General features: G+C 64.7%; 47 protein-coding genes, 2 tRNA genes, 2 rRNA genes, 1 pseudogene and 1 riboswitch (1 of these 53 only partly in view). Of the genes and pseudogenes, 24 read left to right on the forward strand and 28 right to left on the reverse strand.

Features of this window, described 5'->3' with window-relative positions; translation table 11 throughout:
• From ACYCVF_RS22470 to ACYCVF_RS22485, 4 genes are all read right to left on the reverse strand, one after another.
• Window positions 1-667: ribosomal RNA gene (locus ACYCVF_RS22470) — 23S ribosomal RNA — on the reverse strand; it reaches 2,206 nt to the left of the window's first position.
• 418 nt (window positions 668-1,085) lie between these two features.
• Window positions 1,086-1,161 (reverse strand) — tRNA-Ala (locus tag ACYCVF_RS22475).
• 33 nt (window positions 1,162-1,194) lie between these two features.
• A tRNA-Ile gene (locus ACYCVF_RS22480) sits at window positions 1,195-1,271 on the reverse strand.
• A gap of 187 nt (window positions 1,272-1,458) precedes the next feature.
• Window positions 1,459-2,947, reverse strand: a 16S ribosomal RNA gene (locus ACYCVF_RS22485).
• The 16S and 23S rRNA genes sit together here with 2 tRNA genes alongside, the layout of an rRNA operon.
• Window positions 2,948-3,932: 985 nt before the next feature.
• Between ACYCVF_RS22485 and ACYCVF_RS22490 the strand changes: the two genes are divergently transcribed.
• The 3 genes from ACYCVF_RS22490 (at window position 3,933) to ACYCVF_RS22500 (ending at window position 8,116) form a co-directional block, all read left to right on the forward strand.
• The gene (locus ACYCVF_RS22490) at window positions 3,933-5,993 is read left to right on the forward strand and encodes a peptidoglycan DD-metalloendopeptidase family protein (RefSeq protein ID WP_459600362.1); all 2,061 of its coding nucleotides are present in this window, start codon (window positions 3,933-3,935) and stop codon (window positions 5,991-5,993) included.
• A 152-nt stretch (window positions 5,994-6,145) separates the two neighbouring features.
• Window positions 6,146-7,765: a Vgb family protein gene (locus ACYCVF_RS22495; RefSeq protein ID WP_459600363.1), complete on the forward strand. Its 1,620-nt coding sequence runs from the start codon at window positions 6,146-6,148 to the stop codon at window positions 7,763-7,765.
• Window positions 7,766-7,852: 87 nt separating this feature from the next.
• Window positions 7,853-8,116, forward strand: a complete 264-nt coding sequence (locus ACYCVF_RS22500) for a hypothetical protein (RefSeq protein WP_459600364.1) — start codon at window positions 7,853-7,855, stop codon at window positions 8,114-8,116.
• A gap of 80 nt (window positions 8,117-8,196) precedes the next feature.
• Here the strand turns inward: ACYCVF_RS22500 and clpB are convergent, their stop codons facing one another.
• On the reverse strand, window positions 8,197-10,848 hold the full coding sequence (gene clpB / locus ACYCVF_RS22505) for an ATP-dependent chaperone ClpB (protein ID WP_459600366.1): 2,652 nt from the start codon (window positions 10,846-10,848) through the stop codon (window positions 8,197-8,199).
• 243 nt (window positions 10,849-11,091) lie between these two features.
• Between clpB and ACYCVF_RS22510 the strand changes: the two genes are divergently transcribed.
• Window positions 11,092-11,880: an MOSC domain-containing protein gene (locus tag ACYCVF_RS22510; RefSeq protein WP_459600368.1), complete on the forward strand. Its 789-nt coding sequence runs from the start codon at window positions 11,092-11,094 to the stop codon at window positions 11,878-11,880.
• Window positions 11,881-12,000: 120 nt separating this feature from the next.
• Here ACYCVF_RS22510 and ACYCVF_RS22515 read toward each other — a convergent pair whose 3' ends face one another.
• Entirely contained in the window at window positions 12,001-12,681 is a 681-nt protein-coding gene (locus ACYCVF_RS22515; protein ID WP_459600370.1) for a TIGR02594 family protein, read from the reverse strand.
• A gap of 214 nt (window positions 12,682-12,895) precedes the next feature.
• Here ACYCVF_RS22515 and ACYCVF_RS22520 point away from each other — a divergent pair, with 214 nt between their 5' ends.
• Entirely contained in the window at window positions 12,896-13,759 is an 864-nt protein-coding gene (locus ACYCVF_RS22520; RefSeq protein ID WP_459600372.1) for an alpha/beta fold hydrolase, read from the forward strand.
• 111 nt (window positions 13,760-13,870) lie between these two features.
• Here the strand turns inward: ACYCVF_RS22520 and metW are convergent, their stop codons facing one another.
• Together metW and metX are read right to left on the reverse strand one after the other, a co-directional pair.
• A complete protein-coding gene (gene metW, locus ACYCVF_RS22525; RefSeq protein WP_459600374.1) occupies window positions 13,871-14,533 on the reverse strand; it encodes a methionine biosynthesis protein MetW in 663 nt (220 codons plus the stop codon).
• 1 nt (window position 14,534) lies between these two features.
• Window positions 14,535-15,731 carry a homoserine O-acetyltransferase MetX gene (gene metX, locus ACYCVF_RS22530; RefSeq protein ID WP_459600873.1) on the reverse strand — a complete coding sequence of 399 codons (1,197 nt, stop codon included), beginning with the start codon at window positions 15,729-15,731 and terminating at the stop codon, window positions 14,535-14,537.
• An 85-nt stretch (window positions 15,732-15,816) separates the two neighbouring features.
• Window positions 15,817-15,896: riboswitch (SAM riboswitch) on the reverse strand.
• Between the two features lie 220 nt (window positions 15,897-16,116).
• Between metX and ACYCVF_RS22535 the strand changes: the two genes are divergently transcribed.
• Genes ACYCVF_RS22535 through ACYCVF_RS22545 form a run of 3 tightly spaced genes read left to right on the forward strand, consistent with a single transcriptional unit; the run spans window position 16,117 to window position 19,028 of the window.
• Entirely contained in the window at window positions 16,117-16,965 is an 849-nt protein-coding gene (locus tag ACYCVF_RS22535) for a chorismate mutase (RefSeq protein ID WP_459600376.1), read from the forward strand.
• 33 nt (window positions 16,966-16,998) lie between these two features.
• Complete coding sequence (gene hisC, locus ACYCVF_RS22540; RefSeq protein ID WP_459600378.1) at window positions 16,999-18,096, forward strand: histidinol-phosphate transaminase; 1,098 nt, start codon at window positions 16,999-17,001, stop codon at window positions 18,094-18,096.
• A complete protein-coding gene (locus ACYCVF_RS22545) occupies window positions 18,093-19,028 on the forward strand; it encodes a prephenate/arogenate dehydrogenase family protein (protein WP_459600380.1) in 936 nt (311 codons plus the stop codon). Before hisC ends, ACYCVF_RS22545 begins: the two co-directional genes overlap by 4 nt.
• Before the next feature lie 120 nt (window positions 19,029-19,148).
• Here ACYCVF_RS22545 and ACYCVF_RS22550 read toward each other — a convergent pair whose 3' ends face one another.
• Window positions 19,149-20,333, reverse strand: coding sequence for a DUF2125 domain-containing protein (locus ACYCVF_RS22550; RefSeq protein WP_459600382.1), 1,185 nt, complete (start codon window positions 20,331-20,333; stop codon window positions 19,149-19,151).
• Between the two features lie 110 nt (window positions 20,334-20,443).
• On the opposite strand from ACYCVF_RS22550, the gene ACYCVF_RS22555 reads away from it, so the two are divergent.
• Complete coding sequence (locus tag ACYCVF_RS22555) at window positions 20,444-21,055, forward strand: gamma-glutamylcyclotransferase (RefSeq protein ID WP_459600384.1); 612 nt, start codon at window positions 20,444-20,446, stop codon at window positions 21,053-21,055.
• On the opposite strand, the gene ACYCVF_RS22560 is transcribed toward ACYCVF_RS22555, so the two are convergent.
• From ACYCVF_RS22560 to ftsE, 4 genes are all read right to left on the reverse strand, one after another.
• On the reverse strand, window positions 21,052-21,825 hold the full coding sequence (locus tag ACYCVF_RS22560) for a lysophospholipid acyltransferase family protein (RefSeq protein WP_459600386.1): 774 nt from the start codon (window positions 21,823-21,825) through the stop codon (window positions 21,052-21,054). The genes ACYCVF_RS22555 and ACYCVF_RS22560 overlap by 4 nt on opposite strands.
• A gap of 22 nt (window positions 21,826-21,847) precedes the next feature.
• Window positions 21,848-22,552, reverse strand: a complete 705-nt coding sequence (locus tag ACYCVF_RS22565; protein WP_459600388.1) for a YdcF family protein — start codon at window positions 22,550-22,552, stop codon at window positions 21,848-21,850.
• Window positions 22,553-22,675: 123 nt separating this feature from the next.
• On the reverse strand, window positions 22,676-23,644 hold the full coding sequence (locus tag ACYCVF_RS22570) for a cell division protein FtsX (protein ID WP_459600390.1): 969 nt from the start codon (window positions 23,642-23,644) through the stop codon (window positions 22,676-22,678).
• On the reverse strand, window positions 23,637-24,296 hold the full coding sequence (gene ftsE / locus ACYCVF_RS22575) for a cell division ATP-binding protein FtsE (protein ID WP_459600392.1): 660 nt from the start codon (window positions 24,294-24,296) through the stop codon (window positions 23,637-23,639). The genes ACYCVF_RS22570 and ftsE overlap by 8 nt, the downstream gene beginning before the upstream one ends.
• Window positions 24,297-24,499: 203 nt before the next feature.
• Between ftsE and ACYCVF_RS22580 the strand changes: the two genes are divergently transcribed.
• Complete coding sequence (locus tag ACYCVF_RS22580) at window positions 24,500-25,378, forward strand: MJ0042-type zinc finger domain-containing protein (RefSeq protein ID WP_459600394.1); 879 nt, start codon at window positions 24,500-24,502, stop codon at window positions 25,376-25,378.
• A gap of 105 nt (window positions 25,379-25,483) precedes the next feature.
• Complete coding sequence (locus tag ACYCVF_RS22585; protein WP_459600396.1) at window positions 25,484-25,858, forward strand: response regulator; 375 nt, start codon at window positions 25,484-25,486, stop codon at window positions 25,856-25,858.
• Between the two features lie 100 nt (window positions 25,859-25,958).
• Here the strand turns inward: ACYCVF_RS22585 and ACYCVF_RS22590 are convergent, their stop codons facing one another.
• A complete protein-coding gene (locus ACYCVF_RS22590) occupies window positions 25,959-28,628 on the reverse strand; it encodes a TIGR02302 family protein (protein ID WP_459600398.1) in 2,670 nt (889 codons plus the stop codon).
• 167 nt (window positions 28,629-28,795) lie between these two features.
• Here ACYCVF_RS22590 and ACYCVF_RS22595 point away from each other — a divergent pair, with 167 nt between their 5' ends.
• Window positions 28,796-29,179 carry a carboxymuconolactone decarboxylase family protein gene (locus ACYCVF_RS22595; protein ID WP_028134137.1) on the forward strand — a complete coding sequence of 128 codons (384 nt, stop codon included), beginning with the start codon at window positions 28,796-28,798 and terminating at the stop codon, window positions 29,177-29,179.
• Between the two features lie 112 nt (window positions 29,180-29,291).
• Window positions 29,292-30,200, forward strand: coding sequence for an NAD(P)-dependent oxidoreductase (locus tag ACYCVF_RS22600; protein WP_459600401.1), 909 nt, complete (start codon window positions 29,292-29,294; stop codon window positions 30,198-30,200).
• A 171-nt stretch (window positions 30,201-30,371) separates the two neighbouring features.
• Here ACYCVF_RS22600 and lysA read toward each other — a convergent pair whose 3' ends face one another.
• The 3 genes from lysA to argH all read right to left on the reverse strand — a co-directional run bounded on the left by lysA (window position 30,372) and on the right by argH (window position 33,435).
• Complete coding sequence (gene lysA, locus ACYCVF_RS22605; RefSeq protein WP_459600403.1) at window positions 30,372-31,637, reverse strand: diaminopimelate decarboxylase; 1,266 nt, start codon at window positions 31,635-31,637, stop codon at window positions 30,372-30,374.
• A 23-nt stretch (window positions 31,638-31,660) separates the two neighbouring features.
• Complete coding sequence (gene lptM / locus ACYCVF_RS22610) at window positions 31,661-31,945, reverse strand: LPS translocon maturation chaperone LptM (RefSeq protein ID WP_061024545.1); 285 nt, start codon at window positions 31,943-31,945, stop codon at window positions 31,661-31,663.
• A 92-nt stretch (window positions 31,946-32,037) separates the two neighbouring features.
• Complete coding sequence (gene argH / locus ACYCVF_RS22615; RefSeq protein ID WP_459600405.1) at window positions 32,038-33,435, reverse strand: argininosuccinate lyase; 1,398 nt, start codon at window positions 33,433-33,435, stop codon at window positions 32,038-32,040.
• Window positions 33,436-33,536: 101 nt separating this feature from the next.
• Between argH and tlpA the strand changes: the two genes are divergently transcribed.
• On the forward strand, window positions 33,537-34,202 hold the full coding sequence (gene tlpA / locus ACYCVF_RS22620; protein ID WP_459600875.1) for a thiol:disulfide interchange protein TlpA: 666 nt from the start codon (window positions 33,537-33,539) through the stop codon (window positions 34,200-34,202).
• Between the two features lie 4 nt (window positions 34,203-34,206).
• On the opposite strand, the gene ACYCVF_RS22625 is transcribed toward tlpA, so the two are convergent.
• The 6 genes from ACYCVF_RS22625 to ACYCVF_RS22650 form a co-directional block, all read right to left on the reverse strand.
• The gene (locus ACYCVF_RS22625; protein ID WP_028182113.1) at window positions 34,207-34,401 is read right to left on the reverse strand and encodes a hypothetical protein; all 195 of its coding nucleotides are present in this window, start codon (window positions 34,399-34,401) and stop codon (window positions 34,207-34,209) included.
• Window positions 34,402-34,472: 71 nt separating this feature from the next.
• Window positions 34,473-35,354, reverse strand: coding sequence for a 3-hydroxybutyryl-CoA dehydrogenase (locus ACYCVF_RS22630; protein WP_459600877.1), 882 nt, complete (start codon window positions 35,352-35,354; stop codon window positions 34,473-34,475).
• Between the two features lie 187 nt (window positions 35,355-35,541).
• Window positions 35,542-36,486 carry an electron transfer flavoprotein subunit alpha/FixB family protein gene (locus ACYCVF_RS22635; protein ID WP_459600408.1) on the reverse strand — a complete coding sequence of 315 codons (945 nt, stop codon included), beginning with the start codon at window positions 36,484-36,486 and terminating at the stop codon, window positions 35,542-35,544.
• Window positions 36,486-37,235 (reverse strand): electron transfer flavoprotein subunit beta/FixA family protein, encoded by a 750-nt coding sequence (locus tag ACYCVF_RS22640; RefSeq protein ID WP_459600410.1) that lies wholly within the window; start codon window positions 37,233-37,235, stop codon window positions 36,486-36,488. Before ACYCVF_RS22640 ends, ACYCVF_RS22635 begins: the two co-directional genes overlap by 1 nt.
• A gap of 125 nt (window positions 37,236-37,360) precedes the next feature.
• Window positions 37,361-37,933, reverse strand: a complete 573-nt coding sequence (locus ACYCVF_RS22645; protein WP_459600412.1) for a cob(I)yrinic acid a,c-diamide adenosyltransferase — start codon at window positions 37,931-37,933, stop codon at window positions 37,361-37,363.
• Window positions 37,934-38,000: 67 nt separating this feature from the next.
• Window positions 38,001-38,195, reverse strand: a complete 195-nt coding sequence (locus tag ACYCVF_RS22650) for a twin transmembrane helix small protein (protein WP_028178512.1) — start codon at window positions 38,193-38,195, stop codon at window positions 38,001-38,003.
• A gap of 329 nt (window positions 38,196-38,524) precedes the next feature.
• On the opposite strand from ACYCVF_RS22650, the gene ACYCVF_RS22655 reads away from it, so the two are divergent.
• Entirely contained in the window at window positions 38,525-39,418 is an 894-nt protein-coding gene (locus ACYCVF_RS22655) for a YihY/virulence factor BrkB family protein (protein WP_459600415.1), read from the forward strand.
• On the opposite strand, the gene ACYCVF_RS22660 is transcribed toward ACYCVF_RS22655, so the two are convergent.
• Window positions 39,345-40,616 carry an ATP-binding protein gene (locus ACYCVF_RS22660; RefSeq protein ID WP_459600417.1) on the reverse strand — a complete coding sequence of 424 codons (1,272 nt, stop codon included), beginning with the start codon at window positions 40,614-40,616 and terminating at the stop codon, window positions 39,345-39,347. The genes ACYCVF_RS22655 and ACYCVF_RS22660 overlap by 74 nt on opposite strands.
• 56 nt (window positions 40,617-40,672) lie before the next feature.
• Entirely contained in the window at window positions 40,673-41,575 is a 903-nt protein-coding gene (gluQRS, locus tag ACYCVF_RS22665; protein ID WP_459600879.1) for a tRNA glutamyl-Q(34) synthetase GluQRS, read from the reverse strand.
• 191 nt (window positions 41,576-41,766) lie between these two features.
• On the opposite strand from gluQRS, the gene ACYCVF_RS22670 reads away from it, so the two are divergent.
• Complete coding sequence (locus ACYCVF_RS22670; RefSeq protein WP_459600881.1) at window positions 41,767-42,420, forward strand: DNA-3-methyladenine glycosylase family protein; 654 nt, start codon at window positions 41,767-41,769, stop codon at window positions 42,418-42,420.
• Here the strand turns inward: ACYCVF_RS22670 and ACYCVF_RS22675 are convergent.
• Entirely contained in the window at window positions 42,417-43,304 is an 888-nt protein-coding gene (locus ACYCVF_RS22675; RefSeq protein WP_459600419.1) for a LysR family transcriptional regulator, read from the reverse strand. The genes ACYCVF_RS22670 and ACYCVF_RS22675 overlap by 4 nt on opposite strands.
• 178 nt (window positions 43,305-43,482) lie before the next feature.
• Between ACYCVF_RS22675 and ACYCVF_RS22680 the strand changes: the two genes are divergently transcribed.
• From ACYCVF_RS22680 to ACYCVF_RS22705, 6 genes and pseudogenes are all read left to right on the forward strand, one after another.
• On the forward strand, window positions 43,483-44,457 hold the full coding sequence (locus ACYCVF_RS22680) for an NAD(P)H-dependent flavin oxidoreductase (protein ID WP_459600421.1): 975 nt from the start codon (window positions 43,483-43,485) through the stop codon (window positions 44,455-44,457).
• A 32-nt stretch (window positions 44,458-44,489) separates the two neighbouring features.
• Window positions 44,490-45,674 carry an ABC transporter substrate-binding protein gene (locus tag ACYCVF_RS22685; protein ID WP_459600423.1) on the forward strand — a complete coding sequence of 395 codons (1,185 nt, stop codon included), beginning with the start codon at window positions 44,490-44,492 and terminating at the stop codon, window positions 45,672-45,674.
• A gap of 15 nt (window positions 45,675-45,689) precedes the next feature.
• Window positions 45,690-47,225: pseudogene (locus ACYCVF_RS22690) on the forward strand (acyl-CoA synthetase); the annotation flags it as partial.
• A 161-nt stretch (window positions 47,226-47,386) separates the two neighbouring features.
• The gene (locus ACYCVF_RS22695; protein WP_459600425.1) at window positions 47,387-49,180 is read left to right on the forward strand and encodes a flavin-containing monooxygenase; all 1,794 of its coding nucleotides are present in this window, start codon (window positions 47,387-47,389) and stop codon (window positions 49,178-49,180) included.
• A 97-nt stretch (window positions 49,181-49,277) separates the two neighbouring features.
• Entirely contained in the window at window positions 49,278-50,252 is a 975-nt protein-coding gene (locus ACYCVF_RS22700) for a peptidyl-alpha-hydroxyglycine alpha-amidating lyase family protein (RefSeq protein ID WP_459600427.1), read from the forward strand.
• Window positions 50,253-50,453: 201 nt separating this feature from the next.
• Window positions 50,454-51,011, forward strand: a complete 558-nt coding sequence (locus ACYCVF_RS22705; protein WP_459600429.1) for an HNH endonuclease — start codon at window positions 50,454-50,456, stop codon at window positions 51,009-51,011.
• A 16-nt stretch (window positions 51,012-51,027) separates the two neighbouring features.
• On the opposite strand, the gene ACYCVF_RS22710 is transcribed toward ACYCVF_RS22705, so the two are convergent.
• Window positions 51,028-51,909 (reverse strand): DMT family transporter, encoded by an 882-nt coding sequence (locus ACYCVF_RS22710; protein ID WP_459600431.1) that lies wholly within the window; start codon window positions 51,907-51,909, stop codon window positions 51,028-51,030.
• Between the two features lie 148 nt (window positions 51,910-52,057).
• Here ACYCVF_RS22710 and ACYCVF_RS22715 point away from each other — a divergent pair, with 148 nt between their 5' ends.
• Window positions 52,058-52,279 (forward strand): dodecin, encoded by a 222-nt coding sequence (locus ACYCVF_RS22715; RefSeq protein WP_459600433.1) that lies wholly within the window; start codon window positions 52,058-52,060, stop codon window positions 52,277-52,279.
• Window positions 52,280-52,285: 6 nt separating this feature from the next.
• Here the strand turns inward: ACYCVF_RS22715 and ACYCVF_RS22720 are convergent, their stop codons facing one another.
• Window positions 52,286-55,462 (reverse strand): autotransporter domain-containing protein, encoded by a 3,177-nt coding sequence (locus ACYCVF_RS22720; RefSeq protein ID WP_459600435.1) that lies wholly within the window; start codon window positions 55,460-55,462, stop codon window positions 52,286-52,288.
• A 373-nt stretch (window positions 55,463-55,835) separates the two neighbouring features.
• Between ACYCVF_RS22720 and ACYCVF_RS22725 the strand changes: the two genes are divergently transcribed.
• On the forward strand, window positions 55,836-56,873 hold the full coding sequence (locus tag ACYCVF_RS22725; RefSeq protein ID WP_459600437.1) for a helix-turn-helix domain-containing protein: 1,038 nt from the start codon (window positions 55,836-55,838) through the stop codon (window positions 56,871-56,873).
• Window positions 56,874-57,144: the final 271 nt, after the last annotated feature.

Genomic DNA, 57,144 nt, shown 5'->3' on the forward strand with positions numbered 1-57,144 from the left:
ATGTCACCCAGAACGAATCTTGAGCTCCATCTGTTTGTAGGTGTCCGGTTTCAGGTCTATTTCACTCCCCTCGTCGGGGTGCTTTTCACCTTTCCCTCACGGTACTGGTTCACTATCGGTCGCTGAGGAGTACTTAGGCTTGGAGGGTGGTCCCCCCGTGTTCAGACAGGATTGCACGTGTCCCGCCTTACTCGTGGATACATCATCGCATTACTCGTACGGGGCTATCACCCTCTGAGGCCCAGCTTTCCTGACTGGTTCCGATTGTCTCTGATGTATCACTGGCCTGGTCCGCGTTCGCTCGCCACTACTAACGGAGTCTCTGTTGATGTCCTTTCCTCCAGGTACTTAGATGTTTCAGTTCCCTGGGTTCGCTTGAAACCTCCTATGTATTCAGAAGTCTCATACCTTCTCTTGATAACCGGAAATCCAAAACCTCTTCGATCGAAATCTAAAGGTCTGGCGTCTTCCATCATCTGGTCGAACTCCACACCACAGTCTTTCGACTGAGGTCTTGGAGTTCCGGCTATCGAAGGTGGGTTTCCCCATTCGGAAATCCGCGGATCAAAGCTTCTTCGCAGCTCCCCACGGCTTATCGCAGCGTAGCACGTCCTTCATCGCCTCTCAGCGCCAAGGCATCCACCGAACACCCTTAAGGCACTTGATTGCTCTCATTATCAATGTCCACACACTCGGCAGAATGTTGTCCGTACGATTGCCAAGAGACCGAAATCTCTAGGGCACGCGCCCTCGATGAACGCTACGTACGGCCGGACATTGACTAGAAAGACCAGCTTGCTTCGTAAGATCGTTCCGATAGCGAGGCGGTCAAGCTTCGCTAAAAGGATCATTTACAACTCGCATGTCTTCCAGACGCAGCCTTGTGAGCCACACTGAAAGGCGCGCGAGCGCCGAAATGATCCGGAGATAATGAAGTCTCGCGCGGATATTCTCCGCACGATCCAACTCGGATCGATCTCCTCTTTACGATGTCAGAAATCACGCAGCTCACTGTCCATCCGGACTAGCAAGTGCGAAGTGATGTTTCGCGGACGACGGTACAAGATCTCGGCGATCAAACCATCTGGTGGAGCCAGACGGGATCGAACCGACGACCTCATGCTTGCAAAGCACGCGCTCTCCCAGCTGAGCTATGGCCCCGTAACCAGAAGACGAATGCTCGCTCGATGAAAGTGGTGGGCCTGGGAAGACTTGAACTTCCGACCTCACGCTTATCAAGCGCGCGCTCTAACCAACTGAGCTACAAGCCCCTAACGCATATCCAGTCAAGGACCAGGGATCTGCAAGCCTGCAGCCCCAGCGCGTGTTCGTCCGCGAAGAAAGAGAAACGAAGACGGCGAAATCCCGCCAATGCAGCTCAACGATCTGGCGATCTGTTGGCCACTGATGTTTCTAAAACGGTTCGATAGAAGCAAGCTTCTGAAGAACCATCCTTAGAAAGGAGGTGATCCAGCCGCAGGTTCCCCTACGGCTACCTTGTTACGACTTCACCCCAGTCGCTGACCCTACCGTGGCCGGCTGCCTCCCTTGCGGGTTAGCGCACCGTCTTCAGGTAAAACCAACTCCCATGGTGTGACGGGCGGTGTGTACAAGGCCCGGGAACGTATTCACCGTGGCGTGCTGATCCACGATTACTAGCGATTCCAACTTCATGGGCTCGAGTTGCAGAGCCCAATCCGAACTGAGACGGCTTTTTGAGATTTGCGAAGGGTCGCCCCTTAGCATCCCATTGTCACCGCCATTGTAGCACGTGTGTAGCCCAGCCCGTAAGGGCCATGAGGACTTGACGTCATCCCCACCTTCCTCGCGGCTTATCACCGGCAGTCTCCTTAGAGTGCTCAACTAAATGGTAGCAACTAAGGACGGGGGTTGCGCTCGTTGCGGGACTTAACCCAACATCTCACGACACGAGCTGACGACAGCCATGCAGCACCTGTGCTCCAGGCTCCGAAGAGAAGGTCACATCTCTGCGACCGGTCCTGGACATGTCAAGGGCTGGTAAGGTTCTGCGCGTTGCGTCGAATTAAACCACATGCTCCACCGCTTGTGCGGGCCCCCGTCAATTCCTTTGAGTTTTAATCTTGCGACCGTACTCCCCAGGCGGAATGCTTAAAGCGTTAGCTGCGCCACTAGTGAGTAAACCCACTAACGGCTGGCATTCATCGTTTACGGCGTGGACTACCAGGGTATCTAATCCTGTTTGCTCCCCACGCTTTCGTGCCTCAGCGTCAGTATCGGGCCAGTGAGCCGCCTTCGCCACTGGTGTTCTTGCGAATATCTACGAATTTCACCTCTACACTCGCAGTTCCACTCACCTCTCCCGAACTCAAGATCTTCAGTATCAAAGGCAGTTCTGGAGTTGAGCTCCAGGATTTCACCCCTGACTTAAAGACCCGCCTACGCACCCTTTACGCCCAGTGATTCCGAGCAACGCTAGCCCCCTTCGTATTACCGCGGCTGCTGGCACGAAGTTAGCCGGGGCTTATTCTTGCGGTACCGTCATTATCTTCCCGCACAAAAGAGCTTTACAACCCTAGGGCCTTCATCACTCACGCGGCATGGCTGGATCAGGGTTGCCCCCATTGTCCAATATTCCCCACTGCTGCCTCCCGTAGGAGTTTGGGCCGTGTCTCAGTCCCAATGTGGCTGATCATCCTCTCAGACCAGCTACTGATCGTCGCCTTGGTGAGCCATTACCTCACCAACTAGCTAATCAGACGCGGGCCGATCTTTCGGCGATAAATCTTTCCCCGTAAGGGCTTATCCGGTATTAGCACAAGTTTCCCTGTGTTGTTCCGAACCAAAAGGTACGTTCCCACGCGTTACTCACCCGTCTGCCGCTGACGTATTGCTACGCCCGCTCGACTTGCATGTGTTAAGCCTGCCGCCAGCGTTCGCTCTGAGCCAGGATCAAACTCTCAAGTTGGACTTGAACTTTGAACCGGCTGATCACAACGTTTGACGAGGTCCCACCATTATCGACCGAAGTCGATGTGCTGCCTGCGATTCACATCGCTGGCAACGATGGTGTTTCCTTGAAAACGTGTACCGCCGAAGTCTTTCGTCCGGTCTCGATCAGAAAAGCCGAAGCTTTTCAGAAGCGAGACCCGCAAGGACTCCGCCGTCCACGTTTCTCTTTCTTCATCTTCACTTGTCAAACAGCCCAGGACCGCGGAGGTCCCAACCTTCCAGATTGGAAGGGTTCCGATACCCTTACCGACGTTGAATGACTCCAACCGACTGGTGTCGATTGTTGTGTCACTCAACAAGTTGAGGAGCATCAGTGGCGCGTTCGCTCGCCTTGGTCAGTGACCCGGCGGCGCCGCGCTCAGTGGTTGGGGTTATAGGCCGCACCTTCCGGGCTGTCAACGCCAATCGTCAACAAAACGTCGCACAGTGGATCATCCGAAAAAACAACGCGTTTACAGGCTCTTAGCTGAACGTGGATCGGACGAGCCGACCGCGTGCGAAGAAAAAACTGAAAAAAAGTTTGCCTCCTGGTGGGCTCCGGAGGGGCCCTCGGGGCGGCTTACAGCGCCCCTCGGGGGTGTTCCCGGCGCCGGCCCCTTGAGGAAGTTTTTTCCATATCTGACGCCGTACTTGAGCCACAATCCCGCGGCGTTCTGATATGAGACGAGCTTGAATCGCGGGACTGCCTGTGGGGCTGCCGGCGATTTTCATGGGGTCAGAGGAAGGCGATCTTGCGATGGCGCGACCTTCCTTCGGCGTTCGAAAGACATCGAGAGAGCTTTATCCGTTCAGTTGTTCGTAATTTCGGCCAGTCCCATCGCGGGGCTTTCTGAGCGCGGACGGCCGTACGGCTTGCCTTTTCCGGCGATGCCCCTTCAAGAGGGCGGCCAGAGACAAGGTTCGAAGCGGGCTTTCTCGGGTCGGTGATTGGGGGACTTGGGTTGAACCACAGGACGTCACGCGGCACCTACGGGCGTGAGACCGGGATCATCGATCTCGGCCACGAGCCGCCGCTATCCGTCGATGGTTCTGAAGCCGCCGTGATCGACCGCCGCCGCGTCTCCGTGCAATGGTTCAGCGGGACAATCCTCACCGGACTCTGCGGCGCAGCCCTGATCGGCGGCGCCGTTTTCGCATCTCTCGACGGCGAGATGACCTTCGCCAAGGTGCCCGAGCGGGTGGAAGGCGCGCTGCGAGGAGCGTTCGGCGCCGCCGATCGCGCCGCCACCCTGCACAAGAGCGACCGCCTGCCCCCGCCGAGCGAATCCACCGCCTCGCGCAACATCGTGCGCGTCTCCACGGTCGCCCGCGTCGGCAACCGTGACGTGATGCGGGTGCGCCCATTCGTCCGCATCGCGGGCAACCTGTCGATGTCGACGAGCGACCTGTCGGCGAAGATCCCGCCGTTCAACGCCCAGCGCCTGCTCACCGATGTCGGCTCCGATCCCAAGACCGCCTCTGACGATCCCAACAATCCCGAAGCCGTCGAGCCCGACGCGGAAGTCTCCTTCGTCACGAAGGACCTTTCCTCGGTGCTGCCGAAGGCCAAGATTTCCGCGGTGGTGGCGCTCGACGACATCCTGATGCGGGTCCGCGATGCCGCCAACTGGCGCGGCAATGGCGGGGTGCGGTACGCCTCGCTTGCCAATGCCACAGCCGACGTCTCCGGCGCGACTGGCCACTCCGACATCAAGATGGCCTACGCCACCGAAGCGCCGTCCTCCGATCCCTATGCCGGTTTCGAGACGCGCGTGGTGCCGGAAAACGTCACGCTGCTGCCCAAGACCAAGGAGCAGATCACTGGCGGCAATCCCAACGGCGAACGCGTCCACACGGTCAGGAAGGGCGACAGCGTCGCCGGCGTGCTGCGCGATCTCGGCGCGAACGCCGACGAGATCAAGGCGATCACCGCAACCCTCGGGCCGCGCGGTCGCGACGGCGGCCTCAAGGAGGGCGAGAAGCTCCGCATCCTGATGGCGCCCGCAAGCCCCGGCGGCCGGCTCCAGCCCTATCGTGTCGTCATCGCCAACGAGACCATGGTCGAGGCGATCGCGGCACTGTCCGATCTCGGCAGATACGTCGCGGTCGACGTCTCCAGCATGAACACCGTCGCCGACGCCGCGGCCAACGCCAGCAGCGACGACGATGATGACGACGGCTCCGGCGTGCGGCTCTACCAGAGCATCTACGAGACGGCGATGCGCAACAAGGTGCCGATGCCCGTCATCGAGGACATGATCAAGATCTACTCCTACGACGTCGATTTCCAGCGCAAGGTGCAGCCCGGGGATTCCTTCGACGTGTTCTACGCCGGCGAGGACGAGGGCGTGACGTCGAGTGAAAAGAACGAGGTGCTGTTCGCCTCTCTCACGGTCGCCGGCGAGACCAAGAAATACTACCGCTACCAGAGCCCCGACGACGGCGTCGTCGATTACTACGACGAGACCGGCAAGAGCGCGAAGAAGTTCCTGGTCAGAAAGCCGGTCAACAACGCCATCATGCGCTCGGGCTTCGGGGGCCGCCGCCACCCGATCCTGGGCTACGTGAAGATGCATACGGGCGTCGACTGGTCCACCGCCTACGGCACGCCGATCTTCGCCTCCGGTAATGGCGTGATCGAGAAGGCCGGCCCCGAAGGCGGCTACGGCAAGTATATTCGCATCAAGCACTCCAATGGCTATGAGACCGCCTACGGCCACATGTCGGCCTTCGCCAAGGGCATGGAGCCCGGCAAGAAGGTGCGGCAGGGCCAGGTCATCGGCTTCGTCGGCTCATCGGGCCTGTCGACCGGCCCGCACGTCCATTACGAGATCCTGGTCAACGGCCGCTTCGTCGACCCGATGCGTGTGAAGCTGCCGCGCGGTCGTTCGCTGGAAGGCCCGATGCTGGCAAGCTTCGAGAAGGAGCGCGACCGGCTCGAAGGCATGATGAGCGGCCGCGGCGGCGCCATTGCCCGTATGTCGGATGCGACCGGCGGCCCGTTGCAGGTCACCAACCGCTAAATCGGGACTCGGCCGCCTCGGCGGGCATCTCCAAACACGATCCGGAGTCGACGTCGGCGCGCGAGGCCGCCTCGCTCCGTCACAACGTCAAGTTTCGTTTGCCAAAGCGGCGTGAGGGGCGAATACTTTCCAAAAAAATGGGAGGTCTCGCCATGAAGAACAGGCTCGCCTGCGCAGCCTTGGTTGCTGCGCTGTTCTCCGCCACGAGTGCATCGGCCGAGGGCTGGGAGGTCACCCGGCTTGTGCAGGGCTCGGCGTTCCACGGCGTGCATGGGCTCGGAATCGACAAGGCCGGCCGTCTGTTTGCCGGCAGCGTGGCGGGCGTGGCGCTCTACGAGGTCGACATTGCCGGCGGTAACGCCAAGGTTGCAATCCCCGCGCCGGTCGGAATGGCCGACGACATCGCGTTCGCACCCGACGGCACCATGGCCTGGACCGGATTTCTCGCCGGCGACCTCTATGCGCGCAAGGGCGACGGCCCGATCAAGAAGCTTGCGAGCGGCCTTCCCGGCATCAACTCGCTCGCCTTCCGCAAGGACGGCAGGCTCTACGCCACCACCGTCTTTCTGGGCGACGCCCTCTATGAAATCGACGTCGAGGGCGTCAAACCGCCGCGCCAGATCATGGAGAAAATGGGTGGCCTCAACGGCTTCGAGTTCGGGCCCGACGACAAGCTGTACGGTCCGCTCTGGTTCAAGGGACAGGTCGCGAAGATCGACGTCGACAAGGCCGAGCTGACCGTCGTCGCCGACGGCTTCAAGGTCCCGGCCGCGGTGAACTTCGATTCCAAGGGCAACCTGTTCGTGATCGACACCGCGCTCGGCCAGCTCGTGCGGGTCGATCCCAAATCGGGCGCAAAGGCCATGGTCGCGCAATTGAAGCCGTCGCTGGACAATCTCGCCATCGACGGCAGGGACCGCATCTACGTCTCCAACATGGCCGACAACGGCATTCAGGAGGTCGATCCGGCGACCGGCCAGGCCAAGCAAATCATCATCGGCAAGCTCGCTTTGCCCGGCGGCATCGGCGTCACCTCGGAGAACGGCAAGGACACGATCCACGTTGCCGACGTGTTCGCCTATCGCACGATAGACGGTGCGACCGGCGCGGTCACCGAGAAGGCGCGCATGCACGCCGCCGGCGTCACGCTCGAATATCCGATGAGCGCGACGGCGATGGGCAACGACGTGGTCCTGTCGAGCTGGTTCACCGGCACCGTGCAGGTGATCGACGGCAAGACCGGCACCACGCGCGACATGCTGCACGGCTTCAAGGCGCCGCATGACGCGATCGTCCTCGCGGACGGCAGCATCCTGGTGGCCGAGCTCGGCACCAAATCGCTGGTCAAGGTGAGCGGCGAGCATGGCAAGGATCGCGTCGCGCTGATCGGCGATCTCGAGGGTCCGGTGGGACTCGCCCGCGGGGCCGGCGACGAGGTCTACGTCACCGAAGCCTTCGCGGGCGCCGTCTCCCGGATCGACAAGAACGGCGGAAAGACCGTGGTCGCCAAGGACCTGAAGATGCCTGAAGGTATCGCGCGCACCAGCGACGGCAAGTTGATCGTGGCGGAGGTCGGCGCCAAACGGCTGATCGAGATCGCGCCGGACAGCGGCAAGGTCACCGGGATCGCCGCCAATCTCCCGATCGGCCTGACGGGCGCGCCAGGCGGCCTACCGACGCATATTCCGACGGGTGTCGCAGTCGGCGCCAGCGGCGTCATCTACTTCAGCTCGGACGTCGAGAACGCGATCTACAAGGCGGTGAAGAAGTAACATCCGCAGGACGAGACCCTGACCGCGGAACCCACACCCGGGTTTCCGGTTAGACGCTCACGGAAGCCGACCAGCAGGAGGATCGCCATGAAGCGCCTCTCACGCGACGATGTCGTCAAGGCCGTGGACGGGGCTGACGACGTCACCATTGCCCAGATCATCGGGACCGGCGCGACCGTCGAGGAACTCGCCGAGGCCCAGGCCTGGCTCGCCAACGACGAGCCGATGATCAACGATTTACGGCCGCTGGCGCAGGGACGGGTGCGCGAACTGGTGGATATTCTTTCGGAGCTGGAGGAGGACGAGGAGGAGGGTCCGGCCGATCCGGGCTCCGCGTCCGCAGTCAGTTAGCCAAGGACAGCCAACAAAGAAAAACGCCCCGGAGAGGTTGGCCTCTCCGGGGCGTCCTGTTTGCTTCAAGCGCCGTACCCTCAGTTCAACTTCCGCTTCGGCATCGGCGCCTCGAACTGGGCGATCTCGGCGGTCTGCGGCGCCTTGCCGTTGAAGGTCAGCACGTTGCCTTCGGACGAGATCGCGACGGTGTCGCCGTCCCTGACGTCGCCGGCCAGGATCATCTCGGCGAGCGGATCCTGGAGATGGCGCTGGATCACCCGCTTCAGCGGGCGGGCACCGTAGGCGGGGTCCCAGCCCTTGGCAGCGAGCCAGTCGCGGCCGGCGGCATCGAGCGTCAGCACGATCTTGCGATCGGTCAGCAGCTTCTGCAGCCGCGCGAACTGGATCTCGACGATCCGGCCCATCTCGCTCCGCTGCAACCGGTGGAACAGGATGATCTCGTCGACGCGGTTGAGGAATTCGGGGCGGAAGTGGCCCCGCACCATTCCCATCACCTGCTCGCGCACGGCCGAGGTGTCCTCGCCCTCCGGCTGGTTCACCAAAAACTCCGAACCGAGATTCGAGGTCATGATGATCAGCGTGTTGCGGAAGTCGACGGTGCGGCCCTGGCCGTCGGTCAGGCGGCCGTCGTCGAGCACCTGCAACAGGACGTTGAAGACGTCGGGATGCGCCTTCTCGATCTCGTCGAACAGCACCACCTGATAAGGCCGGCGCCGCACTGCTTCGGTGAGCGCGCCGCCCTCGTCATAGCCGACATAGCCCGGAGGCGCGCCGATCAGCCGCGAGACCGAGTGCTTCTCCATGTATTCGGACATGTCGAGGCGGACCATTGCAGTCTCGTCGTTGAACAGGTACTCGGCGAGCGCCTTGGTCAGTTCGGTCTTGCCGACACCGGTCGGCCCCAGGAACATGAACGAGCCTGTCGGCCGGTTCGGGTCCTGAAGGCCTGCGCGCGAGCGGCGCACGGCGGTTGCGACCGCACGCACGGCCTCGGCCTGGCCGACGACCCGCTTGCCGAGCTGCTCCTCCATCTTCAGGAGCTTCTCCTTCTCGCCTTCCAGCATCTTGTCGACGGGCACGCCGGTCCAGCGCGAGACCACCTGCGCGATGTGGTTGGCGGTGACCGCCTCCTCCATCATCTCGCCGGAGTTCTGCGTTGTATTATCCTTGGCCTCGATATCCGCGAGCTTCTTCTCGAGTTCCGGGATCCGGCCATAGGCGAGCTCGCCGGCCTTCTGGAATTCGCCGCGCCGCTGTGCATTGGCCAGCTCGACACGCAAGCCGTCGAGCTCGGCCTTCAGCTTCTGGGCATCGGAGAGCTTGTTCTTCTCCGCGCTCCAGCGCGCCGTAAGGGCCGCAGACTTCTCCTCGAGCTCGGCGAGGTCCTTCTCCAGCGTCTGGAGCCGGGACTTGGAGCCGACATCGCTCTCCTTCTTGAGCGCTTCCTGCTCGATCTTGAGCCGGATGATCTCGCGGTCGAGCGAATCCAGCTCTTCCGGCTTGGAATCGACCTGCATCTTCAGCCGCGCCGCGGCCTCGTCCATGAGGTCGATGGCCTTGTCGGGCAGGAAGCGGTCGGTGATGTAACGGTTGGACAGCGTCGTGGCGGCCACGAGCGCGGAATCGGTGATCCGCACGCCGTGGTGCTGCTCGTACTTGTCCTTCAGCCCGCGCAAAATCGAGATAGTGTCCTCGACCGAGGGCTCGCTCACGAAGATCGGCTGGAAGCGCCGCGCCAGCGCGGCGTCCTTTTCGACGTGCTTCTGGTACTCGTCGAGCGTGGTCGCGCCGATGCAGTGCAGCTCGCCGCGGGCGAGCGCCGGCTTCAGCAGGTTGGAGGCGTCCATCGCGCCGTCGCCCTTGCCAGCTCCGATCAGCGTGTGCATCTCGTCGATGAACAGGATGAAGGTGCCTTCGCTCCCCGTCACTTCCTGGAGCACGGCCTTCAGCCGCTCCTCGAACTCACCGCGATATTTCGCGCCGGCAATGAGTGCGCCGAGATCGAGCGAGAGCAGCTTCTTGTCCTTGAGGCTCTCCGGCACGTCGCCGTTGACGATGCGCAGCGCGAGGCCCTCGGCGATGGCGGTCTTGCCGACGCCGGGCTCACCGATCAGGACGGGATTGTTCTTGGTCCGGCGCGAGAGCACTTGAATCGTACGGCGGATCTCCTCGTCGCGGCCGATGACCGGATCAAGCTTGCCGTCGCGCGCGGCCTGGGTCAGGTCGCGGGCATACTTCTTCAGCGCGTCATAGGCGTTCTCGGCGGTCGCGGAATCCGCGGTGCGGCCCTTGCGCAGCGCCTCGATCGCCGCGTTTAGGTTCTGCGGGGTGACGCCGCCCTTATTGAGGATGGTGCCGGCTTCGCTGGACTTCTCCAGAGTCAGGCCGAGCAGCAGCCGTTCGACGGTGACGAAGCTGTCGCCGGCCTTCTCGCCGGCCTTTTCGGCGGCGTCGAAGGTGCGGGCAAGCTCGGGTGCCAGGTAGATCTGGCCGGCGCCACCGCCTGAAACCTTCGGCACCTTACCGAGAGCGTCCTCGGTCGCCTTCAGAATTGCACGGGAATTGCCGCCGGCGCGGTCGATCAGACCGGCAGCGAGCCCCTCATTGTCGTCCAAGAGGACTTTCAGGAGGTGCAGGGTGGAAAACTGCTGGTGCCCCTCGCGCATCGCGAGCGACTGCGCAGACTGAATGAAGCCCCTGGAGCGTTCGGTATACTTCTCGATGTTCATCTTTTCTGTCCCTCGGCCTGCCTCTCATGGAGCCCTCAAAGGCACTCCAAATGGCATCTTCATTGGGTTTCCGCCCGCCGTGTTGACGTCCCTCAACCCGCAGGCGGTCGTTATCAGCCGGCGCTGGCGCCGGCCTGACGCAGATGTGGGAAGCGTGGCTTCGGATCGGAAGAGGCGACTTCACAATTTCGTGCGCGCATCGCCCCGCTTGGCGCGAGCAGGCCGAATCCCCTAAGTAGCGGCATGACAGCCAGCCAGACCGCTGAGATCACCGGCCTTTACCGCTACCCGATCAAGGGCCTTACGCCGGAAGCCCTGCCCCGCGTGACCTTGCGGCGGGGAGAGACCCTGCCCGCCGATCGCCGCTACGCCATCGAGAACGGACCGAGCGGCTTCGAGCCCGAAGCTCCGGCCTGGAAGCCGAAAATCCAGTTTCTGATGCTCGCGCGCAACGAGCGGCTGGCTGAGCTCGACAGCCGGTTCGACGACGCCACCAATCTGTTGACGATCCGCAGGGACGGCCAGATCGTCGCCAGCGGCGATCTGGAGACCGCCGGCGGGCGCGCCGCCATCGAAGCCTATTTCAGCGAGAACTTTCAGCCCGAGCTGAAGGGGCCGCCCAAGGTGCTGTCCGGCCGCGACCACAGCTTCTCCGACGTCGCCCGCAAGGTCGTCTCCATCATCAATCTCGGCAGCGTCCGCGCCATCGAGACCATGCTCGGCGGCGTCGCCGTGCATCCCCTGCGCTTCCGCGCCAATCTCTACCTGCAGGGCTGGCCGGCCTGGTCGGAGCTCGAGTTGGTCGGCCAGACGCTTGCGATCGGTGACGCCCGACTGAAGGTGGTCAAGCGCATCGTCCGTTGCCCGGCCACCAATGTCGACCCGGTCACCGCCAAACGCGATCTCGAGATACCGCCCACGCTCTCGCGGCATCTCGGCCACATGGATTGCGGCATCTACGCCGAAGTGGTCGAAGGTGGCGACATCGGGGTCGGCGATGCAGTCGCGGTGGAAGAGCCGAAGCTGGTGTGACGACACTTCGGCTCCACGCACTCCGTCATTGCGAGAAGCCAAGCGACGAGGCGTTCCAGACTATCCATGCGAAGGGATTCCGGATCGCTTCGCCCGCTCGCGATGACGACAGGACGAGCCTCAATTCGGCATCACATAGGCATAGATCCGGCCGCGCGACACCGGCGCTTCGCGGACGCGATTGCCGCTGTTGCCGGAGATCATGATCGGATTGCCCTGCGCATCGATGCCGGTGATGATGCCGACATGGCCGCCCCGGCGGCCACGCGACATCACCGCGATGGCGCCGACCTGCGGACCGGAGATGCGCGTGCCGTAGCGCGCAAACGAGCTCGCCATGTCGGAGCCGGTGCCCTGATGGCCGGTGTGCTGCAGCACCATGTTCATGAAACGCGCGCACCACAGGCTGCCGCGCCCGGTCGGATTGCCGCCGAGATAGCGCCGTGCCTCGGACACGAGGCCCGATCCGCCACCGAACCCGCCGCTGCTCATGGCATTGTTCGCCATTCCGTTGCTGGCCATGCCGCCGCCATTGGCGCTCGGATCATAGCTCGCCTGGGTGTTGGCGAACCCGCTCGCCTGAAGCTGCGCCGCGCTACGCTCGAAGCGCGAGCTGCGGGCATGGTGCCGATAATGACGGTAGTGATGATGTCTGGCGTGGTGCACGTAAGCGTGCCGCTCTGCGCTATGACGATGATGGGGCCGCGCTGAGGCCGGAGAAACGAACACGGCGACCGCCGCAAAGAACAACGCCAGCGCGACAACACAACGCGACAGGCGAGACGCAAACAACTCAACCATTCTTCATCCTTCGTTACACCCCTACTTTCCGATCGGCCGGTGAAGTGGCCGACATAGGTCAGGCCGTTAAGCCGCCCGATGTGGCGAGAAAAAGACAGCACGTCGGCGAATAGCTGCGATGATTTTGTGTCGGTGCTGGTCCGATGCTGCCGCATTGCAGACAACAGCGTTAACTGCGATCCTGCAAAGGCGGCATGACAGAGGGAAACGGTTAATGCCCCACGCCACGACCAAGGACAACGTCCGCATCTATTTCGAAGAAGCGGGCAGCGGCACGCCCATCATCTTCCTGCACGAATTCGCGGCCGATTACACCAATTGGGAGCCGCAGATGCGCTACTTCTCGCGCGGCCATCGCTGCATCGCCTACTCGGCACGCGGCTACACGCCTTCGGATGTACCCGAAGGTGACGTCTACACCTACACGCATTTCTACACCGATGCGCTTGCGGTGCTCGACCATCTCGGCATCGAGCGCGCGCATCTCGTCGGCCTGTCGATGGGCGCCTATTCGTCACTTCAGATCGGGCTCAACGCTCCGCAACGCGCTTTGTCGATGACGCTCGCTGGCGTCGGCTCCGGCTCGGAGATCGACAATCTCGACACTTGGCGCAAGCAGTGCCGCGCCAATGCCGAGCAGTTCGAGACATCAGGCTCTGTCGAAGTCGCAAAGCTCACGCGCGAGGCGCCGAGCCGGATTCCCTTCCTGGTGAAGGACCCGCGCGGCCACGCCGATTTCTATGCCGCGCTGGCACGGCACGACGCCAAGGGATCGGCCAATACGATGCGCGGCTTTCAGGGCGGCCGCCCCTCGATCTACACAATGACGGACGCGATCGCGAAGGTAGCAACGCCCGCGCTGATCATCTGTGGCGACGAGGACGATCCCTGCGTCGGGCCGAGCCTGTTCCTGAAGAAGCATCTGCCGGCGGCGGGCCTCGCGATGTTTCCGAAGTCGGGGCATGTGCTCAATCTCGAGGAGCCCGCGCTGTTCAACGAGACGGTGGAGAGGTTCGTCACGCTGGTGGAAGCCGGACGCTGGCCGGTGCGCGACCCGCGATCGCTGGCTGTTGGTTAGCTCGTCATTCCGGGATGGTCCCAAGGACCAGACCCGGAATCTCGAGATTCTCAGGTGCGCAATTGCGCACCTGAGTTCGATGCTTTGCAGCGCCCCGGAATGGCGGAGAGACTATTTCCCGCCGCCCCTGCTCAGCAAAAACACCGCCTGCTCGCCGAACATGTTCCACACCCACCATGGCAGGTTCAGCGGCACCGGGCGGCCATAAAGATCAAGCGCGACCGATCGCTCCATCTTGACGTTGATCTCGTCGCAGAGCTCGACGAAATCCTTGATGGTGCAGAAATGGATGTTGGCGGTGTCGTACCAGGTCGCCGGCAGATTCTCCGTGCGCGGCATGTGGCCGCCGATCAGGAGCTGGAGCCGCATCTTCCAGAAGCCGAAATTCGGGAAAGAGACGATGGCTCGGCGGCCGATGCGCAACAGGTTCTCCAGCACCACACGCGGCTGCCGCGTCGCCTGCAGCGTCTGCGACAGGATCACGTAGTCGAAGGCGTCGTCGGGATAGTTGACGAGGTCGGTATCGGCATCGCCCTGCACCACCGCGAGGCCCTTGGCAACACAGCGGTTGACGCCCTCGCGCGACAGTTCGATGCCGCGGCCGTCGATGCCGCGGGTCTCCAGCAGCTGAAGCAGATCGCCCTCGCCGCAGCCGACATCGAGCACCTTCGAGCCCGGCTTCACCATCTCGGCCACCAGCCGATGATCGGCGCGATAGTCACCGGACTGCCGGCCCGCAACGCCGTCCAGCGGCAATACTTCCTGCACGGACATCTCAGCTACCCTTCAATCCGCGCGCCTTGCCTGCCGATTGCAGGAAGGCGCGGGAAATGTCGAAGAACTCGGGCACGTCGAGCAGGAACGCGTCGTGGCCGCGATCTGTCTCGATCTCGGCAAACGACACCCGCGCGCTCGACGCATTCAGCGCGTGCACCAGCGCGCGCGATTCCGACGTCGGAAACAGCCAGTCGCTGGTGAAGGAGACCACGCAGAAGCGGGTCTGGATTCCCGCAAAGGCCTTCGCCAGCACGCCGCCATGATCGGCGGCGATGTCGAAATAGTCCATCGCGCGCGTCAGATAGAGATAGGAGTTGGCATCGAAGCGTTCCACGAAGGACGAGCCCTGGTAACGAAGATAGCTTTCGACCTGGAAGTCGGCATCGAACGAGAAGGTCGGCAGCTCGCGGTCCTGCATGCGGCGGCCGAACTTGCGATGCAGCGCGGCGTCCGAGAGATAGGTGATATGCGCCGCCATCCGGGCCACCGCGAGCCCGCGATGCGGATGGATGCCGCGGTCCGCATAGCCGCCATTGTGCCAGTCGGGATCGGCCATCACGGCCTGGCGGCCGAGCTCGTGGAAGGCGATGTTCTGCGCCGAGTGCCGCGTCGCGCAGGCAATCGCCAGCGCGGAGAACACGCGGGCAGGATAGGCCGCGGTCCATTGCAGCACCTGCATGCCGCCCATCGAGCCGCCGACGACGGCGAACAGCGTGTCGATGCCGAGCCGGTCGATCAGCATCGCCTGCGCGCGCACCATGTCGGGGATGGTGATGACAGGGAAATCCAGGCCCCAGACCTTGCCGGTGGCCGGATTGACCGAGGCCGGGCCGGTCGAGCCCATGCAGCCGCCGATCACGTTGGAGCAGATGATGAAGTAGTGCTTGGGATCGATGGGCCGGCCGGGGCCGACCAGCGTTTCCCACCAGCCGGGCTTGCCGGTGACGGGATGCACGTTGGCGACATGCTGGTCGCCAGTCAGCGCATGGCAGATCAGAATGGCGTTGGAGCGGTCGGCGTTGAGCTCGCCATAGGTCTGGTAGGCGATCTGGAACGGGGTGAGATCGACGCCGCAATCGAGCCGCAGCGGCTGCTCTGCGCCGAAATGCGCGACCTGCGAGCTCGGGTGATCCACCTCGTGCGACCGTTCGTCGGAGCTGATCGCAGGACTGGGCACGGACTTGACGCCAACCATCATCGACCTCGTTTGCGACTGCCGTCAGACAGCCGCTGGAATCAGGCCATGAAAAACCCGGCCTGAACGATAGGTTCGGCCGGGATCGGAAGCGTCCCCGGCCTGTTTAGCGAGTTTTTTAACGTGGCTGCAAGCCGGCCGGCTCAAATGACCACGGAACAGGCAAACGCTACCGTCTTGGGTGGTTTTCGTCAAGTCGCGGTCCGGGTCAGTCAAATTCGTCTCTGTCTCATCGGCAAAACAGACCGTCATTTCTCTTTGCTTTCGCCGCCCCGACTGCCTAATCAGGACATTGATCGCAACGGTGGCGGCCTTACGAAGTGTCTTGCCGACCCGCATTGAACGCCCCTCAACGGCCCAAGTTCTTCAACAGTCCAAGTCAGACATGACCCAACGTCCGCCCGCGCCACCATCGCTCCAGGAACTGCGCAAGGAGATCGACGCGATCGACGAGAGCATGCATCGCCTCCTGATGCAGCGCGGCGACATCATCGACCGCTTGATCCAGGTGAAGCAGACGCAAGAGGTCGGCTCGGCGTTCCGCCCGGCGCGCGAGGCCGACATGATGCGCCACCTCGTGCAGCGCCATCGCGGCATCCTGCCGCTCGATACGGTCGAGAGCATCTGGCGCGTCATCATCTCGACCTTCACCTATGTCCAGGCGCCGTTCTCCGTGCATGCCGACATCTCGGTCAGCGAGTCGGCGATGCGCGACTCCGCGCGCTTTCATTTCGGCTTCACCGTGCCCTACGTCGCACATTTCAGCGCGCAGGCCGCGGTCGAGGCGGTGGCGAAATCCAAGGGCGACCTGGCGCTGGTCTCGGCAACATCCAGCCGGACGCCGTGGTGGCTGTCGCTCGAGGCCGCTGGCGCGCCAAAGATCATCGCGCGGATGCCTTTCGTCGAACGCGCCGATCATCCTGCGGCGATGCCGGTGTTCGCGGTCTCGCGTGTCCCCGACAGTGCTCTGGTGACGGAAATCGAGACCTTCAGCGTACGGGTGTCGGGGTGGAACGCCGAGGTCGCGCGCGCCCTGTCGCCGCTCGCGGAGATCGTGGCGGTGCCCGACACCGCCTTCGACGGCGCGGCGTTGCTGATCTCGGTGACCAGCGCGACCACCATCGACAAAATCAGGGCTGCCCTGATCGAGGCGGGGGCCTCGGTGCGCTCCACGGCCCTCGTCGGGAGCCACGCAACGCGCTATACGGTGCCCCCGACCGGGGCAAAATCGTAAATCGCGAGCAGCCCCGCCTATCCGGAGTCCAAGATGTCCCGTCCCGTGCCGAATCCCGGCATTCTCGATATTGCGCCCTACACCCCCGGCAAGAGTCCGGTGCCGGAGCCGGGCCGCAAGGTGTTCAAGCTCTCGGCCAACGAGACGCCGTTCGGACCCTCGCCCAAAGCGATCGAGGCGTTCAAGCGCGTGGCGGATCATCTGGAGGACTATCCGGAAGGCACCTCGCGTGTGCTGCGCGAGGCGATCGGCCGCTCTTTCGGACTCGATCCCAACCGCATCATCTGCGGCGCCGGCTCGGACGAGATCCTCAATCTGCTCGCCCACACCTATCTCAGCCACGGCGACGAGGCGATCTCCACCACGCACGGTTTCCTGGTCTACCCGATCGCGACGATGGCTGTCGGCGCCAAGAACGTCGTCGCGGCCGAGAAGAACCTCACCTGCGACGTCGATGCCATCCTCAAGGCAGTGACGCCGAAGACGAAGCTGGTCTGGCTCGCCAACCCCAACAACCCGACCGGCACTTACATCCCGTTCGACGAGGTCAAGCGGCTGCGCGCCGGCCTGCCCTTGCACGTGTTGCTGGTGCTCGACGCCGCCTATTCCGACTACGTCTCGCGCAACGACTACGAGATGGGGATCGAGCTCGTCGCCACCACCGAGAACACGGTGGTGACGCACACCTTCTCCAAGATCCACGGCCTGGCTGCGCTGCGCATCGGCTGGATGTTCGGCCCCGAACACATCATCGACGCCGTCAACCGCATCCGCGGTCCCTTCAACGTGTCGACGCCGGCGATGTATGCCGCGGTCGCCGCGATCGAGGACACCGCACACCAGGCAATGTCGAAGCAGTTTACCGAGACCTGGCGCAACTGGCTCACCGAGGAGATCGGCAAGCTCGGACTGAAGGTGACGCCGAGCGTCGCCAATTTCGTGCTGATCCACTTCCCGGCCGACAAGGGCAAAACCGCTGACGACGCCGACGCCTTCCTGACCAGGCGAGGCCTCGTGCTGCGCGGCTTGAAGAACTACGGCCTGCCGCATGCGCTGCGCATGACGATCGGCACCGAGGAGGCCAACCGTCTCGTGGTCGAGGGCTTGCGCGACTTCATGGCCGGCAAATGAGGTCGCAGGGGCATTTCGAGCGCGTCGCGCTGATCGGCTTCGGCCTGATCGGCGGCTCGATCGCGCGCGCTGCGAAGCTCCAGGGCCTGGCGGGCGAGATCGTCACCACCGCGCGATCGGAGAAGACACGCGCGCGCGTCGCCGAGCTCGGCATCGTCGATGAGGTCGTCGCAACCAATGCGGAGGCCGTGAAGGATGCCGATCTCGTCATCCTATGCATTCCGGTCGGCGCCTGCGGACCCGTGGCTCAGGAGATCGCCGCGCATCTGAAACCGGGCGCGATCGTCTCCGACGTGGGCTCGGTCAAGGGCGCGATAGTCAGGGACATGGCCCCGCATCTGCCGAACGGCATTCATTTCGTGCCGGCGCATCCGGTCGCGGGCACGGAGCACTCGGGCCCCGATTCAGGATTTGCCGAGCTCTTCATCAACCGCTGGTGCATCCTGACGCCGCCGGAAGGCACTGACGCTGCGGCCACGGAGCATCTGCGCGCGTTCTGGGCGGCGATGGGCGCCAAGGTCGAGATCATGACGCCGGATCATCATGATCTGGTGCTCGCGATCACCAGCCATCTGCCTCACCTCATCGCGTACACCATCGTCGGTACCGCCGACGAGCTGGCGCAGGTGACGGAATCCGAGGTCATCAAGTTCTCCGCCGGCGGCTTTCGCGATTTCACCCGCATCGCCGCGTCCGACCCGACGATGTGGCGCGACGTGTTCCTCGCCAACAAGGAAGCCGTGCTGGAGATGCTCGGCACCTTCACCGAGGATCTCGCCAAGCTCACCCGCGCGATCCGGCGCGGCGACGGCGAGGCCCTGTTCGATCATTTCACCCGCACCCGCGCCATCCGCCGCGGCATCGTCGAGATCGGCCAGGACTCGGCCGCACCCGATTTCGGCCGGCCGCACGCGGCGCTAAAGAAGCCGTAGCTCCCTGTCATTCCGGGGCGCCCGAAGGGCGAACCCGGAATCCACTGGGCCACAGCGCACGCGGAGAAATGGATTCCGGGTTCGATGCTGCGCATCGCCCCGGAATGACGAGGCAGCTTTTCAATACAGCGGCGGGATCTGGCCGACCTTGACCGGGCCGAGCAGAACCGCGCCGTCGACGAATTTCAGCGGGAAGCTTCTCGCCTTCTTGCCTTCGAGCATGGTCTCGGTGCCGATCGAATTGATGCCGGCGGCCACGCCGGCATTGGCGTTCTGCTTGATGACCTTGCCGAGCCCGGGCACCGCGCGGTCGAGCGCGCCGAACAAATTGTTGAGATCCTGCGATTTCACGCCGGGCGCGACGCGGTCCAGCGTTGCCTGCGGCACGCCCTCCTCCAGCATCTTCTCGATGCCGAGCGCCGGGATCACGCGCTCGAGGCCCGTCACAGTCATCTGCAGTTCGCCGTCGAGCCGGCCATTGGCCGAGAGGCCGAGCGTTCCGGCCGCAACCGCGATCATCTCGCCCTGCTGGACCCGCGACTGCACGATCTCGATGTGACCGCCGGCAGCCTGGATTTCGCGGAAGCGCTGCGGCCAGGGCTTTGGCGTGAGGTCGGAAAGGCCGGTGATCTTGGCGCGGGTGTCCGCCTCGAACGGCTCGGCGAGCAGGGGATGAACGCCCTGAATGCTGCCCTGTGCGACGTGGAGAACGCTCTCGATCACGGGATGATCGGCTGGCGATCCATCGGCGAGGCGGCCGTGCAGTTCAACCTGCTTGGCACGCGCAAGCGGCACCTGCGCGCCGCCGTCGAGACGGTTGAGGCTGGGATCGTCGAACACGATCGAGGCACGGTCCGGCACGGCCGGCAGGCCGGCCACGCTGGCGCGGCCCTTGCTCCAGTTCACTGCGAAAGTGGTCTGCGTGACGCCGTCGGTCAGCGTCGCAGGCGCGGAGAATTCCGCGATGATGCGCTTGGGATCGTAGACCTGGGCCACGACCAGGATGTTGTCGAGCTTCGCCGTGAACGGCGTCCTGCTCGCGTTCTGCGAGATCAGGGCGACGCTGGCCCCGGAGCATTGGACCTCGAAGCGGAACGGGAAGCCGGCGATCGAGCGCTTGGCGCAGTCATAGATGCGGCCGGACTTGGCCTCCTGCGCCCGCCAGGCGTCTGCGACGATTTCGGCCTGCGATGCGGCATAGAACCAGAAGCAGCTCCAGGCTACGGCGAGGATCAGGACGAGGACGGGGACGATGAAAAGGCCCCAACGGGAGCGGCGGCCTGCGGCAACGGTCATATTGGACATGCGGCCACCCTTTGACCCCGGATTTTGGCAAATGTAAGCGGGGGCCGGCTGCGACGAAAGGCGGAGAATTCGCTTCGCTTGGGATCGCGGTTCTGGTAGCCGTTCCCGAAATGTCCGAAATCACCCTCCCCTCCGTTACCACCGCCAAGGGCGACCTCTGGGTGTTCGGCTACGGCTCGCTGATGTGGCGGCCGGGCTTCGACTTCGAGGAGCGGATCCCGGCGAGGCTGGTCGGCGAGCATCGCGCGCTCTGCGTTTATTCCTTCGTGCATCGCGGCACGCCGGAAAAGCCCGGCCTTGTGCTCGGACTCGACCGCGGCGGCGCCTGCCGCGGCATCGCCTTCCGCGTCGCCGAGAAGAACCGCGCCGACGTCGTCGCCTATTTGCGCGCGCGCGAGCAGGTCACGTCGGTCTATCGCGAGGTGATGCGTTCGGTGTGGCTGGAGAACGATGCGCGCCAGCGCGTCTCCGCACTCGCTTACGTCGTCGACCGCGGCCACGTGCAATATGCCGGCCGGCTCTCGCTCGCCGAGCAGTACCGCCATGTCATCCAGGGCCACGGCCAGTCCGGCGCCAATCGCGATTACGTGACCGCGACGGTGAAGGCGATCGAGGCCGAAGGCTTTCGCGATGCGCAGCTGCATCAGCTTGCATTGATGCTTCACGGTGATGCGCATCCCCCGCGCGCGCCGGCGCCGAACGAAGATCGTGAAAACCGCTAGCCGCTCGTTGGCACGTAGCTCGGCGCCGAGCCGATCAGTTGCTCCTGCTCCTTGCGCCCGGCTTCGACGAGACGGGCGGTCGCCTCTTCAATCGCGGCTTGCACCCGGGAGAGAAACTCGTCCTTCGGCAGGCCCGGCGGCAGCGGATCGAGGAATTCCACCACCAGCGTGCCGGGATAGCGCATGAAGGTGCGCCGCGGCCAGAACAGGCCGGAGTTGAGCGCGATCGGCAGGCATGGCACACCGCACGACGAATAGATCTGCGCAAAGCCGGTCTTGTAGTCGGGCGGCGCGCCCGGCGCGCGCCGCGTGCCTTCCGGAAAGATCACGAGCTGCTTTCCGCTGCGCACCGCCTCGCGGGCCCGCCGCGTCATGTCCAGAAGCGCCTTCACGCCGGCATTGCGGTCGATCGCGATCATTCCGGTCTTGACCAGGAACTGGCCGAACACCGGGATCTGCATGAGCTGTCGCTTGAGGATGAAGATCGGCCGGTTGAAGAAACCCGGCAGCACGAAGGTCTCCCAGAACGACTGATGCTTTGCCACGATCAGCAGCGGTCCGTTCGGGATCTTCTCGACACCGCGGAATTCCACCTTGATGTTGCAGACCACGCGCATCAGGAACAGCGTCGCGTTGGCCCACCATTGGGCCACCGTCAGCATCGCGCGCGGCGGCAGCGCGAAGGTCGGCAGCGCCACGATCGCGAGACAGACCAGCACCGCATAGAACAGCACGTTGAACACGAGCGAGCGCAGAAAAATTGTGAACATCGATGGTCCGATCAATTGTCGATCAATTGGCCTGTGCGGTGGCGGGCCGCTTCGGCTGCTGAGCTGCAGGCTGCTCCGACATCTCGGGCGCAAGGTCAATCCCGAAGTCCTCCAGCCGTACCCTGAGCTCGGCCGCGATGTACTTGACATATTCCAGCAGGAGCAGCCGCAGCGTCGAGCCGGAGGTCCACCACGGCTCCTCGCGCCATTTGTCGCCGACCACCGCGAATGGGATCAGCGTCGCCTGTGGCATCGCATGCGAAAATTCGACCAGCGCGCGCGGCATGTGATAGTTGGAGGTGACCACGATCAGCGATTTGAACCGGCGCCCCTCGGCCCAGCGCCGCGCTTCCGCCGCGTTGCCGCGGGTCGAGAGCGCGGTTCGGTCGAGGTCGACGCAACAGGCCATGAAGGACTGGTTCTCCGGCAAGGTCCGGGAGATGTCGTTCGCCGTCGAGGTCGGATGCACGCCGGAGATCAGGAGCCGTCTGCCATAACCGGCAGCGAGCAGCTCCATGGCGTCCGATACCCGCGAGGAGCCGCCGGTCAGCACCACGATGCCGTCCGCCCTGCGGTCCGGCACCTTCTCGGCGCCACGCAATTGCGACAGGAATACAACGAAGCCTGCCGCCGCGCCGACGAAGGCAAGTGCGATCGTCGACACGATTGTCGCGCGCAGCCAGCCGCGTGGCAATTTCGGCGATCGATCGTCGGTCGGCGAGGTCATGCGATGTCGGTGATCCCTTCCCTGAGCTGATTTTAAGACGTTTTGAGGCGAAGTGGAGTCCGGTCTACCGGGCGTCGTGAACGCAAGGGATAGCTCCTCTCGCCGCGTTCGCAGGTGCCCTCCTCAATCAACATCATTCAACGTCGCAAACAGCGTCTGGCGCGAGGCTACCGCGGTGATGCCGGCAATCAGCACGGCCTGGACCGCGAGCACGATGTAACCGGATGGCCGCAGCGAGAAGGTGCCGAGCAGCGCGGCGAACTGGTCGCCAACGGGGGTGCCGGAAAACCATCCTGCGACGGACTCGGAGAAGCCAAACACCAGCATGGCGGCGCCGCCGCCGATCACGCCGCCCTCGAGGCCCAGCCTGAGGAAATGACGCAGGAAGTGATTGGCGATGTAGCGGTCGCCGGCGCCGACGAAGTGCAGGACCTCGACGATCGGACGGTTCGCCGCCATGGCGCCGCGGGTCGCGAACGAAACCGAGATGATCGTGGCGATGATGACGAGCGCGAGGATGCCGAGTCCGGCCAGCACGGTGGCGTTTGTCATCAGGCGCATGCGTTCGATCCAGGCGCGGTGATCGTCAACGCTGGCGCCCGGCGCGACCTGCGTCACGCGCGCGCGCAAGGCGCCGAGATCGAGCGGCGTACCCGGCTGCACGCGCGCGATGATCATGCGGGGCACCGGCAGATCGTCCATCGACAGGCCGGTGCCGAGCCAGGGCTCGAGCAGCTTGCCGCTCTCCTCCCTGGTGAAGGGCTTGACCTCGAGGATGCCGGCTTGCCCGCGCAACGCCTCCGTGACGGCTGCGGTGTCGCGCTCGAGGTCACGGCCGGCCTGCGGACGAACCTGTATGGTGATTTCGCTCGCGACGTCCGACTGCCATTCGGCGGCGGAGGCACTTACCAGCAACACCGTGCCCGTGGCCATCGAGGCGAGGAAGGTCATGATGGCGACGACGGCAACCAGCGCGCGGCCATGGATCGAGGCGCGCGGCACGATCGGCGACATGTTGCGCGCCCTGGCCGGAAGCTGCGGACGCTCCTGTCCGAGATCGACCAACACGCCGCGCTCGTCGCTCCTACTCATAGATGTGCAACCGTCCCTGATGCAGCACCAGGCGCCGCGCCTCGTACTGATCCATCAGGTCGATGTCGTGCGTAGCGATGATGACGGCGGTGCCCGATTTGTTGAGCTCGATGAAGAGCCGCAGCAGGCGGCGGCCGAGCGTCGGGTCGACGCTGCCGGTCGGCTCGTCCGCGAGCAGCAGCTGCGGCCGCGAGATAACGGCCCGCGCGATCGCCGCGCGCTGCTTCTCGCCGCCCGACAGGATCGGCGGGAGCGCGTCCATGCGGTCGCCGAGCCCGACCCAGCGCAGGAGGTCAATCACCTCCTTGCGGTAGCTCGACTCGTTGCGGCCCATGACGCGGAACGGCAGCGCGACGTTCTCGTAGGTCGTCATGTGGTCGAGCAGGCGGAAATCCTGGAGCACGATGCCGATGCGCTTGCGCAGATCCGCGATCTCGTCCTTGCCGAGCTGCGAGATGTCGTGGCCGAACAGATTGACGAGGCCCCGCGTCGGCCGATGCGAGAGAAACAACAGGCGCAGCAGGGACGTCTTGCCGGCGCCGGACGGTCCGGTGAGAAACTGGAACGAATGCGCCGGGATCTGGAAGCTGAGATCGCGCAGGATCTCCGGCCCCAAGCCGTAACGCAATCCGACATTTTCGAACCGAACCAAGTTCAGCTCCGTTCGAGAGGGGGCGCGGGCCGCACGGCTGCGCGCCGCCATGCGCGATCAACGGCTTTTGCCGCCGTTATGGTTTCCGGTTCGTTAACGGTCGCCCTGTAGCATAACTCGGAGCATCCCTGCCGCCCGGTTTTCCGCGACCCGATCCTCGTCAAGACTTGTCCAACACCTCGTTCGTGCATCAAGGCTCGTCCATGCATATCGTCTGCCCCCATTGTATGACATCCTACGCCATCAAGCTCGCCAGCCTGGGGGCGAACGGACGAGCGGTCCGCTGCTCTCGCTGCAAGGAGACCTGGATCGCCCATCCCGAGGATGCCATCGAGGAAGCGTCCGTCCCGGCAATGGCCGCGGCCAGCCGAGCCGACGAGCAGTCCGATCTCGCCGAACAATGGAACTCCTATGCCAAGGACGAGGGCGGCACGACGACGCCTGTCGTCGACAGCCCGTCGATCGCGAGCGACTGGCCGGACGAGGAGGCCCGCGAAGCCGAGGACGAGTGGTCGGCGGCGGCCCGGCAAGTCGAGGAGGACGCTCCCGGCGCACAGCACCAGTCCTGGTTCCGCAGCCTGTTCCGCCGCCGCGGCGCGCGGGTGAGCCGCCCGGCCGCCCCCGCGGCTCCGCGCAGATCTCATTTTGGCCTGCCGACCGCCTGCGCTGCGATGGGTGCGCTGGTACTGGCCCTGGTGATCTGGCGCGGCGACGTGGTCCGGCTGCTCCCCCAGACGGCTGCGTTCTACAAGATGGTTGGGCTCGAAGTGAACCTGCGGGGCCTCGCCTTCAAGGACGTCAAGCTCTCCAGCGAGACGGTTGACGGTAAGCAGGTGCTGGTGATCGAAGGCGTGATCGTCGGCGGCGGCAAGAAGCCGCTCGACATCCCGCGGCTGCGCTTCGCCGTGCGCGACGCGCAAGGAGCGGAGATCTACGCCTGGAATACGGTTTTGGAACAGACCGTGCTGCGGCCCGGCGAGCGCGCCTTCTTCCGCTCGCGTCTTGCCTCGCCGCCGCCGGAGGGGCGCAACATCGACGTTCGCTTCTTCAACCGGCGCGACATTGCCGGCGGCAGCGTATAATCGATCAGCCAGTTATTGGAGCGTGATTCTTGCGGAAAACCGCTACGCACTTTTCCGGATCATGCTCGAGGTCCCGCACGCAAGGTTGATCCCAAGGTTGGTCTCATGCCGAAAATCTTGATCGCCGATGACGAGGATTCGATGCGCCAGTTGGTGGCGCGTGCCATCGCCATGGACGGCCACGAGACCGTCACTGCCCAGGACGGCGCCGAGGCGCTGGAGATCCTGACCCGCGAGGACGGCGCTTTCGACCTGTTGCTCACCGACATCCAGATGCCGGTCATGGACGGCATCGCGCTGGCGCTCTCCGCCGCGCGCGATTTCCCTGACCTGACCATTTTGCTGATGACCGGCTTTGCCGACCAGCGCGAGCGCGCCTCGAACTTGAATGCGCTCGTGCATGACGTCGTAACCAAGCCGTTCTCGGTCGCCGACATCCGCACGGCGGTGGCGGATGCGCTGGCGGCGAGGAAGAGGTAGCGGCGCGTAGCTTAGAAGCCCGCATGAGCACAGCGACATGCAGGACTTTCGGCTCCCGGATATCGCTTTGCTCGTCCAGGCTACAAGACCGGACTGGGCCTCAAAACTCCTTCAGCAGCCGCTCGATATAGTCGAGCTCGATCTGCGGGCGCGATGGATCGCCGAGACGACGGCGGAGCTCTTCGAGAATGCGGCGGACACGCTGGGTGTCGATCTCGCCGGGAATCTTGACCGTATAATCGTCGCCATATTCGCGCCCATGCAGCGGACGGCCCAGCGGGTCGGTCTGGTTGCCACCGCTCTGCTGGCGGCCGGCGCGTTGGCCGGGGCCGTCGCCCTGACCGTCGCCATCGCCCTGCTGCATCGCCTCGGCCATCTTCTGCGCACCCTTGCGCATCGCGTCGAGCGCCTTGCCCTGCGAGTCCACGGCGCCGTCGGCATTGCCCTCGCCGAGCTTTGATCCCGCATCGCCCATGGCGCCGTCGGCAGCGTCCAGACTCCCGTCGTCATCGCCCTGGTCGCCGTCCTGATCGCCGTTCTGGCCGGACTGACCCTGCTCCCCTTGCTGACCCTTCTGTCCCTGCTGGCCTTTCTGTCCCTGTTGGCCTTGTCCCTTTTCTCCCTTCTGCGTGAGGCCGCGCTTGGCAAGCTCGTCCTGCAGCTTCTTCAGGCGGTCGCGCAGCCCCTGCTGGTCCTGCTGCAGCTCCGACATGGACTGATCGCCCTGCTGCTGCTTGCCGCGCGAACGTTCGCGCCGGGAATCCTGGCCCTGCTTGAAGGTCTTGTCGCGCAATTGCTGCTGCTTGCGGATCATGTCGCCGAGCTCGTTGAGCGCCTGCTCCATGTCGCTCTCGCCGGACTGTCCCGGCTGCGCCATCTGGAGGCCTTCCAACATCTGCTGGAGCTGTTCGAGCAACTGTTTGGCGGCATCCTTGTCGCCGGAGCGCGACAGGCGCTCCATGCGGTCGATCATGTTCTGCAAATCCTGCTGGCGCAGGACTTTGGTATTCGGGTCGAGCGGCCGCGCCAGCTGCTGCGGATCATTGTTGTTGCGGAACTGCTCGGCGAGCTGGCGCATGAAGTCGTTCAGCGCCTGACGCAGGTCCTGCGTGAGTTTCTTGATCTCTTCGTCGCTCGCGCCGCGCTCCAGCGCCTGCTTCAGCGCGTCCTGAGCGGCCCGCAGCGCCTTCTCGACGTCGGAGATCTTGCCGTCCTCGATCGTCACCGCGAGCGCCCACAGGCTTGCCACGACCTCGCGCAGGGCATCATCGGTGCGTGCGGCCTCGAGCTGTCGGGAAACGCTGTGCAAGCCGAGATACTGTCCGGGTTCCGGCGTGAACATCTCGGGCGCGATCATCAGTGCGTCGAGCGCGGCATACACGTCGGAATTCTTGTTGGCGTCGAGTGCGAGAATGCGGCGCTGCTCGATCAGTGCACGTGCCAACGGCTTGGTGAAGAGCCGTTCGGGCAGGCGCATGTTGAACGGTTCGCTCGTGGCCTCATTGCCGGCCTCGTCCTTGGCCGTGAGGGTCAGCGTGACCTCGGCGCCGGCATAGGGATCCTCGCTGAGATCCTTCACCGACTGTCCGACGCCGTTGCGGGTCCGCGCATTCGGCAGCGCAAGCGGGAATTGCGGCGGCTGGAACAGCGGACGCGGGGCCGTCCTGGGATCGCCGTCGCCGGCAGCAGCCTTATCGCCCGCAGCTTTGGCGCCGTCCCGGGCATCGATCGGGCGCGGGGCAAACTTGGCCTCGGCGCCGGTGACACCGTAGTCGTCCTCGATCTTGTAGGAGAGCTGGAGCGCGCCGCGTGCCTGGCGCTCCGGGTCCTTGGCGAGTGCGATCGTCGGCGCGCGGTCCGGCGTTGCCGCAAACGCCCATTGCGGCTGGCCGGTGGGCGCACGGACATGCGCTGTACCGTCGCCGGAGATGGCAAAATGCCTTTCGTTGGTGCCCTTGGGTGCGGCTTCAGTGGGAGCGACTTCCTTGAGGCCGCCGGAAACGGCCACATCCAGGCTGCCGCCGGAGGAGCGCACGATCAGGGTCGAGCCCGCGGGAACGGCGAGCGGGCCGCTGGCTGGCAACGCGGCAGCCTCCCTGTTGGCAGCGGACAAGATGACAGGCGGCTTGCCGGTGTAGAGTGGCGGCGTCACCCAGGCATCGACGCGGACATTGGTCGGCGCCAGCACCCCGTTCCAGTCGAAGGCGGCGCCGAGCCGCATCGCACGCTCGTTGCCCGCGGCGAAGAACGTCGCCACCAGCATCACCATGACGAGTGCGCGCAGCGCCCAGGGATCGTGAAGCGCGAGCCGCGGGTGCGGCACACCGGCGCGGATGCGCTTGATGGAAGCCAACGTACGCTCGCGCTGCGCCTGCCACAGGGCCTGCGCGACCGGGTCCTGCGAGGTCAGCGTGTCCGTGAGGGTGGTGGCCGGGCGGTGCCGGATGCCGGAGCCTCGGTCGAGCCGGGCCAGCGCTTCCTCTCGGCTCGGCCAGCGGAAGCGAATCAACGGGAACAGGGCGACGGCCGCAATCGCGGCGAAGAGGGCGAGGCCAATGGCCCGCGCGAGGAACGGCAGCGCCAGCCAGAGGCCGGCCCAGGACACCACCAGGAACAGGCCGGCGACGGTCAGAAGTCGCGCCACATTGGGCCAGGCACGCTCCCATGCGATGGCATAAGTTGCCCGATCGAGGGCCTGCGCCAGCTTCAGCCGCGACAGCGCATCGCTGTTGCGGATCGGGTCTGACGGGTCGGGGGTGACGCCGTTCAATCAACTCTCCAGGTTGCCCGGTAGAGAAGCCTATCACAACGGCAGCACTGAGGCATCCGTTCCTGTACGGGAGAGCCTCCTTTTCCCGCATAACACGAGGACGTGACTGGGGCGGCGCAACCCCGTAATTTCCGCGCGCCATCCCCGAGGGAAACGAAGGAAACGCCATGGACAAGAAGATGCACGACAAGGGCCTGGAAGTCCGCAAAGCGGTGCTGGGCGAGGCCTATGTCAACAACGCCCTGAAGAACGTCGATGATTTCAACCGTCCGTTCCAGGAGATGCTCAACGAATATTGCTGGGGCACGGTGTGGGGCCGCGAGGAGCTGCCGCGCAAGACCCGCAGCATGCTCAACATCGCCATGATCGCGATCCTCAACCGCCAGCACGAGTTTCGCGCGCATCTCAAGGGCGCGCTGACCAACGGTGTGACGCGCGAGGAGATCCGCGAGATCCTGATGCAGGTCGCGATCTACGGCGGCATGCCCGCCGCGGTCGACAGCTTCCGGATCGCGCGTGAGGTGTTCGCGGAGATCGACGGGAAGGCGTAGCCAATTCCCCGCTGGCGTCCCGGATCGAGGCGCGCTTCAGCGCGCGTTTCCGGGGCTTCGGGGATGAAACGCGCATCTTCCACGACGACAAGAAAGCAAAAAAGGAAACACCATGGACATCGGATTCATCGGGCTCGGAAACATGGGCTTCCCGATGGCGCGGCGGCTGATCGAGGCGGGACACAAGCTCGTCGTGTTCGACACGCGCAAGGAGGTGGTCGACAGACTGGTGGCGCGCGGCGCCCTGCCAGCGACGTCGCCGAAGCACGTCGCCGACCAGGTCGAGACCGTGATGGCGAGCCTGCCTTCGCTGCAGGCTTCACTCGAGGTCGCAACCGGGGCGAACGGCGTGATCGAGGGAAGCCGCGCAAAACGCTTCATCGATCTGTCGACCGTCGGCTCGACGATGGCGACGAAGATTCACTCCCTTCTGGCCGAACGCAAAATCGTGCAGATCGACAGCCCGGTGTCCGGCGGCGTCGGCGGCGCCGAGAAGGGAACGCTGGCGGTGATGGTGTCGGGACCGAAGGCCGAGTTCGAGCTGCTGAAGCCCGCGCTCGACGTGATCGGAAAGGTGTTCTTCATCGGCGAGAAGCCCGGCGCGGCGCAGACCATGAAGCTCGCCAACAATTTCCTGTCGGCCACAGCGATCGTGGCAACCTCGGAAGCGGTGGTGATGGGCGTGAAGGCAGGGCTCGATCCCGCCGTGATGATCGACGTCATCAATGCCGGCTCCGGCATGAACACGGCGAGCCGCGACAAGTTTCCGCGCGCGGTGCTGCCACGCACGTTCGACTTCGGCTTCGCGACCGGGCTGATGGTGAAGGACGTGCGGCTGGCGCTGGAGGAGATGAAGCAGCTCGGCCTGTCGATGGACGTTGCCGATGCGGTCGGGCGACTATGGGAGACCGTGATCAGCTCGGAAGGTGCCGAGTCCGACTTCACCGCCGCGATCAAGCCGATCGAGAAGAAGGCGGGCGTTGTGGTTGGTGGAGCAAAGGGCGGATTGGCGGGGAAGTAGTTTTCCGCGCTCCACTCGTCGTCCCGGGGCGCGCGAAGCGCGAGCCATAGCCACGGGAAAAAGTTTTGCGAAGACTCGGAGTTACAGCTTAGCCCAAGACCCCTTCCTGTGGTTATGGATCCCCGCCTTCGCGGGGATGACACCGCGGCTCTTGAGACGGCGTCGCACCCCTCACAGCCAGGGCGCGGCCTTATCCATCGCGATGAGCTGCTCGACCTCGATGCGCGGGCGCACCACGGCGTATTGATCGCCCTTCACCAGCACCTCGGGCACCAGCGGGCGCGTGTTGTAGGTGCCGGCCTGGACGGCGCCATAGGCACCCGCGGTCATGATGGCGAGGAGATCGCCCGCCTTCGGCGTCGGCAGCGTGCGGTCGAGCGCGAGATAGTCGCCGGTCTCGCAGACCGGGCCGACGACGTCGGCCATGATCGTCGCCGCATCCTTGGCCGGCTGCTTCACCGGCAGGATGTCGTGATGGGCCTCATACAGCGTCGGGCGGATCAGATCGTTCATCGCGGCGTCGATGATGACGAAATTCTTGCCGTCGCCGTGCTTCACATAGATCACCTTGGCGACCAGGATGCCGGCATTGCCGACGATCATGCGGCCCGGCTCGAACATCAGCGTGCAGCCGAGATTATGGCTGACGCGCTTGACCATGGCGGCATAGGCGGCGGGCTCCGGCGGCGCATCGCGGTCCATGTCATAGGGAATGCCGAGGCCGCCGCCGAAATCGACATGGCTGATGTCGTGGCCGTCGGCGCGCAGCGTCTGCACGAATTCGGAGAGGATGCGGAATGCGGTCTCCATCCCGGAGAGGTCGGTGATCTGGCTGCCGATATGCACGTCGGTCCCGGTCACTTCGATGCCGGGCAGCCTTGCAGCGCGCGCATAGACCTCGCGGGCATGCACGATCGGGATGCCGAACTTGTTCTCGGACTTTCCGGTGGAGATCTTGGCATGCGTGCCGGCGTCGACGTCGGGATTGACACGCAACGAGATCCGCGCGGTCTTGCCCATCTCGGTCGCAAGGCGCGACAGCAGTTCGAGCTCAGGCTCGGATTCGACGTTGAGACAGAGAATGTCAGCGGCGAGCGCCGCGCGCAGCTCGTCTTCCGTTTTGCCCACGCCGGAGAATACGATCTTGCCGGCGGGAATGCCGGCGGCAAGTGCGCGCTTCAACTCGCCGCCGGAGACCACGTCGGCGCCGGCGCCCAGCTTGGCCAGCGTGCGCAGCACCGACTGGTTGGAGTTCGCCTTCATGGCGTAGCACACCAGCACCTTCTCGCCGGCGAAGGCCTCCGTGAAGACGCGGTAGTGCCGCTCGAGCGTTGCGGTCGAATAGCAATAGAACGGCGTGCCGACGGTTGCGGCCAGCTCGGACAGGTTCACCGCCTCGGCGTGCAGCACGCCGTTGCGATAGTCGAAATGGTTCATGGCGCAGGCTCGCTTGTCCCGGCTTATCTCTTGGCGGGAGGGTCGTCCAGGAGCGGATCTAGAATGAACGGCTTCTTCCTGCCCTTGGCTGCGGCGGGCGCGGCATCCACCCCATAGGTGGGGTTGAACACGCTCGGCGTCCTCTGGGCTTCGGCTTCGGTATCGGTCGGTGCGGCACCGCCAGCGGTGGAAGCGGTCGGCGGCAGATCCAGCGGGCCCTTGCGGCCGCATCCGGCAAGCGCGAGTGCCGTCAGGCTCAAGACAATGATGGCCCACCCCGAGCCGGCCGGGCGAAACTTTGACGTCACGACGAAATCCCCACTAAGCGGCCGCACCATACAGAGATTGGCGCGCTCTGGCGAGAGCCGGATGACCATGAAACATAAGCGAAATTTTGCCCTCAGCCCAATTTTCGCTCTTTTCCCAGCCACTTCGCCCAGGCCTTGGCCTGCGACGCCACGTTCTTCGGCGCAGTGCCGCCGAAGCTTGTGCGGCTCTTCACCGACGATTCGACCGAGAGGACGCCGAGCACGTCCTTGGTGATCTTGGGCTCGATCGCCTGCATCTCCTTCAGCGGCAGCTCGTGCAGCGCCACGCCCCCCTCGGCGGCCTTGGCGACGATGCGGCCGGTGACGTGGTGGGCCTCGCGGAACGGCATCTTCAAGGTCCGCACCAGCCAGTCGGCGAGGTCGGTCGCGGTGGCGTAACCCTCGCCCGCGGCCGCTTTCATCTTCGCTTCATCCGGCACGAGGTCGCGGACCATGCCGGTCATGGCGCGGATCGCGAGCGACAGTGCGGCAAAGCCCTCCATGGCGCCCTGCTTGTCCTCCTGCATGTCCTTCTGATAGGCGAGCGGCAGGCCCTTCATCACGATCAGGAGGCCGTTGAGCGCGCCGATGACACGGCCGGTCTTGGCCCGCACCAGCTCGGCGGCATCGGGATTGCGCTTCTGCGGCATGATCGAAGAGCCGGTCGTGAACTTGTCGCTGAGCCGGATCAAGCCGACCAGCGGCGAGGTCCAGATCACGATCTCCTCGGCGAAGCGCGACATGTGCACGGCGCAGATCGAGGCTGCCGACAGCGTCTCCAGCACGAAGTCGCGGTCGGAGACCGCATCGAGCGAGTTCGCCATCGGGCGGTCGAACAGGAGCGCCTTCGCGGTGGCATGGCGGTCGATCGGGAACGAGGTGCCGGCGAGCGCGGCAGCGCCGAGCGGCGATTCGTTCAACCGCTTGCGCGCATCCTGGAAACGGCCGCGGTCGCGCGCGGCCATCTCGACATAGGCGAGCAGATGGTGGCCGAAGGTGACTGGCTGCGCCGTCTGCAGATGCGTGAAGCCGGGCATCACGGTGCCGGCATGCTCCAGGGCGCGCTCCACGAGCGCCTGCTGGAACGCGGCGAGGGCGGCATCGGTCTCGTCGATCACATCGCGGACGAACAGACGGAAGTCGGTGGCGACCTGGTCGTTGCGCGAGCGGGCGGTGTGCAGCCTTCCGGCGGCGGGGCCGATCAGCTCCGACAGGCGGCTCTCGACATTCATGTGAATGTCCTCGAGCGCGCGCTTGAATTGGAAGCCGCCCTTGCCGATCTCTGACAAAATCGTGTCTAGACCCTTGCCGATATTTTTCGCATCAGAGGCGGTGATGATGCCCTGCGTGGCCAGCATCGCGGCATGGGCCTTGGACGCGGCAATGTCCTGGGCAAACAGGTGACGATCGACGTCGATGGAGACGTTGATCTCTTCCATGATCTCGTCGGGACGTTCCGAGAACCGGCCGCCCCACATCTTGTTGCTCATGATCCCCTGCTCACGCCTTGATTTGCCGTACGTTTGCCGGCCGCAGCCAGCCGTATTAAGAGGCCCCTGATAGCCACATCTGCGACCGGATGACAAACGATATGCTCGACAAGAAGCCCTCCGCCACGCGCCGCGCCCCCCTCGTCATTGCCACCTTGGCGATCGCGGGCCTGGCCGGCTTCGCCGCGCTGTATGGGCTCGGCCTGAGCCGGGCGCCATCAGGCGATCCGACCTGCCGGTCCGCGGTGGCCACGGCGCAGAAGATCGCGCCGCTGGCGCATGGCGAGGTGGCCGCGCTGACGATGGCAAGCGCTCCGTTGAAGCTGCCCGACCTCGCCTTCGAGGACGCCGACGGCAAGCCGAAAAAGCTGTCCGACTTTCGCGGCAAGACGCTGCTGGTGAACCTCTGGGCCACGTGGTGCGTGCCCTGCCGCAAGGAGATGCCGGCGCTGGACGAGCTCCACGGCAAGCTGTCTGGCCCGAATTTCGAGGTGGTGGCGATCAACATCGACACCCGCGATCCGGACAAGCCCAAGACCTTCCTCAAGGAAGCCAATCTGACCCGGCTCGCCTATTTCAGCGACCAGAAAGCCAAGGTCTTCCAGGATCTTAAGGCCATAGGCCGGGCGCTGGGCATGCCGACCTCGGTGCTGGTCGACCCGCAGGGCTGCGAGATCGCGACGATCGCTGGGCCGGCGGAATGGGCGAGCGAGGACGCGCTCAAGCTGATTCGGGCCGCGACGGGCAAGGCCGCCGCATCCCTTTAGAAATTCAGGCGGTGACGTTGAGATTGCCGCCGACGCCGGGGCCAACATTGGCCAGCGAGGGTTGGCCCGCGCCCATCAGCGTCAGGACGGTCGACTTTTCCATGTCCATGTTCTGCTTGGTCAGCGTCGCCGCAATATTCGACTGCAGTGCGCCTTGCTGAGCGGCCAGCATGGTGCTGACCATCGCCATCATGTCCATTACGCGAACCCTCTTACCGGCCGTAACCTAGGCGCGAGAGGTTAACGCGACATGAACTGTCACGAAGCGGATCAGCGCGTCGGAACCGGCTTGGCGCCGCGGTAGTCGTAGAAGCCGCGCTGGGTCTTGCGGCCGAGCCAGCCGGCCTCGACGTATTTCACCAGCAGCGGACACGGGCGGTACTTGGAGTCGGCGAGCCCCTCATGCAGCACCTGCATGATGGAGAGGCAGGTGTCGAGGCCGATGAAATCGGCGAGCTCGAGCGGGCCCATGGGATGATGGGCTCCGAGCTTCATCGCAGCATCGATCGCCTCGACATTGCCGACGCCTTCATACAGCGTGTAGATGGCCTCGTTGATCATCGGCAGCAGGATGCGGTTGACGATGAAGGCTGGAAAATCCTCGGAGACCGCGACCTGCTTGCCGAGCTTGCCGACGAATTCCTTGGCGGTCTCGAAGGTGGAGTCGTCGGTGGCGATGCCGCGGATCAGCTCCACCAGCTCCATCAACGGCACCGGGTTCATGAAGTGAATGCCGATGAAGCGCTCGGGGCGGTCGGTGGCGGCGGCCAGCCGCGTGATCGAGATCGAGGACGTATCGGAGGCGACGATCGCCTCCGGCTTCAACACCGCGCAAAGCTCGTGGAAGATCTTGCGCTTGACCTCTTCCTTCTCGACCGCGGTCTCGATCACGAGGTCGCAATCGGCGAGGTCATCGAGCTTCTCGGCGAGCGTGATGCGCGCCATCGCCTTGGCCTTGTCGTCCTCGGTGACGGCCTTCTTGGAGACCTGTCGTGCCAGATTGCCGTTGATGGTGGCCATCCCCGACTTGAGGCGGTCGGCCGAGATGTCGTTGAGCACCACGTCGAAGCCGGCAAGCGCCGCAACATGGGCGATGCCATTGCCCATCTGACCCGCGCCGATCACGCCGACCTTCTTGATCACTGCCGCCATCATGTCATCCACCGGAACGGCGCGCTTCGAGCGCACCTGCCTATCCCCTTGAGCCGGGAGGTCCGATTTAATCAGAACCTTGGCTCGAAACCTAGATTGGATCGCTTCGAAGGCGCGCCCAACGCCAAAGAAACCGCCTCAAAATGCAACACCGGCCGGAGTTCATCCCTCCGGCCGGTGTTCGATATTACTTGCCGAGCTTGCCGAGTTCGGCCGTCAGCTCCGGAACTGCCTGATAGAGGTCGGCGACCAGGCCGTAATCGGCAACCTGGAAGATCGGCGCATCCTCGTCCTTGTTGATTGCGACGATCACCTTGGAGTCCTTCATGCCGGCCAGATGCTGGATCGCGCCGGAAATACCGACGGCGACGTAGAGCTCGGGCGCCACGACCTTGCCGGTCTGTCCGACCTGCCAGTCGTTCGGCGCATAGCCGGCGTCGACCGCCGCGCGCGAGGCACCGACGCCGGCGCCGAGCTTGTCGGCGAGCGGCTCGATGTATTTGGCGAAGTTCTCGCGGCTCTGCATGGCGCGGCCACCGGAGACGATGATCTTCGCCGAGGTCAGCTCGGGACGGTCGCTCTTGGCGACTTCCTCGCCGAGGAACGACGACAGGCCGGGATCGGCCGCTGCCGCCACGCTCTCGACCGGCGCGCTGCCGCCTTCGCCTGCTGCGGCGAAGGTGGAGGTGCGCACCGTGATGACCTTCTTGGCGTCCTTCGACTTCACCGTCTGGATGGCGTTGCCGGCATAGATCGGACGTTCGAACGTGTCGGGGGCCACTACCTTGATGATCTCCGAGACCTGCATGACGTCGAGCAGGGCGGCGATGCGCGGCATCACGTTCTTGAAGCGCGAAGTCGCGGGCGCGACGATCGCGTCATAGCCCGACGCCAGCGACACGACCAGTGCAGCCAGCGGCTCGGCGAGATCGTGCGCGTAGAGGTCGCCATCGGCGAGCAGCACCTTCTTGACGCCGGCGAGCTTGGCGGCGGCATCAGCTGCGGCCTTGGCGTTCTGGCCGGCCACCAGCACCTCGACGTCCGCGCCGAGCGCGGCCGCCGCGGTCAGGGCCTTGTTGGTCGCGTCCTTGAGCGACGCATTGTCGTGTTCGGCAATCAGAAGCGTCGTCATCAGAGCACCCCGGCTTCGTTCTTGAGTTTCGACACCAGCTCGGCGACGTCCTTGACCTTGACGCCCGCCTTGCGGCCCGCCGGCTCCGTGGTCTTGAGCACTTCGAGACGCGCAGCGACGTCGACGCCGTAATCGGCGACGGTTTTCTCCGCGATTGGCTTCTTCTTGGCCTTCATGATGTTGGGCAGCGAGGCATAGCGCGGCTCGTTGAGGCGGAGGTCGGTGGTGACGATCGCCGGTCCCTTGAGCTTCACGGTCTGGAGGCCGCCGTCGACTTCGCGGGTGACCTTGAAGTCGGACCCTTCGACCTCGAGCTTCGAGGCGAAGGTCGCCTGCGACCAGCCGAGCAGCGCGGCCAGCATCTGGCCGGTCTGGTTGCTGTCGTCGTCGATCGCCTGCTTGCCGAGGATGATCAGGCCCGGCTGCTCTTCTTCAGCAACCTTCTTCAGGATCTTGGCGACCGCGAGCGGCTCGACACTGCCTTCAGCCTTCACGAGGATGCCGCGGTCGGCGCCCATGGCGAGACCGGTGCGGATCGTCTCCGACGCCTGCGCAGGTCCAATCGAGACCACCACGACCTCGGTCGCCTTGCCGCCTTCCTTCAGGCGCAGCGCTTCCTCGACCGCGATCTCATCGAACGGATTCATGGACATTTTGACGTTGGCGAGTTCAACGCCCGATCCATCGCCCTTAACGCGGACCTTGACGTTGTAATCGACCACCCGCTTTACCGGCACCAAGACCTTCATCGATCCTCTTTCACTCAATCTGGGAGGGGGTTATCAACTGGCGCGGAACCTAAAGGCCTGATCTGCCCCGGTCAACGCGCGAACCGGTCTAATTTTGGCCTTCTGAAATGCGGGCGCTCGATGGGTCAGCCGTTCTGGCCGGGAACCCAGAGCACGTCGCCGGCACCATTGCCGTTGGCGGTCCGGCTAGCCACGAACAGGAAGTCGGACAGGCGGTTCATATATTGGATCCCAGCCGCATTGACCGGCTCGCCGGCCCGGGCCGCCAGTTCCACGATCACCCGTTCCGCCCTGCGGCATATCGTGCGCGCCACATGCAGATGGGCAGCGGCGGGCGTGCCGCCGGGAAGCACGAAGGAGGTCAGCGGCGCGAGCTTGTCGTTGAGCGCGTCGATGTCCCGCTCGAGCCGCTCGACCTGACTCGTCACCACGCGCAGCCGTTCGGCTTTCCCCTCCCGTTCGGGCACGGCGAGATCGGCGCCGAGGTCGAACAGATCATTCTGGATGCGGCCGAGCATCGCATCGAACTCGGGCATGCCCCCGGTGTGGAGCCTGACTACGCCGATCGCGGCATTGGTCTCGTCGACGGTGCCATAAGCCTCGATGCGCAGATCGTATTTCGCACGACGCTCGCCGGTTCCAAGCGCGGTCGAACCATCGTCGCCGGTCTTCGTGTAGATGCGGTTCAGCACCACCATGCTGGTTTCCTTGATTTTAGGACATGATCTTGTCGGAGAACCGCGGCGCACTTTTCCGGATCATGTCCTACCGCCCCATCGCCCAGACCGCGAGCATCGCGATGATGATCGCCACGAACTGAAGCAGCACGCGCCAGCGCATCAGCTTCTGCGAGGTATTGGGCGAGCCGCCGCGCATCATGTTGATGAGCCCGAGCAGCAGCACCAACGCCACGGCGCCGGCCGCCGCCGGCAGGATGAAAGTACTCAGGAGAGATGCCATCGGGCGTAGATAACACCGTGTGCGCGGATGCGCCATGGCGTTCCCGATCTGGCTTTTGAGCCAATAATATCAGAAGCTCACGAGATGACTTCCGATTTGCCTGCGCTGCCGGTCCTCTTCGCCTCTCCCCGCTTGCGGGAAGAGGTCGAATTCGATCGCGGATCGGATTCAGGTGAGGGGAAATTTCCACGAATTCAGCTCTCACCGCCTTCGCGAAGGCTCCCCCTCACCCGCCGCGCTGCGCGCGTCGGCCTCTCCCCGCAAGCGGGGCGAGGCAAACCACGCCGCAGGCAGGGTGAGCAAGCATCGGCCGCCAACACGGGTGACACGTGAAAGCCGTCCGCTACATCTACTGTGTGGTGATGGATGCGTTCTACACGTTTCTCGCCGATGACGGCTGGGCGATCGCGAGCCACATTGCTTTGTCGACCCTGATGGCGCTGTTCCCGTTCCTGATCGTGCTGACCTCGCTCGCCGGTGTCTTCGGCTCCAAGGAACTCGCCGACCAGGCCGCCAGCCTGATGCTCCAGATCTGGCCCAAGCAGGTCGCCGATTCGATCTCGGGCGAAGTGCATGACGTGCTGACCACCACCCGCACCGGCATTCTGACGGTGGGCGCGGCACTATCGGTCTATTTCGCCTCCAACGGTGTCGAGGCGCTGCGGGTCGCGCTCAACCGCGCCTATGCGGTGGTGGAGATGCGGCGCTGGTACTGGCTGCGGCTGGAATCGATTGCCTACACGCTGATCGCAGCCTTCACGGCCCTCGCGATGGCGTTCCTGATCATACTCGGTCCGCTGATCATCGAGGCCGCGCGGCGCCACATTCCGCTGTTCGTCGAATCCAACGAGAGCATTCTCACATGGCTGCGCTACGGCATCACCATCAGCGCGCTGGTCGTGGCGCTGTTCATCCTGCACGCCTGGCTGCCGGCGGGACGGCGCAGCTTCCTCCAGATCATGCCGGGCATCGTCTTCACGGTGGTGGCGTCGCTGGTCTCCGGCATCGTGTTCGGACAGTACCTGGCGCGCTTCGCCAACAACTACGTGACGATGTATGCGGGGCTGGCCTCGGTCATCATCGCCTTGGTGTTCCTGTATTTCATCGCGGCAATCTTCGTCTACGGCGGTGAACTCAACGCGGCGATCATCAAATCACGGCTGCCTCACGGCGTGTCGCTTCAAGCAGCGCAGTCGCTAAAGCCCGCGGAGACACAGGCTTGACCAGGAAGGCGTCGGCGCCAGCCGCGCGCGAAGCCGCCTCGTCCTCGCCGCGCCCGGACACGCCGATGATCGGGATCCGAGCCAACGGCGTCGGCAGCGCGCGGATCCGCCTGATGGCCTCGATACCATCGATGCCCGGCAGCACCATGTCCATCAGCACCGCGTCGAAAGCGCCCTGCTCCAGCCGGCCGACCGCGTCCTCGCCGCGCCCGATGAACTCGGCTTGATGGCCGAGTTCGGTCAGGATCGTGTTGAGCACGACGCGGCCGAACGGATTGTCCTCGACGCTGAGCACGCGCATCGACGCGACCTGATCCTCCGCCGCCTCGCCCTTCGTCGTGCGGGTCTTTGCCGATCCCGTGGCGTCCAGCGACACCGTCAAGGTGAAGGTGGCGCCGCCACCGCGACGCGGTGCGACGGTGATGCCGCCGCCCATCGCACGCGCCAACTGCTTGACCGAGGAGAGACCCAGGCCGGCGCCGCCGAAGCGTGAGGCAATGGTGACATTGGCCTGGGTGAAAGGGCGGAACAGCCGCTTGATCTCGGCCATGGTCAGGCCGATGCCGCTGTCAGACACCGCGAAGGCAACGCCGACCGTGCCTTTGGCTTTGCCCTTGTCCCTGGCGGAAGGCCGCCAAGGGGCCACCGCGAGCGCTACGCCCCCCTGGTCGGTGAATTTCACGGCGTTGTCGATCAGGTTCTCGAGCGCGGCGCGCAGGCGGACGGGATCCCCGACCACGAGTCCAGGGAGCTTCTCGGATATCTCGACCTCGGACTTCAAACCCTTGGCCGCGGCGCGGCCGGCCAGCGAATCGCCGGCGCTGCGGGCGAGCGTCCTGAGGTCGAACAGGTCCTGCCGAAGCGTGCCGCCGCTCCTGCCCGGCCCCTTGCCGGTTCTGGCGGCATCCACGAAGAGCGTGGCGAGGCTCGCCAGATGCTCGGCACCGGCCTTGATGGTGTCGGCCCAGCGCCGCTCGCGCTCGCCGAGATCGGACGTGGCGAGCAGGTCGCTGATGGCCAGGATGCCGGTCAGAGGGGTGCGGACCTCATGGGCAAAGGCCGCGAGCGCAGCCTGGACCACGTCCGGCGCGACCGTCCTGCTGCCGCGCTTGCGCGCCTTTCCGGCCGCCCCGGACCGCTTCCGAGGCGGTCGCCTGGACGTCCGTGTGGTGCGCGCTGGGCGCGATCTTGCCGCCATAGATCCCCTTCGAACCCGGCTGTCGGCCCCAACATGGCACGGCGGAACCCCCGGAGTCACGGCAGCCTTTGGCTAACCCCCAGAGAAACTTGACCTAATCCCACAAGCTGGCAGATGCCGCCCGGCGTGACGCCGGCGGCGCGCAACTCGCGCAGACCCGTCGCCCGGCTCGATTTCGACAGCTTGCGGCCGGTCTCATCGCAAATCAGCGCATGATGGCGATAGGCGGGTTCCGGCAGGCCGAGCAGAACCTGGAGCAGGCGGTGCACCGCCGTTGCATGAAACAGATCCCGCCCCCTGACCACTTCGCTGACGCCCTGGAGGGCATCGTCGACCACAACGGACAGATGGTAGCTGGTGGGCGTCTCCTTGCGGGCCAGGATGACGTCGCCCCAGACTTCCGGCTGCGCCCGGACGGTGCCGCGCTCGCCGTCCGGCCCCTCGCCGCGCTCGCCCCAGGTCAGGCGTGCGACGCGGCGGCAGGCGGCCGCCATGTCGAGCCGCAGCGCGTAAGGCGCGCCGGACTCGATGAGCCGCTTGCGCTCGCCGCCCGAGAGCGATTTCCCGTCGCCGGGATAGAGCGGCGCGCCGTCGGGATCGCGGGGCCACGGCCCGTTGGCCTCGCGCGCGGCCACCAGCTTTGCGATCTCGGCCCGGCTCTCGAAGGCAGGATAGACGAGGCCGAGCGCAGAGAGCTTGTCCAGCGCGGCACGATAATCCGCAAGATGCTCCGACTGCCGCCGCGCCGGGGTCTCCCAGGAGATACCGAGCCAGGCGAGATCCTCGTAGATCGCCGCCTCATATTCCGGCCGGCAGCGCGCCATGTCGATGTCCTCGATCCGCAGCAACAGCCGACCGCCGGCCTCTCGCGCGCGCTCGAAGTTGAGCAGCGCGGAATAGGCGTGGCCGAGATGCAGGAGGCCGTTGGGGCTGGGGGCAAATCGGAAAACGGGTGGCATCATGCGACAGATCTCGTCATGGCCGGGCTTGTCCCGGCCATCCACGTTCTTCGGTACGACACGGCGAGCGTGTCAAGATCTCGGACAGATACGAACACGGTCTCCCATGCTAGACATGCTCGGTGGCTAGAGAGACGTGGATGGCCGGGACAAGCCCGGCCATGACGCTGGAGAGAGCTAGCCAAGTTGCCATGACCATCCACCTCGAAACCCAATCCGACCTCGAAGAAGCCGTCCACGCGCTGATCAAGCGCGATCCGCGCCTCAGGCCCGTGTTTGAAATCGCCGGCATGCCGGCGTTGCGGCGGCGCGAGCCGGGCTTTGCGGGGCTTGCCCACATCGTCTGCGGGCAGCAGCTCTCGACCGCGAGCGCGGCGGCGATCTGGGGGCGGCTGGCCGCCGCCTTCGATCCGTTCGACCATGACTCCGTGCGACGCGCCCGCACCGACCGGCTGGGACGGCTCGGCCTCTCCGCCGCCAAGATCAAGACACTGAAGCACCTGGCGCGCGAGATCGCCGCCGAGCGGCTGAACCTCGACGTGCTGGCGGAGGAAGATGCCGATGCCGCCCATCACACGCTGATCGCGCTGCCCGGCATCGGCCCCTGGACCGCCGACGTCTACCTGCTGTTCTGCCTCGGCCACGGCGATGCCTGGCCGGCCGGCGACCTCGCGGTGCAGGAAGGCATCCGCATCGGGCTCGGCCTCAAAGCGCGACCGACGGAGAAACAGATGGCGCCGCTTGCCGAGCCCTGGCGGCCGCTGCGCGGCGCGGCGGCGCATCTTTGGTGGAGCTATTACCGCGCGGTGAAGAAGCGCGAGGGCGTGCTCGCCGGATCGAACTAGCCCCGCAGTTGCTCGCGGTCGGCACGGGCGCATTCGGCCACGAAGTCGATGACGGCACGCACCGCGGACAGTTCGACCAGGTCGGGATGCGCGAGCAGCCAGAGATCGGAGACGCTGACGAGCTTCTGCGGCGCGACGCGCACCAGGTCCGGATAGCTTGCGGCGACGAAGCAGGACAGCGCGGAAATTCCTATTCCCGCGCGCACAGCCGCCAGCATGTCGCCCTGCGATGAGCAGCGCATCACCACGGTGCCCTGGCGCGTGATCGCATCGCTCCAGCGCGCCAGTTGCGCGTTCGAATCCTGATCGGCAAAGCCGATGACGCTGTGTCCCTTCCACTCACTGCTCCGTTCCGGCAGGGGTCGGGCGGCAGCATAGTCGCCCGAGGCATAGAAGCCGGTGCCAAGACGGCCGATCTTGCGGCCGACCAGATTTTCCTCGCCGCTATCCACTGGGCGCAGCACGACGTCGGCTTCCCGGCGCCGCACGCTGGCCGGAAACGGATGGGTGATGATCTCAAGGCGGATGTGATCATGCGCGCTCAGAAAGGATCCCAGCCGCGGCATCAGCCAGTGCGAGGCCAGCGTGGCCCCGATCGACAGCTTGACCGTCCCGCGCGCCTTGCGCCCGCCAGCGCCGACGGCGGCCTCGGCGCGGAGTGCGGCGGCCGCCATCTCCCCGGCATGCTCGCGCAAAGTCCGGCCATCGGCGGTGAGCACGAATCCCTCGGCAGCGCGGGCCAGCAGCTTGGTGCCGAGTTGCGCCTCCAGCGCCGCGATCTTGCGGCTGACGGTCGGATGGCTGGCGTGCAGCCGCCGCGCCGCGGCGGTGAAGCTGCCGGTATCCGCCACCGCGACGAAAGTCTTGCAGAGATCCCAATCCACCGTCGGTTCCGTTCAAAGCTGAATACACGTATGTTCAATATTGAACGATCCCGCGCACGCCGTCCAACCCTATAGTGCGATCAAACCGCGAGGCGGAGCACCCGCCAGCGCGACAATCGACATGGAAGCGCTCACCTCGGCCGGAAGAACCGGCGATGCGCGTCGTCAGGAGGATCGGATGGCACTGCCTGCCCTGCTCAAGAACCAGCTGGAGCTGCCGGTCGTCGGCTCGCCGCTCTTCATCGTCTCCGGACCGGAGCTGGTGATCGCTCAATGCAAGGCCGGCGTCGTCGGCTCCTTTCCCGCGCTCAACGCCCGTCCAGTCGAGAAACTCGACGAGTGGCTGAGCCGTATCGAAAATGAGCTCGGGGAATATAGCTCGCTCAATCCCGGCAAGAAGATCGCACCCTACGCCGTCAACCAGATCTGCCATGCCTCCAACGACCGGCTGATGAAGGACATGGAGACCTGCGTCAAACACAAGGCGCCGATCATCATCACCTCGTTGCGGCCTCCGGCGGAGATCGTCGAGGCCGCGCATTCCTATGGCGGGTTGGTGTTCCACGACGTCATCAACGTCAAGCACGCCCGCAAGGCCGCCGAGCAGGGCGTCGACGGGCTGATCCTGGTCTGTGCCGGTGCGGGCGGACATGCCGGCACGCTGTCGCCCTTCGCGCTGGTGCGCGAAGTCAAGCAGTGGTTCAAAGGCGCGATCCTGCTGTCGGGTGCGATCAGCGACGGCTTTGGCATCGCCTCGGCGCTGACGCTTGGCGCCGATCTCGCCTATATGGGCACGCGCTTCATCGCGACGCAGGAAGCCAATGCCGACGAAGCCTACAAGTCCGCGCTGACGCAGCATGCCGCACACGACATCGTCTACACGAACCTGTTCACCGGCGTGCACGGCAATTATCTCGGCCCTTCGATCGCTGCCGCCGGGCTAGACCCGCATGATCTCCCGGCTGCCGACAAATCCAAGATGAATTTCGGCTCCGGCGGCAACATGAAATCGAAAGCATGGCGCGACATCTGGGGATCTGGCCAGGGCATCGGGCAGATCACCGATGTCCCGCCCGTCGCCGAGCTCGTCGACCGGATGAAGGGCGAATTCGATCAGGCCCGGCAGGAGTTCCTGATGCGCGTCTGCGCCTGACGGCTCGGATCGGCAAGATAACGGAGGATACAATGAAGCTTGCACCCGCACTGATCGGCCTCTCCCTGCTGGCGCTCGCCGGCGGCAGCGCGCATGCCGAAGGCGCCGACGAGATCCGCATCGGCCAGACATTGCCCTATAGCGGCCCGGCCTCGGGCTTCGGCGCGATCGGACGGACGCAGGAGGCCTTCTTCGAGAAGGTCAATGCCGAAGGCGGCATCAACGGCCGCAAGGTCAAGTTCATCACGCTGGACGATGCCTATTCGCCGCCGAAGACGGTCGAGCAGACCCGAAAGCTGGTGGAGCAGGACGAAGTCTTGATGATGTTCGGCTCGCTTGGCACCGCCACCAACAGCGCGGTACAGCGCTATCTGAACGGCAAGAAGGTGCCGCAACTGTTCGTGCTCTCGGGCGCGACGAAATGGGCCGATCCGCAGAAATATCCGTGGACCATGCCCGGCATGGCCGCCTACGAATCCGAGGGCGTGGTCTATGCCAAGCACGTTCTGCGCACCAAGCCGGGCGCCAAGATCGCCATCCTGTCGCAGAACGACGATTTCGGCCGCGACTATGTCGCCGGCTTCAAGCGCGCGCTCGGCGACAAGGCCGCCAGCATGATTATCGCCGAGCAGACCTACGAGACCAGCGCGCCGACGATCAGCTCGCAGCTCTCGACCCTGAAGTCATCGGGCGCCGACGTGCTGTTCGGAGTCGTGCTCGGAAAGTTCACCTCGCAGATGATCAAGGGCGTCGCCGAGATCGGCTGGAAGCCCGAGCTGTTCTTCGTGCCGACCTCGGCCTCGTCGATCTCGTTCCTGGAGCCGGCCGGGCTCGACAACGCCGTCGGCCTGATCTCGTCGAGCAATCAAAAGGACACAATGGATCCGCAATGGGCCAGCGATCCCGGCGTGAAGGAGTACTTCGCCTTCATGAAACAATACATGCCGAACGCGGACCTCTCCAACTCCAATTACGGGGCCGGCTACCACTACGCGACGCTGCTGATGACCGTGCTGAAGGCGTGCAAGGGTGATTTCAGCCGCGAGAACATCATGCGCCAGGCAGCCTCGCTGAAGGAGGTGAAGCTGCCGCTGCTGCTGCCAGGCATCGCCGTCTCGACCGGGCCAGACGACTATCTGCCGTTCCAGCAGCTTCAGCTCCGGCGCTTCAACGGCAAGAGCTGGGTGGGCTTCGGCGACGTACTCGACGATCGTTGACTCCAGCGGAACAAGGGACGGACCATGATCATCAGCGACGAACGCCGGATCGGCTATGACGAGATCCAGGCGCGCATTCGTCGGGCCGCCAACGGGCTTCGCGCGCTCGGCCTCGCCGAAGGCGCGCCGGTTGCCATGATGCTGCGCAACGACTTCGCCCTGTTCGAGGTGGTTGCGGCCTCGGCTGCGCTCGGCAGCCCCGTGGTGCCGATCAACTGGCACCTCAAGGCCGAGGAGGTCCGTTACATCCTCACCGACAGCGGCGCCAGGATCCTGGTCTGCCACGCCGATCTGCTGCCGCAGATCCGCGCCGGCATTCCCGAGGATGTCCGCCTGCTCGTCGTCGCGACACCGCCCGAGCTCGCTACGACCTTCGCAATTCCCCCCGGTCTGACCGAGGTCCCCGCCGGTTCGATGGATTGGGACCACTGGCGCGATGGCCAACCGGAAATGCAGGACCCGCCCCGCCGGGCGGCGGCGATGATTTACACTTCGGGGACCACGGGCATGCCGAAGGGCGTGCGGCGCATGCCGATGCAGCCCGAACAGGCGGCGGCTTCCGAGCGCGTCGGTGCAATCGCCTATGGCATCAAGCCGCGCGAAGATCAGGTCGTGCTGATCAACGGTCCGATGTATCATTCGGCGCCGCATTCCTACGGCATGATGGCGTTCCGCAACGCGTGCACCATCGTCCTCCAGCCGCGGTTTGACGCCGAGGAGCTGTTGGCGCTGATCGAACGCCACCGTGTGACGCACATCCACATGGTGCCCACCATGTTCGTCCGACTGTTGCGCTTGCCCGAGGCCGTCAGGCAACGTTTTGATCTGTCATCGCTGCGCTTCGTCGTGCACGGCGCGGCGCCCTGCCCGCCCGAGGTGAAGCGGGCCATGATCGAGTGGTGGGGACCGGTTATCAACGAATATTTCGGCTCGACCGAGACCGGCATCCCGGTGTGGCACTCGGCCGAGGAGGCGCTGAGAAAGCCCGGCACAGTGGGCCGCGCCATCGAGGGCGGCATCGTGAAGATCTTCCGCGACGACGGCAGCCTCTGCCGCGCAAGCGAGGTCGGCGAAATCTACATGCGCCAGACGGCGGTGCCCGATTTCGATTATCACGGCAAGGCCCAGGCGCGCGCGGAGGCCGGCCGCGACGGCCTCGTCAGCGTCGGCGACGTCGGTTATCTCGACGACGACGGCTATCTGTTCCTGTGCGACCGCAAGCGCGACATGGTGATCTCGGGCGGCGTCAACATCTATCCAGCCGAGATCGAGAACGTGCTGATCGCGATGCCCGGCGTGCGGGATTGCGCCGTGTTCGGCATCCCGGACGCGGAATATGGCGAGCAGTTGTGCGCCTGCATCGAGCCCGAAAGCGGCGCGCAGCTCTCCGCCGCCGCCGTGCAGGCTTTTCTCCGCGAGCGATTGGCCAACTTCAAGGTGCCGAAGGAGATCCGGTTCCTGGATGCGCTGCCCCGCGAGGCGACCGGGAAGATCTTCAAGCGCAAGCTGCGCGATCCCTATTGGACGGACCGGAGACCGGGCGGGCCTTAGCCGGCCGCGACCGAATCCGGGCTTGATGCGTCGCCGGGCATATACCGTCCGAGCAGGGCCGCATGCCTGCCTCGCTCGGATCACCGGGTTTTGGCGGGCGACGAAACCGTATAGCGTCAGCCTCAGAGGAAGACGCCGCGAAGACGGCCAAGAGGTCGCGCATGCTGGACAAGACCAAGGATATCTCCGTCTCCGCACAGGCCTGGCTCGATGAATTCGAGCGCGCCCTGGGCAAGCCTGATGGCGCTACCCTGAACCGCCTCTTCCTCGCCGACGGTTTTTGGCGCGATGTGCTGGCGCTGAGCTGGAACCTGCAAACAATCGCGGGCGGCGACACGGTCGTGCAGCAGCTGACGGCGCTCGCGCCCAAAGCCGCTCCGTCACACTTCAAGATCGCGCCCAACCGCGCGCCGCCGCGCTGGGTGACGCGCGCCGGCACCAACACCATCGAAGCCATCTTCGATTTCGAAACCGCCCTCGGCCGCGGCAGCGGCATCCTGCGGCTCGTACCTGACAGCACCGACGGCGACCGGTTGAAGGCATGGACGCTGCTGACCGCGCTGGATGAGCTCAAGGGCTTCGAGGAGCAGCTCGGCACCTCGCGGCCGCGCGGCCAAGCCTATTCGCGCGACTTCCGCGGGCCGAACTGGCTCGACCTGCGCGACGCATCGCGCGGCTATGCCGACCGCGATCCAGCCGTGCTGGTGGTCGGCGGCGGCCAGGCCGGGCTCGCGATCGCGGCGCGGCTGAAGCAACTCAAGGTCGACACGCTGATCGTCGATCGCGAGGCGCGGATCGGCGACAATTGGCGCAAGCGTTACCACGCCCTGACCCTGCACAATCAGGTGCAGGTCAATCACCTGCCCTACATGCCCTTCCCGCCTAGCTGGCCGGTCTATATCCCGAAGGACAAGCTCGCCAACTGGTTCGAAGCTTACGTCGATGCGATGGAGCTGAACTTCTGGACCGGCACGGAGTTCGAAGGCGGCGCCTATGACGAGGCCAACGGCCGCTGGACCGTGACGCTGCGCCGCGCCGACGGCAGCAAGCGCACCATGCATCCGCGTCACGTGGTGATGGCGACCGGCGTCAGCGGCATCGCCAACGTGCCCGATATCCCGACCCTCGGCAATTTCGGGGGCGCGCTGGTGCATTCCAGCCGTTACGAGGACGGCGAGAACTGGACAGGCAAGCGCGCGATCGTCATCGGCACCGGAAACAGCGGCCACGACATCGCGCAGGATCTCTATTCCAGCGGCGCCGAGGTGACGCTGGTGCAGCGCTCGCCGACGCTGGTCACCAATATCGAGCCGTCGGCCCAGCTCGCCTATGCGACCTATAATGAAGGCACGCTCGAGGACAATGACCTGATCGCGGCCTCGATGCCGACGCCGCTTGCGAAGAAGACGCATGTGATGCTGACCGAGCAATCGAAGGAGCTCGACAAGGAGCTGCTCGACGGCCTCGCGCGCGTCGGCTTCAAGCTCGACTTCGGCGAGGCGGGCACCGGCTGGCAATTCAAATACCTCACCCGCGGCGGCGGCTATTATTTCAACGTCGGCTGCTCCAACCTGATCGCCGAAGGCAAGATCAAGCTCAGGCAGTTTTCCGAGATCGAAAGCTTCGTCACGAACGGCGCGCGAATGACGGACGGCTCGACCATCGCAGCCGACCTCATCGTGCTCTCGACCGGCTACAAGCCGCAGGAATATCTGGTGCGACAATTGTTCGGCGATGCCATCGCCGATCGCGTCGGCCCGATATGGGGTTTCGGCGAGGGTTTCGAACTGCGCAACATGTATGCGCGCACGAAGCAGCCCGGCCTGTGGTTCATCGCCGGCAGCCTCGCCCAGTGCCGCATCAACTCGAAATACCTCGCGCTGCAGATCAAGGCGGTCGAGGAAGGGATTTTGGGGCGCGACGTAGACACACCCGTCATTCCGGGGCGCACGTAGCGCGAACCCGGAATCCATCCAACGCCGGGACATGCGGCCCGATGGATTCCGGGCTCGCGACTTCGTCGCGCCCCGGAAGACAGAAGGAGAGAACTTGATGCCAGCCATTCTCGGCAGCGGCGAGCACCGGTACCGCGTCGTCGAAAACTTCGCGAAACTGCCCGACGGTTGGCAGCTGACCGACGTCGCCTCGGTCGCGGTCGACAGCAAAGACCTCATCTACGTCTTCAACCGCGGCGCCCATCCGATGGTGGTGCTGGACCGCGACGGCAATTTCCTGCGCAGCTGGGGCGAAGGACTGTTCTCCCGCGCGCATGGCCTGCACATCGATGCCGACGACAATCTCTATTGCACCGATGACGGCGACCACACCGTGCGCAAATGCACCACCGACGGCAAGGTGCTGCTCACGATCGGCATTCCCGCAAAACCGGCGCCATTCATGAGCGGCGAGCCGTTCCACCGCTGCACCCACACCGCGCTGTCCCCGAAGGGCGATATCTACGTCTCCGACGGCTACGGCAATGCGCGTGTGCACAAGTTCACCCCCGACGGCAAGCTGCTCAAGAGCTGGGGCGAGCCCGGCACCGATCCCGGGCAGTTCAACATCGTGCACAATATTGCCACCGACGCCGACGGCTGGGTCTATGTCGCCGACCGCGAGAACCACCGCGTGCAGGTGTTCGACGGCGAGGGCAAGTACGAGACGCAATGGAACAATCTGCACCGGCCCTGTGCGCTGTGCTGCTGCGGCGGCAAGAGCCCGACCTTCGTGATCGGCGAGCTCGGCCCCGGCCTCGCCATCAACCGTAATGTGCCGAATCTCGGCCCGCGGCTGTCGATCGTGGACGCCAGGGGGAATCGCATTGCGCGGCTTGGCGGCGAGGAGGGCCCGGGCGTCGTCAGCGGCAAATTCCTCGCGCCGCACGGGATCGCGCTGGACTCGAGGGGCGACATTTATGTCGGCGAGGTCGGCGTCACCAACTGGGAGAGCAGCTTTCCAGACGAGGAGATGCCGGCCGCGGTGCGCACGACGCGCTGCCTGCAGAAGCTGGAGAGGGTACGGGAGTAGCTGCCACGGCAAGGCCCCCCGCAAGCCGGAGGCGGGTCCGGGCGCGCCGGGATCGCGGCTTTTTGAGCCAGCTTGCCACCCCGCTGCCGCATTGCTCGCGCTTGAATAAGGCGCTCAACGGGCTTCACAATCCCGTCACGCAGCATGTAGTATGTCACTACATGCTGCTTCGCAGCGTACATTGGAGGCCGGGAGCGTTACTTGAACGCACATGTCTCGCAAGGCAGTTGGCCGGTGTTGGTGCTGAATGCGGACTTCCGGCCGCTGAGTTATTACCCACTGTCGTTGTGGTCGTGGCAGGACGCGATCAAGGCGGTGTTCCTCGACCGCGTCAACATCGTTGCGCACTACGATCAGGCGGTGCGAAGTCCAACGCTGGAGATGCAGCTGCCGAGCGTCGTCTCGCTCAAGTCCTTCGTCAAGCCGACCACCCATCCCGCCTTCACCCGGTTCAACGTCTTCCTGCGCGACCGTTTCGCCTGCCAATATTGCGGCTCGCCTGAAGACCTCACCTTCGATCACATCGTCCCGCGCAGCAAAGGCGGCCAGACCACCTGGGAGAACGTGGTCGCGGCCTGCTCGCCGTGTAACCTGCGCAAGGGCAATCTCACCCCGGCACAGGCCAAGATGTTTCCGCGCCAGAGCGCGTTCGCGCCCACCGTGCACCAGCTCCATCGCAACGGCCGTCTCTTCCCGCCGAATTACCTGCACGACAGCTGGCTCGACTATCTGTACTGGGATACGGAGCTGGACCCGTAAGGCGAGCCTCCTCGCATTACCCCCGCTGCAGGGCGAGTGTCACGCCGCCGAGCGTGAGCGCCATCGCCGTCCATTCACGCAGGCCCAGCGGCTCGCCCAAAATGATGGCGGCGGACACCACACCGATCACGGGCACGATCAACATGCCGGTCGAGGCCGTGGTCGGCGGCAGACGACGCAGCGTCTCGAACCAGGTGACGTAGCAGATGCCCATCGGCACCAGCGTCATGTAGACGAAGCAGCCGAGCCCCAGCGGGGTAATCGCGGTGACGTCTGGACGCTCGAACGAGACGCCGAGGATCAGCATCGTGGCGCAGCCGAGCCCGACCTGCCAGGCGACGACGACCAGCGGCGGCATCGGCAGCGGCTTGCGGTTGAGCACGTTCCCGAGCGCGAACAGGATGGCGCAGAGCAGCGCCAGCACGATGCCCAGCAGCTTGTCGGCGCCGAACGCGAAGCCGTTGCCGCTCAGGAGCAGCGTGACGCCGGCAACGCCGAGGACGAGCCCGAAGATGTCCCTTGCGGCCGGCCGCGTGTGCAGCACCGGCCAGGCGAACAGCATCGCCCAGATCGGCATCGTATAGGCGAGCAGAGCGCCCTCGCTCACCGTCACATATTTCATCGCGACCGTGCCGAGACCCATCCAGGCAAAGACGTTGGTGAAGGTCGCAAACAGCAGCCGCGGGACCGCCTCGCGCGGAACGGCGAACGATTCCTTCCGACTCAGCACCAGAGCGCCGAGAATGAGCGAGGCGCAAACGCCCGCAAGACCGCGCGCGAACAGGGGCGGCCATTGCTGGAGCAGCAGCTTCATCAGCGGCCAGTTCAACGCCCAGCCGGAGGCCGTCACGCAGAGGCAGAGAGAGCCGATCGTCCTGTCGCGTTGCGCCGAATCCATCGATAGCGCTTAGCAGGCCGGCGCCGGCTGCTCCACCTCGGCTGGCGCATGCGCGCCATCACGGAGGACGGAACCGGACCGCCTGGCGCTCGTTCAAATGGGAGCACGCGCGCCCGCGCATGCCGCAGCGCAACCGAGGGAGGCCATCATGTCCGCAGCTGAGAAAGACCATGTCTACAAGATCCTGGACCTGGTCGGATCGTCCGAAACCTCTATCGAGGACGCGATCAAGAATGCGATCAGCCGGGCATCGAAGACCATTCGCGAGATGAAGTGGTTCGAGGTGGTGCAGACTCGTGGTCATATCGAGAACGGCACTGTCGGCCACTATCAGGTAACGTTGCGCGTCGGCTTCACGCTGGAAGAGTGAGGTGCGTCACCAAGCGTAACGGATGCTGCCTTTGCCGGCGTAGGAGCGCGTCACATTCGAGAACTCGCCTTCGAACGTGGCCGCCGCCGACCAGCCGTTCGTCCATTTCATCTCGACCGAAGTCGTGGTGAGCGCGGCGTCGCGCGCCTGCGCTGCGCCGTTGATGACGAAGCTTGCGAGCGGCAACGCCTGAAAGGTCGCGGCGGCCGCACGATCCGGATTGAAATCATGCGCCCAGGCAACACGGCCGCGCAGGGCCAGCACGCCGTCCTGCGTCGCAAAGGACCTGTCGGCGCGCAGGCCGAGCTCGCTGCGGCTGTCGGTCACGCTTTTCGCGGCGTAGCTCAAGGCGAATGCCGACGAGCCGGAGACGGCCTGCTCGGCATATCCGGGAAGATCCAGCGTCGTGAACTGTATCGCGCCGTAAGGCGTGAAACCAATTCCGCCGATCCATGACACGACCAGGCGGTAGCCGCCTTCGAGACGGCCGGAATACGCATTGGCGTCGAAGGAGGCGTGCAGGCGATCGGTGCCGGCGACCGTCACAGTGCGATCGGTGGTGATGTTCTGCCAGCCATAGGCCAGCGCGGCGGAGACGTAGGCCGGGCCGTTCGCGTGGTACAGATAGGCGCCGGCCTGGAACAGGTCGGAGCGACCGGAGCCGAGACCGGTCACATCGAAGCCGGTGCCGCCGCCGGCGAGCGCGAAGCCCAGCTTCGTGTTCGGCGCGAGCCAATAGTCCGCGCCGACCGCGGTGCCCGCGATGCGGTTCGTCATGTCGTTGGAGCCGTCCGTCGCATTGCCATGGGTCGACTGCGATCCGCCGAAGCCTGCCGCCCACACGCTCCATCGCTGCGCAAATCTCTGCGCCGGCGCCTTGGCGAACATGGCGAATGCGTCGGTGCGCTGGCGTGCGGCGTAAACGCTCGACCCAATGTCTTCGGCAAATCCAGTCGCACGGTTCACCGGACCCGGCCCGCCCTCCCGTTGCGCGAAGGGGTCGGTGAGCAGGCCCATGAACTGACTCATCGCGCTGATCGTCGTCTGCTGCGTGGCCGTGCCTTGTTCGCCGGAGGCTTGCGTCAGCCCGGCCGCCGTCATGCGGCCGTAGATCAGCGGAATGCCGCCGTTGACGTCGAAGGAATGGACCAGTGCATTCGCCACCGCCTGCTGATTGCCGTTCAGACCGGAAGCCGGCGTCGGGACGAAGGCCAGCGACAGGTCGAGATAGGCATTGTTCGCATCATAGCTGAGATCGGTCTTGAAGTTCGTCGGAAGATTGCTGCTGGCAACCGTCGAGGCAAAGGTGCCGGAGAGGCCGCCACCCGCGCTGAGGATGGTGTATCTCTTCTCGATATAGCTGCCGGCCGCAAACACGGCGTTCACGGTGGCGCTGCCGAGAGTCGCGGTGCCAGATACGCTCGCGGAGGACGCCGTCGACGGATTGACCTGGACCTGATAGATCGCGCCCGATTGCAGGGCGAGATCGCCGACGATGCTCGTGACGCTGCCGGGTGTGCCATTGCCGGGCGCGAAGGTGCCACCGCCGGCAATCGTCACCAACAGCGGATCGATCGTGCCCGATCCCATCAGCACACCACCGGCATTCACCGTGACTGAAGAGGTGCCGGTTATCGTTCCTTCGACGTCGAGCACGCCGCCATTCACGGTCGTGGCTCCGGTATAGCCGTTGTTGCCGAGCAGCATGGTGAAGCCGGCCGTCGTCGTCAGGCTCGCGGCACCGCCGATGCCGTTGAGGACGCCTCCGGTCGACGAGATGGGCGCGTTCAGATCGCCGTTGCGGATCGTGCCGCCGCTGAGGCTGACCGCGCTCTGGATCTGTGTCGTGCCGCCCAGATCGAGCGTGGCACCGCTGTTGACCGTAGTCGTCCCGCCGGCGCCGCCGAGCGTGCCGGCGCCGTTCAAGGCCAGCGTACCGCCGTTGACGAAGGTCCCGCCGCTGTAGGTGTTGGCTCCGGTCAGCGTCAGAGTGCCCAGCCCCGTCTTGGTCAGGGATCCCGTATTGATGATCTGTCCGGATAACGTCGCATTGAAGCCGTTGGTGTCGATCGTGCCGCCGCCCGCCAGCAGTGAAATCGTCCGCGCGGTGCTGAAAGCCGCCGTGAAGCGCAGCGCACCGCCGTTGAAATTGACGTATTGCCCGAAACCCAGCACCGAGAGCGCGGCGTCGCTGCCAGCCGAGACCGCCCCACCCGCCGCAACGATGACGTTCGGTCCAATGAAAGCCGTTCCCGAAGTGCCATTGTCCGTGATCGGTATGGAGGGGGAGGATACGATCGTGTTCGTGGCCGTATCCAGCACGTAAAACCCGAGGCCGGTGGTGATGTAGGCCCGACTTCCGTCGGGCGTCACGGTCACTCCGACGCTCTGGCTGGACAGGGCTACGTTTGCCGTGACGGTGTTCGTCAGTGCATTGATCACCACGAGCTGGTTGGACTGCGTCGTTACATAGATTCGCGACCCGTCTGGGCTGACCGCGACGCTCAGGGGGGCGCCGGAGACCGAAACCGTCGTAACCACCGATTGCGACGCCGCATCGATCACCGTGACGCTGCCACTGCTTTGATTGGCCACGTAGATGCGGCTTCCGTCCGGAGACACTGTGATGCCGGAAGGGGCGCTTCCGACCGCGACCGTGCCGATGACGGTTTTCGACGCGGCGTCGATGATCGAAACGCTTCCGGTGTTCTCGTTGGCGACATAGACCCGGGTCCCGTCGGGCGAGACGGCAACTCCGTAAGGGAGTACTCCAACCGCGATGGGGGAGCCGACCACGAGATTGGTCACGGTTGAAATCACGGTGACCGAATTGGCCGATGAGGACGACACGTAGAGGCTCGAGCCATCAGGGCTGAGCGCCAATCCTGCCAGCGATCCGCCGACGGCTATGGTCGCGACAACCGTCCGGCCGACGACGTCGATGACGTCCACCGCACCGGACATGGCAACGACATAGGCGAAGCGGCCATCGGCCGAAAACACTGCGCTGTGAGGGTATGCGCTGGTCGCAATCGCGGACCCGATCGGAGCGTTGCTCAGCGTACCGAACTCGATCACCTGCCCCGGCGTGCTGTTGAGTGCGGTCCAGATGCCGTAATTGTCGATCTGCGCCCGGCTGGCGGAGGTCGAGCCGAGATACGGCAGGACCAGGATGACGAGCATCCCGCAACATCTCATTGTCCGGGGATGACGGAATCTGCGTCGACGTCGTCGCCAACGACCAGCGCCCCCAATTTCCATTGACCCCACGCGGTAACCCCATTCCGACGATGTGTCCCCGCATCGCGCGCTCGCATTCCAGAGACGGGAGAATCTCTAACAGGACGGCACGCCGGGTGATGTGCCCAGCGTCTCAGCAAGACAAAATCTATGCGGATCTCAGATAAGTTGCATAGCTCAATCCGTACAATCCGGCTCTCGCTTGCGCACAGATTTCCGAATGGCTACATCCAGACCCGACATCGGCCTGCCGCCGATCTCAGGAAATCAGTTGCATGCGGTCTCCGCATCGCGAGGGGATGTGGACAGGACTGCGTTGAACGGAAGCACTGCGGCGGACAATCCCGGGCGCGGTCCGGAGGCGCTCGCGCACTTGCGGGCCATGACGGTCGACATTTGCGAGGTCATTCCCCGCACCGCGGAGGACGAATTCCATGTCACCACGGTGACAAGGATGACCCGCAACGCGTTGCTGATCGACACGCGTGCCACCGACCAGGATTATGACCGCACGCCCGCGCACGTCGCCCGCGGCGTCATGGATCATTTTCAGATCACACTCTGCGTCGAGGGCGAGATGCGGTTCAGCTCGGGCCGGCGCGAGGTAACGCTGCGGCCCGGCGACATCGTTCTCATCGACATGGCGCAACCGAACCGGACCGCGCTGCTCGGCGCGGGCGGCCGCACCCATCTCATGACGATCGTCCTGCAGCGCGCGATGCTGGCGCCGCGGCTTGCGCATCCGGATGCGGCGACGGCAACCCTGCTGCTGTCGGACAACCCTCATGCACGCCTGCTCGCCAGCCACTACGGCGCACTTGCCCTGCCTTCCGAGACCGATACTGCGACCGGCCATGCCGAAGCCACGGTCGAGGCGATCGCCGATCTCGTGGCGGCCGCCGCCGGCGGGACGGCCGAAATCGTCGCGGGGCTCGAGCGCGCCGAGCGGCACCTTTACCTCACGATGATCAAGCGCCGCATCGCGAACAATCTCGAAACCGAGGCGCTCACCAGCGAAGAGCTCTGCCGCCACTTCCATATCTCGCGCGCGACCCTCTACCGGCTGTTCGAGGCGGAGGGCGGGCTTGCTCAATATGTGCGGGAGCAGCGGCTCAATCTCGCGTTTCGGCGATTGATATCGCCGTCCGCGCAGGACGGCCGTCTGATCGAGCTCGCCGTCGACATGCGCTTCAGCAGTGATTCCACCTTCATTCGCGCATTCCGCCGCAAGTTCGGCCTGCCCCCCGGCGAATTGAGGGCATTGGCCGAAACATGGCTGCGCGAGACCGGAGCGGTGCCGGCCGTCGACACGGTGCTGCACCAACTGGCCCGGCGTCGCGGATCGCAGCGCTAGCGACCGCGCGCTCGGCACGAACATCGAGAATATCCGGCACTGAGGGATTCGAGCCGTCGGGGAGAACTGGTCGGCCAACCCTTCCGTCCCGTCTGCCGCGCTGCCAGCTTCTCTTCGGCGGTGCACGCAGCTTCCCGAAGTCTGACATAACGTCAGCATGTTTGCTGCGCTGCGACACACGACGGCTATGCGACTCCTGCAAACCAAACGCTCGCCGTCCTCCAAAATGCGACATCGCGCAGCTTGTCGGATGCCGGCAATGCGTCCAGAC

Source organism: Bradyrhizobium cedriense, from assembly GCF_054602315.1.

Bases quoted from the DNA above. Each gene is read 5' to 3' on its own strand.
- ACYCVF_RS22720 (WP_459600435.1), bottom strand. From the start codon at position 55,462: ATGCTCGTCATCCTGGTCCTGCCGTATCTCGGCTCGACCTCCGCCAGC.
- ACYCVF_RS22595 (WP_028134137.1), top strand. From the start codon at position 28,796: ATGGACAAGAAGATGCACGACAAGGGCCTGGAAGTCCGCAAAGCGGTG.
- gluQRS (WP_459600879.1), bottom strand. From the start codon at position 41,575: ATGCCACCCGTTTTCCGATTTGCCCCCAGCCCCAACGGCCTCCTGCAT.
- ACYCVF_RS22545 (WP_459600380.1), top strand. From the start codon at position 18,093: ATGAGGTCGCAGGGGCATTTCGAGCGCGTCGCGCTGATCGGCTTCGGC.
- ACYCVF_RS22565 (WP_459600388.1), bottom strand. From the start codon at position 22,552: ATGACCTCGCCGACCGACGATCGATCGCCGAAATTGCCACGCGGCTGG.
- ACYCVF_RS22570 (WP_459600390.1), bottom strand. From the start codon at position 23,644: ATGAGTAGGAGCGACGAGCGCGGCGTGTTGGTCGATCTCGGACAGGAG.
- ACYCVF_RS22550 (WP_459600382.1), bottom strand. From the start codon at position 20,333: ATGTCCAATATGACCGTTGCCGCAGGCCGCCGCTCCCGTTGGGGCCTT.
- ACYCVF_RS22670 (WP_459600881.1), top strand. From the start codon at position 41,767: ATGACCATCCACCTCGAAACCCAATCCGACCTCGAAGAAGCCGTCCAC.
- ACYCVF_RS22630 (WP_459600877.1), bottom strand. From the start codon at position 35,354: ATGGCGGCAGTGATCAAGAAGGTCGGCGTGATCGGCGCGGGTCAGATG.
- ACYCVF_RS22560 (WP_459600386.1), bottom strand. From the start codon at position 21,825: ATGTTCACAATTTTTCTGCGCTCGCTCGTGTTCAACGTGCTGTTCTAT.
- argH (WP_459600405.1), bottom strand. From the start codon at position 33,435: ATGAGCAACAAGATGTGGGGCGGCCGGTTCTCGGAACGTCCCGACGAG.
- ACYCVF_RS22515 (WP_459600370.1), bottom strand. From the start codon at position 12,681: ATGGTTGAGTTGTTTGCGTCTCGCCTGTCGCGTTGTGTTGTCGCGCTG.
- ACYCVF_RS22640 (WP_459600410.1), bottom strand. From the start codon at position 37,235: ATGAAGGTCTTGGTGCCGGTAAAGCGGGTGGTCGATTACAACGTCAAG.
- ACYCVF_RS22695 (WP_459600425.1), top strand. From the start codon at position 47,387: ATGCTGGACAAGACCAAGGATATCTCCGTCTCCGCACAGGCCTGGCTC.
- ACYCVF_RS22535 (WP_459600376.1), top strand. From the start codon at position 16,117: ATGACCCAACGTCCGCCCGCGCCACCATCGCTCCAGGAACTGCGCAAG.
- ACYCVF_RS22645 (WP_459600412.1), bottom strand. From the start codon at position 37,933: ATGGTGGTGCTGAACCGCATCTACACGAAGACCGGCGACGATGGTTCG.
- ACYCVF_RS22635 (WP_459600408.1), bottom strand. From the start codon at position 36,486: ATGACGACGCTTCTGATTGCCGAACACGACAATGCGTCGCTCAAGGAC.
- ACYCVF_RS22715 (WP_459600433.1), top strand. From the start codon at position 52,058: ATGTCCGCAGCTGAGAAAGACCATGTCTACAAGATCCTGGACCTGGTC.
- lysA (WP_459600403.1), bottom strand. From the start codon at position 31,637: ATGAACCATTTCGACTATCGCAACGGCGTGCTGCACGCCGAGGCGGTG.
- ACYCVF_RS22580 (WP_459600394.1), top strand. From the start codon at position 24,500: ATGCATATCGTCTGCCCCCATTGTATGACATCCTACGCCATCAAGCTC.
- metW (WP_459600374.1), bottom strand. From the start codon at position 14,533: ATGTCCGTGCAGGAAGTATTGCCGCTGGACGGCGTTGCGGGCCGGCAG.
- ACYCVF_RS22710 (WP_459600431.1), bottom strand. From the start codon at position 51,909: ATGGATTCGGCGCAACGCGACAGGACGATCGGCTCTCTCTGCCTCTGC.
- ACYCVF_RS22520 (WP_459600372.1), top strand. From the start codon at position 12,896: ATGCCCCACGCCACGACCAAGGACAACGTCCGCATCTATTTCGAAGAA.
- ACYCVF_RS22555 (WP_459600384.1), top strand. From the start codon at position 20,444: ATGTCCGAAATCACCCTCCCCTCCGTTACCACCGCCAAGGGCGACCTC.
- ACYCVF_RS22650 (WP_028178512.1), bottom strand. From the start codon at position 38,195: ATGGCATCTCTCCTGAGTACTTTCATCCTGCCGGCGGCGGCCGGCGCC.
- ACYCVF_RS22495 (WP_459600363.1), top strand. From the start codon at position 6,146: ATGAAGAACAGGCTCGCCTGCGCAGCCTTGGTTGCTGCGCTGTTCTCC.
- ACYCVF_RS22600 (WP_459600401.1), top strand. From the start codon at position 29,292: ATGGACATCGGATTCATCGGGCTCGGAAACATGGGCTTCCCGATGGCG.
- ACYCVF_RS22625 (WP_028182113.1), bottom strand. From the start codon at position 34,401: ATGGACATGATGGCGATGGTCAGCACCATGCTGGCCGCTCAGCAAGGC.
- ACYCVF_RS22510 (WP_459600368.1), top strand. From the start codon at position 11,092: ATGACAGCCAGCCAGACCGCTGAGATCACCGGCCTTTACCGCTACCCG.
- metX (WP_459600873.1), bottom strand. From the start codon at position 15,731: ATGGTTGGCGTCAAGTCCGTGCCCAGTCCTGCGATCAGCTCCGACGAA.
- clpB (WP_459600366.1), bottom strand. From the start codon at position 10,848: ATGAACATCGAGAAGTATACCGAACGCTCCAGGGGCTTCATTCAGTCT.
- ACYCVF_RS22700 (WP_459600427.1), top strand. From the start codon at position 49,278: ATGCCAGCCATTCTCGGCAGCGGCGAGCACCGGTACCGCGTCGTCGAA.
- ACYCVF_RS22660 (WP_459600417.1), bottom strand. From the start codon at position 40,616: ATGGCGGCAAGATCGCGCCCAGCGCGCACCACACGGACGTCCAGGCGA.
- hisC (WP_459600378.1), top strand. From the start codon at position 16,999: ATGTCCCGTCCCGTGCCGAATCCCGGCATTCTCGATATTGCGCCCTAC.
- ACYCVF_RS22585 (WP_459600396.1), top strand. From the start codon at position 25,484: ATGCCGAAAATCTTGATCGCCGATGACGAGGATTCGATGCGCCAGTTG.
- ACYCVF_RS22680 (WP_459600421.1), top strand. From the start codon at position 43,483: ATGGCACTGCCTGCCCTGCTCAAGAACCAGCTGGAGCTGCCGGTCGTC.
- ACYCVF_RS22500 (WP_459600364.1), top strand. From the start codon at position 7,853: ATGAAGCGCCTCTCACGCGACGATGTCGTCAAGGCCGTGGACGGGGCT.
- tlpA (WP_459600875.1), top strand. From the start codon at position 33,537: ATGCTCGACAAGAAGCCCTCCGCCACGCGCCGCGCCCCCCTCGTCATT.
- ACYCVF_RS22685 (WP_459600423.1), top strand. From the start codon at position 44,490: ATGAAGCTTGCACCCGCACTGATCGGCCTCTCCCTGCTGGCGCTCGCC.